This is a genomic window from Streptosporangium sandarakinum (assembly GCF_013409935.1).
Lineage (GTDB): Bacteria > Actinomycetota > Actinomycetes > Streptosporangiales > Streptosporangiaceae > Streptosporangium > Streptosporangium nondiastaticum.
Map to the genome: position 1 here is coordinate 1,257,717 of NZ_JACCCO010000002.1, position 57,041 is coordinate 1,314,757.

51 protein-coding genes and 1 pseudogene (2 of these 52 cut by a window edge) are annotated in these 57,041 nt (G+C 73.0%); 23 read left to right on the forward strand and 29 right to left on the reverse strand.

The window, feature by feature from the left end; translation table 11 throughout:
• On the reverse strand, positions 1-1,387 hold the 5' portion of the coding sequence (locus tag HDA43_RS24085; protein WP_179825379.1) for an ABC transporter ATP-binding protein. It extends 302 nt beyond the left edge of the window; only the first 1,387 of its 1,689 coding nucleotides appear in the window; it begins with the start codon at positions 1,385-1,387; its stop codon lies off the left edge, out of view.
• A gap of 110 nt (positions 1,388-1,497) precedes the next feature.
• Here HDA43_RS24085 and HDA43_RS24090 point away from each other — a divergent pair, with 110 nt between their 5' ends.
• Both HDA43_RS24090 and HDA43_RS24095 read left to right on the forward strand, forming a co-directional pair.
• Positions 1,498-1,731 carry an RNA polymerase subunit sigma-70 gene (locus HDA43_RS24090; protein WP_179825381.1) on the forward strand — a complete coding sequence of 78 codons (234 nt, stop codon included), beginning with the start codon at positions 1,498-1,500 and terminating at the stop codon, positions 1,729-1,731.
• Complete coding sequence (locus HDA43_RS24095; protein WP_179825383.1) at positions 1,732-2,277, forward strand: Clp protease N-terminal domain-containing protein; 546 nt, start codon at positions 1,732-1,734, stop codon at positions 2,275-2,277.
• A gap of 218 nt (positions 2,278-2,495) precedes the next feature.
• Here HDA43_RS24095 and HDA43_RS24100 read toward each other — a convergent pair whose 3' ends face one another.
• The 3 genes from HDA43_RS24100 to HDA43_RS24110 all read right to left on the reverse strand — a co-directional run bounded on the left by HDA43_RS24100 (position 2,496) and on the right by HDA43_RS24110 (position 6,081).
• Complete coding sequence (locus tag HDA43_RS24100; RefSeq protein ID WP_179825386.1) at positions 2,496-3,233, reverse strand: succinate dehydrogenase/fumarate reductase iron-sulfur subunit; 738 nt, start codon at positions 3,231-3,233, stop codon at positions 2,496-2,498.
• Between the two features lie 76 nt (positions 3,234-3,309).
• Positions 3,310-5,238, reverse strand: coding sequence for a fumarate reductase/succinate dehydrogenase flavoprotein subunit (locus tag HDA43_RS24105; protein WP_179825388.1), 1,929 nt, complete (start codon positions 5,236-5,238; stop codon positions 3,310-3,312).
• Between the two features lie 78 nt (positions 5,239-5,316).
• Positions 5,317-6,081, reverse strand: coding sequence for a succinate dehydrogenase cytochrome b subunit (locus HDA43_RS24110; RefSeq protein WP_179825390.1), 765 nt, complete (start codon positions 6,079-6,081; stop codon positions 5,317-5,319).
• A 196-nt stretch (positions 6,082-6,277) separates the two neighbouring features.
• Here HDA43_RS24110 and HDA43_RS24115 point away from each other — a divergent pair, with 196 nt between their 5' ends.
• The 7 genes from HDA43_RS24115 (at position 6,278) to HDA43_RS24145 (ending at position 14,740) form a co-directional block, all read left to right on the forward strand.
• The gene (locus tag HDA43_RS24115) at positions 6,278-7,210 is read left to right on the forward strand and encodes a LysR family transcriptional regulator (RefSeq protein ID WP_179825392.1); all 933 of its coding nucleotides are present in this window, start codon (positions 6,278-6,280) and stop codon (positions 7,208-7,210) included.
• 324 nt (positions 7,211-7,534) lie between these two features.
• Positions 7,535-8,731: a PP2C family protein-serine/threonine phosphatase gene (locus HDA43_RS24120; protein ID WP_312873513.1), complete on the forward strand. Its 1,197-nt coding sequence runs from the start codon at positions 7,535-7,537 to the stop codon at positions 8,729-8,731.
• Positions 8,731-10,314, forward strand: coding sequence for a sensor histidine kinase (locus tag HDA43_RS24125; protein WP_218912390.1), 1,584 nt, complete (start codon positions 8,731-8,733; stop codon positions 10,312-10,314). Before HDA43_RS24120 ends, HDA43_RS24125 begins: the two co-directional genes overlap by 1 nt.
• The gene (locus tag HDA43_RS24130; protein WP_179825394.1) at positions 10,307-10,756 is read left to right on the forward strand and encodes a response regulator; all 450 of its coding nucleotides are present in this window, start codon (positions 10,307-10,309) and stop codon (positions 10,754-10,756) included. The genes HDA43_RS24125 and HDA43_RS24130 overlap by 8 nt, the downstream gene beginning before the upstream one ends.
• 532 nt (positions 10,757-11,288) lie before the next feature.
• Positions 11,289-12,077, forward strand: coding sequence for a succinate dehydrogenase subunit SdhC (gene sdhC, locus HDA43_RS24135; RefSeq protein ID WP_179825395.1), 789 nt, complete (start codon positions 11,289-11,291; stop codon positions 12,075-12,077).
• Positions 12,078-12,086: 9 nt separating this feature from the next.
• A complete protein-coding gene (locus HDA43_RS24140; RefSeq protein ID WP_179825396.1) occupies positions 12,087-13,976 on the forward strand; it encodes a fumarate reductase/succinate dehydrogenase flavoprotein subunit in 1,890 nt (629 codons plus the stop codon).
• Between the two features lie 2 nt (positions 13,977-13,978).
• Positions 13,979-14,740, forward strand: a complete 762-nt coding sequence (locus HDA43_RS24145) for a succinate dehydrogenase/fumarate reductase iron-sulfur subunit (protein WP_179825397.1) — start codon at positions 13,979-13,981, stop codon at positions 14,738-14,740.
• A gap of 281 nt (positions 14,741-15,021) precedes the next feature.
• On the opposite strand, the gene HDA43_RS24150 is transcribed toward HDA43_RS24145, so the two are convergent.
• From HDA43_RS24150 to HDA43_RS24200, 11 genes are all read right to left on the reverse strand, one after another.
• On the reverse strand, positions 15,022-16,674 hold the full coding sequence (locus HDA43_RS24150; RefSeq protein ID WP_179825398.1) for a hypothetical protein: 1,653 nt from the start codon (positions 16,672-16,674) through the stop codon (positions 15,022-15,024).
• A gap of 120 nt (positions 16,675-16,794) precedes the next feature.
• The gene (locus HDA43_RS24155) at positions 16,795-19,242 is read right to left on the reverse strand and encodes a PAT1 family protein (RefSeq protein WP_179825399.1); all 2,448 of its coding nucleotides are present in this window, start codon (positions 19,240-19,242) and stop codon (positions 16,795-16,797) included.
• A 77-nt stretch (positions 19,243-19,319) separates the two neighbouring features.
• The gene (locus tag HDA43_RS24160) at positions 19,320-19,712 is read right to left on the reverse strand and encodes a (deoxy)nucleoside triphosphate pyrophosphohydrolase (RefSeq protein ID WP_179825400.1); all 393 of its coding nucleotides are present in this window, start codon (positions 19,710-19,712) and stop codon (positions 19,320-19,322) included.
• Positions 19,713-19,723: 11 nt separating this feature from the next.
• A complete protein-coding gene (locus tag HDA43_RS24165) occupies positions 19,724-20,812 on the reverse strand; it encodes a C40 family peptidase (protein WP_179825401.1) in 1,089 nt (362 codons plus the stop codon).
• A 13-nt stretch (positions 20,813-20,825) separates the two neighbouring features.
• The gene (locus HDA43_RS24170; RefSeq protein ID WP_179825402.1) at positions 20,826-21,491 is read right to left on the reverse strand and encodes a hypothetical protein; all 666 of its coding nucleotides are present in this window, start codon (positions 21,489-21,491) and stop codon (positions 20,826-20,828) included.
• Between the two features lie 2 nt (positions 21,492-21,493).
• Positions 21,494-23,950, reverse strand: a complete 2,457-nt coding sequence (locus HDA43_RS24175; protein ID WP_179825403.1) for a type IV secretion system protein — start codon at positions 23,948-23,950, stop codon at positions 21,494-21,496.
• On the reverse strand, positions 23,947-26,439 hold the full coding sequence (locus tag HDA43_RS24180; RefSeq protein ID WP_179825405.1) for an ATP-binding protein: 2,493 nt from the start codon (positions 26,437-26,439) through the stop codon (positions 23,947-23,949). Before HDA43_RS24180 ends, HDA43_RS24175 begins: the two co-directional genes overlap by 4 nt.
• A 129-nt stretch (positions 26,440-26,568) precedes the next feature.
• The gene (locus tag HDA43_RS24185) at positions 26,569-28,920 is read right to left on the reverse strand and encodes a conjugal transfer protein (RefSeq protein WP_179825407.1); all 2,352 of its coding nucleotides are present in this window, start codon (positions 28,918-28,920) and stop codon (positions 26,569-26,571) included.
• A 46-nt stretch (positions 28,921-28,966) separates the two neighbouring features.
• A complete protein-coding gene (locus tag HDA43_RS24190; protein ID WP_179825409.1) occupies positions 28,967-29,257 on the reverse strand; it encodes a hypothetical protein in 291 nt (96 codons plus the stop codon).
• A 129-nt stretch (positions 29,258-29,386) separates the two neighbouring features.
• Entirely contained in the window at positions 29,387-30,424 is a 1,038-nt protein-coding gene (locus HDA43_RS24195; protein ID WP_179825410.1) for a conjugal transfer protein, read from the reverse strand.
• Positions 30,425-30,926: 502 nt separating this feature from the next.
• Positions 30,927-31,730 carry an SDR family NAD(P)-dependent oxidoreductase gene (locus tag HDA43_RS24200; protein WP_179825412.1) on the reverse strand — a complete coding sequence of 268 codons (804 nt, stop codon included), beginning with the start codon at positions 31,728-31,730 and terminating at the stop codon, positions 30,927-30,929.
• A 100-nt stretch (positions 31,731-31,830) separates the two neighbouring features.
• Here HDA43_RS24200 and HDA43_RS36075 point away from each other — a divergent pair, with 100 nt between their 5' ends.
• The gene (locus tag HDA43_RS36075) at positions 31,831-32,421 is read left to right on the forward strand and encodes a TetR/AcrR family transcriptional regulator (protein WP_312873514.1); all 591 of its coding nucleotides are present in this window, start codon (positions 31,831-31,833) and stop codon (positions 32,419-32,421) included.
• A gap of 95 nt (positions 32,422-32,516) precedes the next feature.
• On the opposite strand, the gene HDA43_RS24210 is transcribed toward HDA43_RS36075, so the two are convergent.
• The 3 genes from HDA43_RS24210 to HDA43_RS24220 all read right to left on the reverse strand — a co-directional run bounded on the left by HDA43_RS24210 (position 32,517) and on the right by HDA43_RS24220 (position 34,456).
• Positions 32,517-33,119: a DUF3159 domain-containing protein gene (locus HDA43_RS24210; protein ID WP_218912391.1), complete on the reverse strand. Its 603-nt coding sequence runs from the start codon at positions 33,117-33,119 to the stop codon at positions 32,517-32,519.
• Positions 33,116-33,355 carry a hypothetical protein gene (locus HDA43_RS24215; RefSeq protein ID WP_179825414.1) on the reverse strand — a complete coding sequence of 80 codons (240 nt, stop codon included), beginning with the start codon at positions 33,353-33,355 and terminating at the stop codon, positions 33,116-33,118. The genes HDA43_RS24210 and HDA43_RS24215 overlap by 4 nt, the downstream gene beginning before the upstream one ends.
• 99 nt (positions 33,356-33,454) lie before the next feature.
• Entirely contained in the window at positions 33,455-34,456 is a 1,002-nt protein-coding gene (locus HDA43_RS24220) for a GlxA family transcriptional regulator (RefSeq protein WP_179825416.1), read from the reverse strand.
• Positions 34,457-34,663: 207 nt separating this feature from the next.
• Here HDA43_RS24220 and HDA43_RS24225 point away from each other — a divergent pair, with 207 nt between their 5' ends.
• Genes HDA43_RS24225 through HDA43_RS24235 form a run of 3 tightly spaced genes read left to right on the forward strand, consistent with a single transcriptional unit; the run spans position 34,664 to position 36,175 of the window.
• Positions 34,664-35,353 carry a DJ-1/PfpI family protein gene (locus HDA43_RS24225; RefSeq protein WP_179825417.1) on the forward strand — a complete coding sequence of 230 codons (690 nt, stop codon included), beginning with the start codon at positions 34,664-34,666 and terminating at the stop codon, positions 35,351-35,353.
• Positions 35,354-35,396: 43 nt separating this feature from the next.
• A complete protein-coding gene (locus tag HDA43_RS24230; protein WP_179825419.1) occupies positions 35,397-35,876 on the forward strand; it encodes a hypothetical protein in 480 nt (159 codons plus the stop codon).
• Positions 35,873-36,175 carry a hypothetical protein gene (locus HDA43_RS24235; RefSeq protein ID WP_218912392.1) on the forward strand — a complete coding sequence of 101 codons (303 nt, stop codon included), beginning with the start codon at positions 35,873-35,875 and terminating at the stop codon, positions 36,173-36,175. Before HDA43_RS24230 ends, HDA43_RS24235 begins: the two co-directional genes overlap by 4 nt.
• A 111-nt stretch (positions 36,176-36,286) precedes the next feature.
• On the opposite strand, the pseudogene HDA43_RS24240 reads toward HDA43_RS24235, so the two are convergent.
• The 3 genes and pseudogenes from HDA43_RS24240 to HDA43_RS24250 form a co-directional block, all read right to left on the reverse strand.
• Positions 36,287-36,523 (reverse strand): annotated as a pseudogene (locus HDA43_RS24240) (type II toxin-antitoxin system Phd/YefM family antitoxin); the annotation flags it as partial.
• A 138-nt stretch (positions 36,524-36,661) separates the two neighbouring features.
• Positions 36,662-37,750, reverse strand: a complete 1,089-nt coding sequence (ychF, locus tag HDA43_RS24245; RefSeq protein WP_179825421.1) for a redox-regulated ATPase YchF — start codon at positions 37,748-37,750, stop codon at positions 36,662-36,664.
• A gap of 11 nt (positions 37,751-37,761) precedes the next feature.
• On the reverse strand, positions 37,762-38,646 hold the full coding sequence (locus tag HDA43_RS24250) for a hypothetical protein (RefSeq protein ID WP_179825422.1): 885 nt from the start codon (positions 38,644-38,646) through the stop codon (positions 37,762-37,764).
• A gap of 129 nt (positions 38,647-38,775) precedes the next feature.
• Here HDA43_RS24250 and HDA43_RS24255 point away from each other — a divergent pair, with 129 nt between their 5' ends.
• Entirely contained in the window at positions 38,776-40,107 is a 1,332-nt protein-coding gene (locus tag HDA43_RS24255) for a DNA recombination protein RmuC (protein ID WP_312873515.1), read from the forward strand.
• Between the two features lie 121 nt (positions 40,108-40,228).
• Positions 40,229-40,753 carry a DUF6542 domain-containing protein gene (locus tag HDA43_RS24260; protein WP_179825424.1) on the forward strand — a complete coding sequence of 175 codons (525 nt, stop codon included), beginning with the start codon at positions 40,229-40,231 and terminating at the stop codon, positions 40,751-40,753.
• A gap of 196 nt (positions 40,754-40,949) precedes the next feature.
• Here the strand turns inward: HDA43_RS24260 and HDA43_RS24265 are convergent, their stop codons facing one another.
• Entirely contained in the window at positions 40,950-41,918 is a 969-nt protein-coding gene (locus HDA43_RS24265; RefSeq protein WP_179825425.1) for a 4-hydroxy-3-methylbut-2-enyl diphosphate reductase, read from the reverse strand.
• Positions 41,919-42,027: 109 nt separating this feature from the next.
• Between HDA43_RS24265 and HDA43_RS24270 the strand changes: the two genes are divergently transcribed.
• From HDA43_RS24270 to HDA43_RS24280, 3 genes are all read left to right on the forward strand, one after another.
• Positions 42,028-43,143, forward strand: a complete 1,116-nt coding sequence (locus tag HDA43_RS24270; protein WP_179825428.1) for a DUF8129 domain-containing protein — start codon at positions 42,028-42,030, stop codon at positions 43,141-43,143.
• Between the two features lie 26 nt (positions 43,144-43,169).
• Positions 43,170-44,384, forward strand: coding sequence for an exodeoxyribonuclease VII large subunit (gene xseA / locus HDA43_RS24275; protein ID WP_179825430.1), 1,215 nt, complete (start codon positions 43,170-43,172; stop codon positions 44,382-44,384).
• Positions 44,385-44,574: 190 nt separating this feature from the next.
• The gene (locus HDA43_RS24280; protein WP_179825432.1) at positions 44,575-44,805 is read left to right on the forward strand and encodes an exodeoxyribonuclease VII small subunit; all 231 of its coding nucleotides are present in this window, start codon (positions 44,575-44,577) and stop codon (positions 44,803-44,805) included.
• Between the two features lie 193 nt (positions 44,806-44,998).
• Here HDA43_RS24280 and HDA43_RS24285 read toward each other — a convergent pair whose 3' ends face one another.
• Positions 44,999-45,532, reverse strand: a complete 534-nt coding sequence (locus HDA43_RS24285) for a DUF4245 domain-containing protein (RefSeq protein ID WP_179825434.1) — start codon at positions 45,530-45,532, stop codon at positions 44,999-45,001.
• Between the two features lie 155 nt (positions 45,533-45,687).
• Positions 45,688-46,305 (reverse strand): TetR/AcrR family transcriptional regulator, encoded by a 618-nt coding sequence (locus HDA43_RS24290; protein WP_179825436.1) that lies wholly within the window; start codon positions 46,303-46,305, stop codon positions 45,688-45,690.
• Positions 46,306-46,436: 131 nt separating this feature from the next.
• Between HDA43_RS24290 and glpX the strand changes: the two genes are divergently transcribed.
• Positions 46,437-47,471 (forward strand): class II fructose-bisphosphatase, encoded by a 1,035-nt coding sequence (gene glpX, locus HDA43_RS24295; protein WP_179825438.1) that lies wholly within the window; start codon positions 46,437-46,439, stop codon positions 47,469-47,471.
• A gap of 153 nt (positions 47,472-47,624) precedes the next feature.
• Here glpX and HDA43_RS24300 read toward each other — a convergent pair whose 3' ends face one another.
• From HDA43_RS24300 to pdxR, 5 genes are all read right to left on the reverse strand, one after another.
• Complete coding sequence (locus HDA43_RS24300; RefSeq protein WP_179825440.1) at positions 47,625-48,227, reverse strand: DUF1707 SHOCT-like domain-containing protein; 603 nt, start codon at positions 48,225-48,227, stop codon at positions 47,625-47,627.
• Positions 48,228-48,408: 181 nt separating this feature from the next.
• Positions 48,409-49,230: a 5-deoxy-glucuronate isomerase gene (gene iolB, locus HDA43_RS24305; protein ID WP_179825442.1), complete on the reverse strand. Its 822-nt coding sequence runs from the start codon at positions 49,228-49,230 to the stop codon at positions 48,409-48,411.
• Positions 49,227-50,204 (reverse strand): Cgl0159 family (beta/alpha)8-fold protein, encoded by a 978-nt coding sequence (locus HDA43_RS24310; RefSeq protein ID WP_246424672.1) that lies wholly within the window; start codon positions 50,202-50,204, stop codon positions 49,227-49,229. Before HDA43_RS24310 ends, iolB begins: the two co-directional genes overlap by 4 nt.
• A 38-nt stretch (positions 50,205-50,242) precedes the next feature.
• Positions 50,243-51,271, reverse strand: coding sequence for a TIM barrel protein (locus HDA43_RS24315; protein WP_312873516.1), 1,029 nt, complete (start codon positions 51,269-51,271; stop codon positions 50,243-50,245).
• A 334-nt stretch (positions 51,272-51,605) separates the two neighbouring features.
• On the reverse strand, positions 51,606-53,051 hold the full coding sequence (pdxR, locus tag HDA43_RS24320; RefSeq protein ID WP_179825444.1) for a MocR-like pyridoxine biosynthesis transcription factor PdxR: 1,446 nt from the start codon (positions 53,049-53,051) through the stop codon (positions 51,606-51,608).
• Positions 53,052-53,118: 67 nt separating this feature from the next.
• On the opposite strand from pdxR, the gene HDA43_RS24325 reads away from it, so the two are divergent.
• From HDA43_RS24325 to HDA43_RS24340, 4 genes are all read left to right on the forward strand, one after another.
• Positions 53,119-54,282, forward strand: a complete 1,164-nt coding sequence (locus tag HDA43_RS24325; protein ID WP_312873517.1) for a DMT family transporter — start codon at positions 53,119-53,121, stop codon at positions 54,280-54,282.
• A gap of 317 nt (positions 54,283-54,599) precedes the next feature.
• Complete coding sequence (locus tag HDA43_RS24330) at positions 54,600-56,252, forward strand: fumarate hydratase (protein ID WP_179825446.1); 1,653 nt, start codon at positions 54,600-54,602, stop codon at positions 56,250-56,252.
• A gap of 28 nt (positions 56,253-56,280) precedes the next feature.
• Positions 56,281-56,709, forward strand: a complete 429-nt coding sequence (locus HDA43_RS24335) for a TIGR03668 family PPOX class F420-dependent oxidoreductase (protein ID WP_179825448.1) — start codon at positions 56,281-56,283, stop codon at positions 56,707-56,709.
• 223 nt (positions 56,710-56,932) lie between these two features.
• Positions 56,933-57,041, forward strand: the start of a protein-coding gene (locus HDA43_RS24340) for a serine/threonine-protein kinase (protein ID WP_179825450.1). The gene runs 1,052 nt beyond the window's last position; 109 of the gene's 1,161 nt are visible here — the first part of the coding sequence; it begins with the start codon at positions 56,933-56,935; the stop codon falls past the right edge of the window.

Here is a 57,041-nt window from a genome sequence, read left to right on the forward strand (position 1 = left end):
AGAACTCCCGGCCCGACTCGGCGACGTGTCCGTCGAGGCCGTCGGGCAGCGCGTCGACGATGTCGGTGGCGCACGCGGCGTACAGCGCGTCGGCGAGGTCGTCGTCGGAGGCCGTACCGGCGACGTCCAGCTCCTCGCGCAGGGTTCCGGCGAAGAGCGCGGCGTCGTTGTCGGCGACCAGGATGCGGCGGCGCACCTCGGCGATCGGCAGGGTGTTCAGCGGCACGTCGCCGAAGTCCACGTCGCCGTCGCGGTAGCGGCCGAGCCGGTCGGCGATCACGATGGCGTCCTCGGGCGTGGCCGCGGCGAGGGCGGTGAACGTGCCGGGCCGTACGGCCACGCCGGAGGCCACGTCGCGCAGCAGCCCGCCGGGGGAGGTCGCGGCGCCGCCGTCCACCTCGGGTTCGAGGGAGAGGATGCGCACCACCCGGCGGGCGGCGACGTGTCCCTTGGTGAGCTTGTCGGCCGCCTCGATGAGCGTCCGCAGGGGGGTGATCAGGAACGCGGCGTAGCCGTAGAAGGCGACGAGCTGGCCGATGGTGATCTCGCCCCGCGTCGCGAAGGTCGCGCCCAGCCAGGTGACCGCGGCGATCAGCAGGCCGGGCAGCAGGATCTGCGCGCCCTCCAGCAGCGACTCGACCGAGGCGACCTTCACGCCGGCCCGCCGTACCCGCTGGGACTCGGTGACGTAGCGGTCGGCGAAGACCTGCTCGCCGCCGATGCCGCGCAGCACCCGCAGGCCGGCGACGATGTCGGCGGCGCGGGTGGACAGCTCGCCCGACAGGTCGCGGTGGGCGTGCTGGCGCCGGTTCAGCGGCCGCAGCAGCGGCGTGACGGCGAGGGCCATGGCCGGGACGCCGACGAGGACCGTCAGGCCGAGCGGCAGCGAGGTGCCGATCAGGATGACCGTCACCGCGACGACGGCGACGACCGAGCCGCTGCCGCGCAGCAGGATGTCCATCGCGTTGCCGATGTGGGCGATGTCGGAGTTGCCGACGCTGACCACCTCGCCGGTGGACATGCGCTTGGGCAGGGTGGCGCCCAGCCGGGTGGCCTGCCGTACGGTGACCTGGACGGTGCGGTAGGCGCCGGCCAGCCAGTTGTAGACGGCCATCCGGTGGCGCAGGATCCCCGCGGCCGCCTGCACGGCGCCGAGGACCAGCAGCACGAGGCCCCAGGTGAGCAGGGCGGAGGTGTCCTTCGTCCGGACGGCGTCGATGCCCCTGCCCATCACCATGGGCACGAGTGCCATCGCGAGCCACCACAGGGTGGCGTATCCGGCGCCGATGAGCAGGTGGCCTGCCTGGTTGCGGGCGACCCAGCACAGGTACCGGAACGGGCTACGGGCATCGGGAGCGCCGGGATCGGCGACGGGTAAGGAGCGCATGGCCGTTATAGCCTGACAAGATCCCCTCTCACCAGGCAAACCATTTTCCGACAAAACGATCATGTCAACCCTGGTTGACATGATCACCACGTCAACCTAAATTGACGGATATGAGCGACACGGCGCAGCTGGCCTCCGACGCCGGCAGCCGCGACCCCGCCGTCGGCCTGCGGGCCGTGCGGGCACTGCGGATGCTCGTCGAACGACTTGAGGCCCTACAGGTGGAGAACGCCCGCGAGCAGGGCTGGTCCTGGCAGGAGATCGCGCACTGCCTGGAGGTCAGCCGGCAGGCGGTGCACAAGAAGTACGCGGGCGGCCGCGGGCTGCTGAGGAGGGAGAGGTAGATGTTCGAACGCTTCCAGGAGGACGCCCGGCAGGCGGTGATCGGCGCCCAGGAGAACGCCCGCCGGCTGAACCACCGTTTCATCGGCCCCGAGCACATCCTGCTCGGCCTGCTCGACCGGCCCGGGAGCCTCGCCGCGCGGGTCCTCACCCGCCACGGGCTCGACCACGACCGGGCCTACCGGGCGGTCGCCCGCCTGGCCCCGCCGCCAGGTGACGGTCTCGACGCCGAGGCGCTGGAGACCATCGGCATCGACCTGTCGGCCGTCCGGGAGCGGGTCGAGGCCACCTTCGGGCCCGGGGCACTGGACCGCGGGTCCGCGCGGGACCGTCGGCACGGCGGGCGCATCCCGTTCACTCCCCGGGCGAAGAAGACGCTGGAACTGTCGCTGCGCGAGGCCCTGCGCCTCAAGCACGGATACATCTCCGACGGCCATGTCCTGCTCGGAATCCTGCGCGAGGGTCAGGGCGTGGGCGCGCGCGTCATCACCGGCGCGGGCATCGACGCCGAGACCCTCCGCCGGGAGATCGCCGCCGAGCTGGGCTGACGGACCGCGGCGCGGACGAACGCGCCCGGGGGCCGGATCCGGCGGATCCGGCGAACCTGGTGAACCCGGCGGACCCGGCGGGCCTCGCGGCCGGGAGCCCGCCCTGAGCGCCGTACGGCTCCCCGGGCACGGGACCGGCCGGAAAAGCGGGACGGCTCCCCGGCCATGGCCGGGGAGCCGTCCGCTCCGTGCGCGGACCCGCGGGTCCGTGCCGGGACCTACTTGGAGGCCCGCAGGTAGTCGCGGTTCATCCGGGCGATGGTGTCCAGCGGGATGCCCTTGGGGCAGACCGCGGTGCACTCGCCGGTGTTGGTGCAGCCGCCGAAGCCCTCGGCGTCCATCTGCTCGACCATGGCCTTGGCGCGGGACTCGCGCTCGGGCTGGCCCTGCGGCAGGAGGCTGAGGTGGGTGATCTTGGCGGCGGTGAAGAGGGAGGCCGAGCCGTTCGGGCAGGCCGCCACGCAGGCGCCGCAGGCGATGCAGGTGGCCGCGTCGAAGGCGTTGTCGGCGTCCTCCTTCTTCACCGGGACGCTGTGCGCGTCGGGCGCGGACCCGGCCGGGACGGAGATGAAGCCGCCGGCCTGGATGATCCGGTCGAACGACGAGCGGTCCACGACCAGGTCCTTGACCACCGGGAACGGCGCGGCCCGCCACGGCTCGATGGTGATGACCGCGTTGTCCTCGAAGTGCCGCATGTGGAGCTGGCAGGTGGTGGTGGCCACCTGCTCGCCGTGCGCGACACCGTTGATGACCATGCCGCACATGCCGCAGATGCCCTCGCGGCAGTCGTGGTCGAAGGCGACCGGCTCGTCGCCCTCCAGGATGAGACGCTCGTTGAGCACGTCGAGCATCTCCAGGAAGGACATGTCAGGAGAGACGTCCTCCACCCGGTAGGTGACCATGCGACCCTTGTCCTGCGGGTCCTTCTGGCGCCAGATCTTGAGGGTGAGGTTCATGCCCGCGGCTCCTTCGCTGCGCTCACTCGCCCGACGCGGGCGTGGACGACGTCGCCGTGCTCGCCGGCTCGCCGAATCACTTGTAGCTCCGCTGGGTCATCTTGACGTATTCGTACTCGAGGGTCTCCTTGTGCAGGACGGGGCCCTCCGGGCCGTGCTCCCAGGCCGCGACGTAGGCGAAGTTCTCGTCGTCGCGCAGGGCCTCGCCGTCGGCGTCCTGCGACTCGGCGCGGAAGTGACCGCCGCACGACTCGGTGCGGTGCAGGGCGTCGATGCACATCAGCTCGGCCAGGTCGAAGAAGTCGGCCACCCGGCCGGCCCGCTCCAGCGCCTGGTTGAGCTCGTCGGCGGTGCCGGAGACCTTGACGTTCTTCCAGAACTCCTCGCGCAGCTCGGGGATCCGCTCCAGCGCCTTGCGCAGCGACTCCTCGGTGCGCTCCATGCCGCAGTAGTCCCACATGAGCTTGCCCAGCTCGCGGTGGTAGGAGTCGGCGGTACGGGTGCCGTCGTTGGTCAGCAGCCGCTCGATCTTCTGGCGCACCGCGGTCTCGGCCTCGGCCACCGCGTCCTCGTCGACCTCCCCGTAGGGGCCGTTCGCGAGATAGTCGCCGATGGTCGTCGGCAGCACGAAGTAGCCGTCGGCCAGGCCCTGCATCAGCGCCGAGGCGCCCAGGCGGTTGGCGCCGTGGTCGGAGAAGTTGGCCTCGCCGATCACGAACAGGCCGGGGATGGTGGACTGCAGGTCGTAGTCCACCCACAGGCCGCCCATGGTGTAGTGCACGGCCGGGTAGATGCGCATCGGCTGGGTGTAGGGGTCCTCACCGGTGATGCGCTCGTACATCTCGAAGAGGTTGCCGTACTTCTTCTCCACCGCGTCGCGGCCGAGCCGCCTGATCGCGTCGGCGAAGTCGAGGTAGACGCCCAGCCCGCCGGGGCCGACGCCGCGGCCCTCGTCGCAGACGTTCTTGGCCGCGCGGGAGGCGATGTCCCGCGGGACCAGGTTGCCGAACGCCGGGTAGATGCGCTCCAGGTAGTAGTCGCGCTCGTCCTCGGGGATCTGCGCGGCCGGGCGGGTGTCGCCCTTCTTGACCGGCACCCACACGCGGCCGTCGTTGCGCAGCGACTCCGACATCAGCGTCAGCTTGGACTGGTAGTCGCCGCTGACCGGGATGCAGGTCGGGTGGATCTGGGTGTAGCACGGGTTGGCGAAGTAGGCTCCGCGCCGGTGCGCCCGCCAGATCGCCGTGGTGTTGCAGCCCTTGGCGTTGGTGGACAGGAAGAACACGTTGCCGTAGCCGCCGGTGGCCAGCACGACCGCGTCGGCGGTGTGCCGCTCGATCTCGCCGGTCACCATGTCGCGGACGATCACGCCGCGCGCCCGGCCGTCCGCGACGATCAGGTCGAGCATCTCGTGACGGGTGTGCATCTTCACGGTGCCGGCCGCGATCTGCCGCTCCAGCGCCTGGTAGGCGCCGAGCAGGAGCTGCTGGCCCGTCTGTCCGCGGGCGTAGAAGGTGCGCGACACCTGGGCGCCGCCGAAGGAGCGGGTGTCCAGCAGGCCGCCGTACTCGCGGGCGAACGGCACGCCCTGGGCCACGGCCTGGTCGATGATGTTCACGCTGACCTGGGCCAGGCGGTAGACGTTCGACTCGCGGGCGCGGAAGTCGCCGCCCTTGACCGTGTCGTAGAACAGCCGGTAGATCGAGTCGCCGTCGCCGCGGTAGTTCTTGGCCGCGTTGATGCCGCCCTGCGCCGCGATGGAGTGCGCCCGCCGGGGCGAGTCCTGGTAGCAGAACGACGTGACGTTGTAGCCGAGCTCGCCGAGCGTCGCGGCGGCCGAGCCGCCCGCGAGGCCGGTGCCGACCACGATGACGTGCAGCTTGCGCTTGTTGGCCGGGTTGACCAGCTTGGCGCTGAACTTCCGCTTCTCCCAGCGGTCCTCGATGGGACCCTCGGGAGCCTTGGTGTCGCGGATCGGCGCGCCCTCGGTGTAGTTCATGGTCATCTCTCGCTCACCGTTCCTCGTTCACCGCGCTGAAGACCTGCCGCGCGGCCTTCGCCGCGCCCGTCGTACGGGTCCCGCTCACTTGATGACTCCGGCCATGACGCCGGCGGGGACCGCGAGGAAGCCGACGACCATCAGCACCGAGACCGTGACGGCGAAGACGTTCAGCCCCCGGTAGCTGCGGCGGCCGGCCCGGCCGAGGGACTGGAAGGCGCTCCACAGGCCGTGGCGCAGGTGCTGGCCGACCGCGAGGACGGCGAGCACGTAGAACAGCGTCACCCACCAGCGCGAGGGGGCGAAGCCCTCCACCAGGCGCTCGTACGGCGTGCCCGTGCCGCCGGCCGGGTTGACCGTGCCGAAGGTGAGATCCAGCAGGTGCCAGATCAGGAAGAGGAAGATCGCGGTACCGCCGTAGCGCATGGCGTGGATGGCGTAGCCGCCCGCCTGGGACTTCCGCCGGACCGCGTACTTGACCGGGCGGGCCTGGCCCGCGCGCCGCGCCAGGGTGATCGCCGCCCACATGTGCAGCACGAGGGCGGCGACCAGCACGATCTCCAGCACGGTCAGCAGGGTGCGGTGCGGGAGGATCGGCTCGCCGAGGGTGCGCAGGGAGGCCGCGTAGGCGTTGAACTCCTCGGCGCCGAGGAAGCTCTTGAGGTTTCCGGCCATGTGGGCGACCAGGAAGAGCACCATGACGGCGCCCGTGACGGCCATCACGGCTTTCTTGCCGGGAGAGGAGCTCAGGAACCCGCCACGCCTCCTGGGCGTCTTCTTGTCAGCGGTGGCGTCGCCGGGGGGATTGATCGACGCGGTGGCGGAGCCGCGCTCAATTGTGGCAGTCACGAACGTGACGCTAGGCAGCGAAAGTTCCCGCCGTCCAAGTCATCGTGAGCCTCGTTTCCATAGCCGCGGGCTATCGACTCTGCGTTCACGCAGGTTGAGAGATCGCGCCAGGCGGCCTGATGCGAGCAATCTCACATGCTCCCCCTCCCCGGGGGCCACCCCGGATCCGCCCCCGGGGTATCCGTACGCTAAAGGCGTGCAGCTCCAGCAACTCGCCTACTTCGTGGCGGTCGCCGAGGCACGGCACTTCACCCACGCCGCCGAGCGGATGCGCGTCGCCCAGCCCTCGCTGAGCAAGCAGATCAAGGCGCTGGAGGCCGACCTCGGGGCGCCGCTGTTCAGCCGTGCCCGGGGGAACGTCACGCTCACCGCCGCCGGCGAGGCCCTGCTGCCGCTGGCCCGGCGGATGCTGGCCGACGCCGACACCGCCCGGCGGGAGGTCGCCGAGCTGGTGGGGCTGCGCCGGGGAAGGGTACGGCTCGGCGCCACGCCCTCGCTGTGCGCCGGGCTGATGGCCGACGCCCTGGCGCGGTTCCACCGCGACTACCCCGGAATCGAGCTGCTGGTGGAGGAGGGCGGCTCCCGCGACCTGGTCCGCGCCCTGGCCCGCGGCCAGCTCGACCTGGCGCTGATCATCATGCCGTTGCAGAGCGACGACCCGGCGCTGGCCACCGAGGAGGTGCTGCGGGAGAACCTGGTCGTCGTCTCCCCCACCGACTCGCCGGTGCGCCGGCCGTACCTGCGGATGGAGGAGCTGCGCGGGCGGCCGATGGTGATGTTCCGCCGCGGCTACGACCTGCGGGAGGCCACGCTCAGCGCGTGTCGCCAGGCCGGGTTCGAGCCGAGGCTGTCGGTGGAGGGCGGCGAGATGGACGCCGTGCTGCGGTTCGTGGAGGCAGGGTTGGGCATCGCGCTGGTCCCGTCGATGGTCCTGGACGGCCGCCCCGGGCTGACCGGCACGCCGCTGGCGCCGCCCGGACTGCAGCGCACCATCGCCATCGCCCGCCGCAAGGACGTCGAGCCCACCCGGGCGGCCCGGGCCTTCCACGACACGCTGCTGTTCTTCCTCGCCGAGGCCGCGCACGACGGCAGCCTGCCCGAGGGGCTGGAGCTGATCACCACCGGGTGAGCGGTCCGGCGTTCTCCCGGGGATCGGCGCCTGCCGGGGGATCGGGGCCTGCCGGGGATCGGGGCCTGCCGGGGATCGGCGTGGCGCCTCCCCCGACGGCGCAACGGAAGTCTCACAACGGCGCAACGGTTTCCCGATCGGCGCGCGGAGGCGGGACGGGCCGTACAGGATGGAAGGCAGGGCGATGGCGGGCGCACCCGGGCCGCCGCCGCCCGGACGGACCATCGAGGGGCCACCAGGCGGTTACGAGAGGGCTGCGGGGCCGCGGACCTGATCACCACACGGTAAGTCCTGGTGTCACACTATTCTTCATACGTTGACAAGGTGCCCCCGATCCATGAAGAGGCGTCCGTGACCGCCCCCTCCAACGACACGCTCACGATCCTCCTCATCGAGGACGACGCGGGCGACGCCTTCCTCGTGGAGGAGCTGCTCGGTGAGTCGGAGAACCCTCCTAAGATCATTTGGGCGCGCTCCCTGGCCGAGACCAGGGAGCGGCTCACCCCCGATGTGCAGTGCGTGCTCGTAGACCTCTCCCTGCCCGACGCCAGCGACCTGGAGGCGCTGGAGCAGGTGCTGTCGATGGCTCCCGACACCGCGGTGCTCGTGCTGACCGGCCTCAACGACACCCACGTCGGCGTCGAGGCCGTCGCCGCGGGCGCCCAGGACTTCCTGGTCAAGCAGGACGTGGAGGCCAGGCTGCTGGCCCGGGCGATCAGCTACGCGATGGAGCGCAAGCGCGCCGACCTGGCGCAGCGCAGCCTCGTCGAGGCCCAGCTGACGGCCAAGGAGAACGCCCGTCTCGAACGCAGGCTGCTGCCGGTCCCGCTGCTGGAGACCGCCGACCTGGAGCACCAGGCCCGCTACCTCCCCGGCCGTCGCCGCGCCCTGCTCGCCGGTGACTTCTGGGACACCGTCCAGGGTCCCGACGGCGCCGTGCACGTCGTCGTCGGCGACGTGTGCGGGCACGGCCCGGACGAGGCGGCCCTGGGCGTGGCGCTGCGGATCGCCTGGCGGACCCTGGTCCTGGCCGGGCACACCGGCAACGAGCTGCTGAGCACCCTCGACTCGGTGCTGCGCCTCGAACGGAAGTCCCCGGAGATCTTCACGACGCTCTGCATCGCCACGATCGACGCCTCCCTGGACCGCGCCCGGATGCACGTGGTCGGCCATCCCCCGCCCCTGCTGATCCGCGACGGCGCGATCGGCGTGCTGCAGGGCACCCCCTCCGGTCCCCCGCTCGGGATCTTCCAGGGCGTCGACTGGTCGGAGATCGAGGTGCCGCTGGGCGACGAGTGGTCGATGCTCCTCTACACCGACGGCCTGATCGAGGCCACCGTGGGCGGCGGCCCCGACCTGCTCGGCACCGAGGGCCTGCTCAGGCTGGTCCACGAGCAGGGCGGCATCCACCTCGACCGGCTCATCGAGCGGGTGATCGAGCTGAACCGCGACGCGCTCAGCGACGACCTCGCCACCGTCCTCATCTCCCGGTCCGGCACGCGGGAGCGGGAGATGGGGTGATGAGCGACCGCGGACGCCTGCGCCCGCTGCCCGCCCCCGAGCCCGCGACGGGCTTCGGCAAGCTGCGGGTCGGGCAGTGGTTCCTGCTCACCGGGGTGCTGATCGCGGCGGCCCTGGCGATCACCGGCCTCTTCGCGGTCGCCTCGATGAAAGAGGTCAACCGGCTGCGGGGCGCCGTGGTCGACGTCGTCGACCCCGCTGCGCTGCGCACCCTGGAGATCTCCAACGCGCTGACCGCGCAGGAGAGCTCCGCGCGGACGTACGGCAGGACGAACGAGGAGCGCTCCCTGCTGGCCTACCGCGCCGCCGTCACCGACGAGGCCAAGGCGATGGCCGAGCTCGAACGGCTGATGCCCCGCATGCCGGAGGGCGACGCGGTCCGCGCCGAGGTCCAGCGGATCAGGGCCGCCGGGGACGCCTGGCGGCGCGACTACGCCGAACCGCTCATCGCCTCGGTGCCGACCTACAAGACCGAGACCGCCCAGCGGATGGCGCCGGTCAACGCCGAGCGGTTCACCGAGGTCCGCCGGTCGCTGGACACCCTCCGGGCGCACCTGAACCGGCTGCACGACGAGGGGAGCGCCCGGCTGAACCGGGGCTGGACTGCGCTCTACGTGGCGCTCGGCGTGATCGTCGCCGTCCTGGTGCTGGCCGGGATCGGCGCGTTGCTGATCGTGCGCTTCGCCGTACTGCGCCCGCTGGCCGAGCTGACCGAGCAGGTCCGCGCGGTCGGCCAGGGGGACTTCGACCACCGACTGAAGGTCGAGCGGCCGTCGGAGCTGTCGGAGCTGTCCGGGCACGTCGACGCCATGCGCCGCCGCATGCTGGCGGAGTGGCGGCGCGCCTCCGAGGCGCAGGCCAAGCTGGAGGAGCAGGCCGCCGAGCTGCGGCGCTCCAACAGCGAGCTGGAGCAGTTCGCCTACGTCGCCAGCCACGACCTGCAGGAGCCGCTCCGCAAGGTGGCCAGCTTCACCCAGATGCTCGACCAGCGCTACGGCGACCAGCTCGACGCCCGCGCCAAGCAGTACATCGCCTTCGCCGTGGACGGCGCCAAGCGCATGCAGCTCCTCATCAACGACCTGCTCGACTTCTCCAGGGTCGGCAGGATCGGCGGGGAGATGACCACGCTCGACGCCGACGCGCCCCTGCGGGCCGCGCTGAAGAACCTCGCCGCGCCCATCGAGGAGGCCGGCGCGACCGTGACCTCCGACGAGCTGCCCGTGGTGCGCGGCAACCGGTCCCAGCTCACCCAGCTCTTCCAGAACCTCATCGGCAACGCGGTGAAGTTCCGCTCGGAGGAGCCGCCGAAGATCCACATCGGCGTGCGGCGCGACGGTGACGTGTGGGAGTTCTCCTGCGCCGACAACGGCATAGGCATCGACGGCAAATACACTGAACGCATCTTCCTGATCTTCCAGCGTCTGCACGGCCGGGACGCCTACGCCGGCACCGGTATCGGGCTGGCCCTTTGCAAGAAGATCGTCGAGTACCACGGCGGCCGGATCTGGGTGGAACAGCCGGCGCCCGGCACGACGGGGACGACCTTCAAGTGGACCCTTCCTGATGGAGAGACTCATGAATGACCTGCGCTGGATCGACGTGCTCCTGGTCGAGGACGACCCGGGTGACGTCCTCCTGACCAAGGAGGCGTTCGAGCTCAACAAGGTCCGCAACAAGCTGCACGTCGTCAACGACGGCGAGCAGGCCATGGCCTTCCTGCGCCAGGAGGGCGAGTACGCCGACGCCCCCCGGCCCGACCTGATCCTGCTCGACCTCAACCTCCCCCGCAAGGACGGCCGGGAGGTGCTGCAGGACATAAAGTCCGACGAGAAACTGCGGGGCATCCCCGTGGTCGTGCTGACGACGTCGGAGTCCGAGGAGGACATCCTGCGCAGCTACAACCTGCACGCCAACGCCTACGTCTCCAAGCCCGTCGACTTCGACCAGTTCATCAGCGTGGTCCGGCGCATCGACGACTTCTTCGTGACCGTGGTCAAGCTGCCCAACAGCGGCCAGCGGTACTGACCTCTCCTCCCTCCCTGTCCCGCGCGGCCGGCGCGGGGCCGCCACCCGCCGCGGCCCCGCGGGCCCGCCCGCCGTTCCTTCGCGTTCCGCCACACGCGCCCCTCCGGCCCCGCCTCGCGCCCGCTCGCGGCTCTCCGATCTCGCCTCTCACGTCCGCCCGCGGCCCTTCGGTCCCGCCTCGCGCGCCCGCCTCGCGCGTCCGCCCGCGCCCGTCCTCACCGGCCCGCTTCGCCGGTCTGCCGGCCTTCGGCGCCGCCGGCCGCCGTGACCGACGATCTCCCCACGTCCCGCCCTCGCGGACGGCCTTGACCGGCCGGTGACTTCTTCCTGACCAACGTGACGGGAATCACACCGAGAGCGGGAAAATGTGAGTGACCTTTCTCACACAACCCCCGGGCCGCGCCGTAACGTATCCCCCACCAATACACGCGCGCACGCTGAGCCGGCGCGACGAAGGCCTCCGGCGCGACGCACAAATTAAATGACCCGGACCCCACGGCAGCAGGGTTCGCGGGAGGTGGAGAGGTCAAAAATGACCCAGACAACGGCCGAGAGCACGGCCAGAAGGCAACGTGCGCAGATCAAGGAACGCACCCTGCGGACGGACCAGTGGTGGCGCTACCCCCTGGTCACCTTCATCATCTTCATGGCGTTCCTGATCTACGCCACGTGGGCGATCTTCGATAAGAGCTTCTTCGTCTCCCCGTATCACGCGCCGTTCGCCTCCCCGTGTCTGGCGCAGGCGACCTGCCCGGAGGAGGCCCGGCTGTTCGGCTTCGCGCCGTTCGGCGACTGGTACACCCTGCCGCCCGGCCTGCTGATCCTCGGCCTGCCCGCCGGGTTCCGCTTCACCTGCTACTACTACCGCAAGGCCTACTACCGCGGCTTCTGGCTCTCGCCCCCGGCGTGCGCGGTGGGCGAGCCGCACCGCCGCTACACCGGCGAGTCCCGCTTCCCGCTGATCCTGCAGAACATCCACCGCTACTTCTTCTACGCGGCGATCGTGATCGGCCTGATCCTCGCCATCGACGCGGTGAAGGCCCTCATCGGCAAGCCGGACGGCCTCGGCACGTGGATCCTGATCATCAACGCCGTCTTCATCAACCTGTACACGCTGTCGTGCCACTCCTGCCGGCACATCACGGCCGGGCGCCTGAACCACTTCTCCCGGCACCCCGTCAGGTACCGGGCCTGGGGCTTCGTCTCCAAGCTCAACGCCAAGCACCAGGAGCTGGCGCTGATCTCGATGTTCACGGTCATGGGAGCCGACCTCTACGTCCGGCTGGTCGCCAAGGGCATCATCAACTTCCCGTTCGCATAAGGATCTGCTGTGGAAATCGAGCGTCACGAATACGACGTCGTCGTCATCGGGGCCGGCGGCGCGGGGCTGCGGGCGGCCATCGAGGCCCGCCAGCAGGGCAAGCGGACCGCGATCATCTGCAAGTCGCTGTTCGGCAAGGCGCACACCGTCATGGCCGAGGGCGGCGCCGCCGCCGCCATGGGCAACGTCAACAGCGACGACAACTGGATGGTGCACTTCCGCGACACCATGCGCGGCGGCAAGTTCCTCAACAACTGGAGGATGGCCGAACTTCACGCCAAGGAGGCGCCGGACCGGGTCTGGGAGCTGGAGGCGTGGGGCGCGCTGTTCGACCGCACCAAGGACGGCAAGATCAGCCAGCGTAACTTCGGCGGTCACGAGTATCCCCGGCTGGCCCACGTCGGCGACCGTACAGGCCTGGAGATGATCCGCACCCTGCAGCAGCGGGTCGTCGCGCTCCAGCAGGAGGACGAGCGGCGGCACGGCGACGCGGAGGCCTACATCAAGGTCTTCGCCGAGTGCACGGTGACCCGCCTGCTCAAGGACGGCGACGCGATCTCCGGCGCCTTCGGCTACTGGCGGGAGAACGGCAGGTTCGTCCTCTTCGACGCCCCGGCGGTCGTGCTGGCCACCGGCGGCATCGGCAAGTCCTACGTGGTGACCTCCAACTCCTGGGAGTACACCGGGGACGGCCACGCGCTGGCGCTGCTGGCCGGGGCCAAGCTGATCAACATGGAGTTCATCCAGTTCCACCCCACCGGGATGGTCTGGCCGCCGTCGGTCCGCGGCATCCTCGTCACCGAGTCCGTACGCGGTGACGGCGGGGTGCTGAAGAACTCCGAGGGCAGGCGCTTCATGTTCGACTACATCCCCGAGGTGTTCAAGGACAAGTACGCCACCACCGAGGAGGAGGCCGACCGCTGGTACACCGACCAGGCGGGCAACCGCCGTCCCCCGGAGCTGCTGCCCCGTGACGAGGTGGCCCGCGCCATCAACTCCGAGGTCAAGGCCGGTCGCGGATCACCCCAGGGCGGCGTCTTCCTGGACGTCTCCAGCCGGCTGCCCGCCGCCGAGATCACCCGGCGGCTGCCGTCGATGCACCACCAGTTCAAGGAACTGGCCGACGTCGACATCACGAAGGAGCCCATGCAGGTCGGCCCGACCTGCCACTACATCATGGGCGGCGTCGAGGTTGACGCCGACACCGGTGCGGCGTCCGTCCCCGGCCTCTTCGCGGCCGGTGAGGTCTCCGGCGGCATGCACGGCTCCAACCGGCTCGGCGGCAACTCGCTGTCCGACCTGCTGGTCTTCGGCCGCCGCGCGGGCGCCGGAGCCGCCGCCTACGTCGACGGCCTCCGGGCGCGACCCAAGGTCGCCGACGACGCGGTGGAGGCGGCCAGGGCCGAGGCGCTGGCGCCGCTGGAGCGGTCGGGGGAGAACCCCTACGTGGTCCACCAGGAGCTGCAGCGGACGATGAACGAGCTGGTCGGCATCATCCGCAGGTCCGAGGAGATCACCGAGGCGCTGGAGGCGGTGGGCAAGCTCAAGGAGCGGGCCGAGCACGTCGGGGCGACCGGGAGCCGGATCTACAACCCCGGCTGGCACCTCTCCCTCGACCTGCGCAACATGCTGCTGGTCTCCGAGTGCGTGGCCAAGGCGGCCCTGCTCCGCGAGGAGAGCCGCGGCGGCCACACCCGCGACGACTTCCCGGGCATGTCGCCGGAGTGGCGCCGCAGACTTCTGTCCTGCGCCCTGGGCCCGGACGGTTCGGTCACGGTGGAGGAGGAGGTCCAGCCGTCCATGCGCGGTGACCTGATCAGGCTCTTCGAGCGCGACGAGCTGAAGAAGTACATGACGGACGAAGAGCTGGCCGACTTCGACGCGTTGGTCAAGGAGTGACCATGAGTTACAAGGCGAAGTTCCGTGTGTGGCGGGGCGAGGGCGGCGAGGGACGGCTGGAGGACTTCACCGTCGAGGTGAACGACGGCGAGGTCGTCCTCGACATCATCCACCGGCTCCAGGCCACCCAGGCGCCCGACCTCGCGGTCCGATGGAACTGCAAGGCCGGCAAGTGCGGCTCCTGCTCCATGGAGATCAACGGCAAGCCCCGGCTCGGCTGCATGACCCGGATGTCCACCTTCGCGGAGGACGAGACGATCACCGTGACGCCCATGCGGGCGTTCCCGGTGATCAAGGACCTGGTCACCGACGTCTCGTTCAACTACCAGAAGGCCAGGGAGATCCCGTCCTTCACCCCGCCGTCGGACGTGAAGCCGGGCGAGTACCGCATGCAGCAGATCGACGTCGAGCGGTCCCAGGAGTTCCGCAAGTGCATCGAGTGCTTCATGTGCAACAACGTCTGCCACGTGATCCGTGACCACGAGGAGAACAAGCCGGCCTTCGCCGGTCCGCGCTTCCTCATGCGGATCGCCGAGCTGGACATGCACCCCTACGACGTGGCGGACCGCAAGGACGCCGCGCAGGAGGAGCACGGCCTCGGCTACTGCAACATCACCAAGTGCTGCACCGAGGTCTGCCCGGAACACATCAAGATCACCGACAACGCGCTGATCCCGATGAAGGAGCGCGTCGTCGACCGGAGGTACGACCCGCTGGTCTGGCTCGGCAACAAGATCTTCCGGCGTTCCGACGCGAAGCGGTGATCCCCTCCCCCGGCGGGTGATCACCGTCCACGGCGTCCGCTGACGGCGCCGGTGTCCACTGACGGCGCCGGCCACGCACCCGCGTGGCCGGCGCCGCCGCTTTTCACCCGGCGGGAGATCGTACGGGTCCGGCGGGACGCGCCGGGCCAGGCGGCCGTCCGGGCCCGTGGAACGGCCGTGCTCAGCGGCCGTCCTGGCGGAACCCGCGACGAGCGGCCATGATGAGCGGCCGTTCTGGCGGAACCGCCGTGACGAGCGGCCGTCGGGGCCCGCGGTAGGCGTCAGGACGAGCGGCGGAAGAGCCCGCGCTTCTTCCTGCCCTCGGCCCGCTCCGGCAGGGGATGCGTCACCGTACCCGTCGGCCCGGCACCGGAGGGTGCTCCGGGAACCGGTTCCTGGCCGGGGAACGCCCCGGGAACCGGCTCCTGACCGGAGGGCGCCTCGGCGAAGCCGGGCTCCCGGCCGGAAGACGGCAGCTCCCCGGGGCCGGGTTCGAGGGTGGAGGCGGCTTCCGAGCCGGGCCGCGGCCCATCCGTCGGACCCGTCGGACCCTCCGTGCCGGATCGTGCCTCATCCGTCAGGCCCTCGCCGGGCCGTGCCCCACCGGCGGGCGGCCGGGCCGGTTCGAAGAAGCCCCGGGCGTGGTCGCCGGGCTCTCCCCGCTCCGGGGAGGACGGCGAGCCGCCGCGGTCCACGCCCGCCTCACCGGAGGGACCGGGGTGGCCGGCCGCCCCACGGGGCAGGTCGTCGTCCCCCTCACCGGGAGGGAGATCGCCGGGACCGGCGGGCCGGGCGGCCGGGCCGGGGAAGGCGTCCTCGTCCAGGGGGTGGAAGGTGCCCGGGACGTCGGGCGCCATCGCCTCGTCGTGCACCGCGCCGTACATCCCGTCATGCTCCGCCGGGCCGTACGGCTCCGCGTACGGCGGATATCCGGCGGGCGCGTGCTCATGACCCGGCGGCGGATATCCGGCGGGCGCGTGCTCGTGGCCGGGCGGCAGGTAGGCCGTCCCGTACGGCTGCCCGCCGTACGGGTGCTCGTACGGCCGGCCGTACGCCTCGGGGGCGTAGCCCTCGGGGTACCCCTGCGGGTACATGTGCATGGGCACCAGGCTGACGATCGGGGCGTAGGCCGTGCCGCCCTGGTAGGTCCCCGGCGGGAAGCCCGGCGCGGCCGCGTAACCCGGGCCGGCGGGGTAGGCCGCGGGACCGGCGGGGTAGGCCATCGGGTCGGCCGGGCCGCGGTAGGCCGGAGAACGGGGGCCCGCCCGGCGGACGGCCGCCGCGTGGGCGAGGCGGCGCAGTCTGCCCTCGAAGATCAGTACGGCGAACAGCACCAGCAGCACCAGGATCAGCGCCGGGATGGCGAGCTGGCCGCTCAGCGTGGCGCTGTCGAACTCCGAGCCCGCGTTGCGGATCTCGTGGCGGACCGGCGCGGGAGCGGTCTCCTCCAACGGGGTGTCGCTCGGCTGCGGCGTGGCGGTGGGGACCGTGGTCGGCTGCGGCTGCGTCTCGGTGCTGGGGAACGACGGATCCGGGTCGCTGGTCGTCGGCGGCGTCACCGGCTCGTTGGCGGGGGTGGTGGGAGGCGGTTCGACGGGGGGCGCGGCGGTCTGCTGCGGCGCCGGCACCGTCACGGTCTCGCGCACGGTCTTCGTCGGCTTCGGAGTCTTCGTCGGTTTCGGAGGGACGATGACCGTGGTGTGCACCGTCCGGGGAGCCGGCTTCGGCGGAGCGGGGGGCGCCTCCTCAGGGGACGCCGTGACCGTGACCGTGACGACCGGCGTGGGCTCCTCCTCGCACGGAGCGGCGGGGTCGGTGCCGCACCCCGGGACCTCATCGGGGGTGTCGGCCACCAGCACGGTCGCCGGATCGGAGATCGGAGCGGTGAGCGGCGCGGCAGCAAGAAGCACCGCACCGCTCAGTCCGAGAGACATGGCGACGGCGGATAAAGCCGCCGTCCGTCGCGATCGCGCCAACCGTGCCCTCCGCGAATTTCCCAGCCTTAAACCCGCCAAGGAAATACTAGTTGGGCAAAAGTAACAGTAAACCGCTTTCTACGATACGGGTCGCCAGTTGCGCCGACGCTGGATCCTCATCCGGAGCCAGAGCAGGAGCAGCAGGCCGCCGACCGCCGCCCCGACCGCGGGCAGGCCCCGCACGTCGGACAGCACCGAGCTCGACCGGTTCGCCGACTCGATCTTCGTGTTCGACCCGTCGAGCTCCTGGGGAAGCGGTGCCCCCGGCGGCATCGCCAGCGGCGACGGAGCCCCGGGCACGCCCGGTGTGACGGGGGCACCCGGGACGCCGGGGGTCATCGGCGTGCCGAGACCACCCTGCTGGGGGTATCCCGGCTGCGGGTATCCCTGCTGGGCGGGCGGCTGCCCGAGCTGTCCCGGCTGTCCCATCTGGCCGGGCTGCCGGGGCGGCACCGGCATCTGGCCCGGCGGAATCTGCCCCTGCGGGAACATGGGCGGCGGCCCCATCTGCGGCGGCACCTGGGGAAGGGCCGGCATCTGCTGCGGCATCACCGGCATCTGGCGAGGCATCGGCGGCATCTGCTGGGGCATCGGCGGCATCACCGGGAGCTGCCCCATCTGCGGCGGCATCTGCTGGATCGGGGACAGCCGCATGCCGACGGCCCCCTGCCTCCGGGCTCCCCGCTGGGCCGCGCCGTTCCTGAGCGTCGCCCTCGGACCCTGGAGCCCCGGGACGGCCTGCGGCTGGGTCGCCATCGCCGTCCGCGGCACCCGCGGGCCCCGGGCGGAGCCGCGGGACGCGCTCCCCTGCCCCGGCGCGGCACCCGGCTCCTGGACGGTGGACGCCTGGGAGGCGGGGTCCTCGTAGACCGGGAGGTTGCGCCGGGACGCCGGGATGTCCTCCAGGACCATCGGCATGCCCCGGCCCTCCGAGCCCGCCGGCCAGGAGCTCGAACCCGGGTCCGCGGCGAGGGCCCTGGTCTCCGGCAGCGCCGCGCCGCTCTGTGCGGCCGGCCTGCCGGGTGGGAGGGCCGTGCCGGGCCGGGAGAGCAGGTTCGTCCGCTCGTCCGGGAGCATCCCGGCGGCCTGGCCGGTGTCCCGCGCGCGCTCACCGAACATGCCGGGCATCGCCTCGGGGGCCGCCCCGGTGAGGGCGGAACCTCCGGTCTGCGGCGCCCGCGTGGTCCCGGCGGTGCTCGCCGCCACGTCTCCGGCGCCTCCCGTTCCGGTGCGCACCGCGTCTCCGGCGGCTCCGGCGGCCCCGGGCGCCGCGGTGCCCGCCGAGTCCCCGGTGGGCCCGGCCGCGCCGGCACCCCGGGCGCCGGCGTCCTGAACGCCGGTCACCCGGGCCTCTCCGGCGCCCGTCCCGGCTCCGGAGCCCGTGGCGTCGGAGGCCGTGACGTCGCCGGAGCCTCCCGAGCCCGGGACCGCTCCGGCCGCGTCGGTGCTTCGCGCGCTGCCCGGGACCGGGGTCCGCCCATCGGGAGTCGCGGCCCCCGAGGTGGTCCCCTCCGCGGCGCCGTCCATGGCGCCGTCCATGACGCCGTCCACTGCGCCGGGGCGCTGCGCGGTCCGCGCCGGGAGTCGCATCGTGGTCCGCGCGGTCCGGGTCACCCACTCGCCCCGGGCATCGCGGATGCGCGCCACCGCGGTCAGCTGAACCTCCTGGGCCTCCTCCGGCGCGCGCAGCACCACGTCGACGGGCACGTGCTCACCGGCCTTCGCCATCGAGCAGCTCAGCGCGCCCCCCGCCGCCCGGTCGCTCTCCGCCGGGGCGCCCACCGGAGCCCCCGCGGTGTCCGCCGCCGAACCGGCCGCCGGATCCGCCGCCGAACCGGCCGCCGAACCGGTCACCTGACCGGCTCCGGCGTCCCGGACCCCGGAGACGCCCGCCGGGACGGCCTCACCCTTCTCCGCCGGACCGGCCGCCGGACCGGTCGCCGGACCCGTCCCGGTGCCCCGGAACCCGGCGGCGCCCGCCGTGTCGTCCCTCAGCGGGGCGTCCGCCGCCGGCGCGGCCGCGAGCGGGCCGTCGCCGGACCCGACCGCCTCGGGAAGGCCCGCCGGGCGGAAGGCCGCCGCGCGGGCGCCACCCGCCGCGGGAGCCTCCTGCGCGTCCGGCGCGGCGGCCGGGACGTCCCGGCCGGGCCCCTCGGCCACCGGGGCCCCCTCCACCGCCGGCGCGGCCCCGCGCGGGCAGTCGACGTCCTTGAGCGCCTCGGCGGGTTTCGAGGAGACGGCCAGCCACGCCTCGTCACCGGCCCCCCGCAGCCACAGCCGGAACCGGAGCTCGTCGGCGGCGGCCCCGGACGCCGCGGCGGGGTCGCCCGCCGCCACCGCCGACGCGTCCGCCGCCACCGCCGACGCGTCCGCCGCCACCGCCGGGGCGTCCGCCGCGACCTCCCCCGGCATCGACCCGGCCGACCCCGGTGTCACGTCCGCGTACGCGGCCGGGACGCCGCCCAGGATGAGGGCCCCCGCCCCCACCGCGGACGCGACCCGGGCACGTTGCAACCACTCGGTCACCGCATCTCTCCGATCCCCCGTTACGAACGCGCATGATCAGCACGTTGAGCAACGACAAGCCTACCGTGAGTAGCGGGTCAGATGCCGCCAAGATGACCTTGTACGGCGCGCACGATCGGCAGGTCCGCGGGCAGCCACGCCACGTCGAACAGCTCGCCGGGGGCCAGCCAGCGCAGCTCCAGGTGCTCCTTGGCCTCCGGCTCCCCCTCGATGATCCGCGCCAGCCAGACCCGGAGCACGTAGTCGCCGGTCAGCGGCCAGTCGCCGCCGACCTGGGCCCCGGCGGCGACCACGACCCCCAGTTCCTCCACGCACTCGCGGACCAGGGCCGTGTGGTCGTCCTCCCCCGGATCGACCTTCCCCCCGGGCAGCTCCCAGCCGCCGGCCAGCTCGGGCGGCTCGGCGCGCTGGGCGGCGAGCAGCCTGCCGTCGCCGTCGAGGATCGCGGCCCCGACGACGACCTTCTTCACGAAGAACTCCTTCAGCCTTGCTCCTTCAGTCTGAGCTGTTCGAGGACCTGCGGGTTCTGCAGCGGGCGGGTGTACCCGATGATGCCGGTGCGGTCGCGATAGGTGGTGACCTTGATCGGCCCGCACAGTGTGCACCGTGCCTCCACCATCTTGCCCGGCGAGACGACCATGCCCACGTGTCCCGGGTTGTTCGCGCTCGTTCCTGGCCCGGCGTTGAAGAAGACCAGGTCACCGGGTTGCTCCTCGCCCGCGTCGATCCGCACCCCGAAGGGCCACTGACCGAAGGTGGTGCGCGGGATCGTCAGGCCGGCGTTGCGGTAGGCCATGTAGATGATCCCCGAGCAGTCGAAGGCGTCCGGTCCGGTGCCGCCCCACACGTACGGCTTGCCGCGCTGGGCGAGCGCGTACTGCAGGATCTGGGCCACCGTCCCGCTGGGCGCCGCCTGCACCAGCGGCTCGTCGCAGGCGGGTTCGGCCTGCGGCGGCACGGCGACCGCGCCGTCCTCGGCGTATTTCCGGGCGATCTCCATGACCTGGTCCACGTACCACCAGGCCCGGTTGTAGACGAACAGCGACCGCCGCACGTCCTCCGGCGCGCCGTTGCGCTTGAGCATCTTCGCCGCGCCCAGGATGGCGTCGGCGGGGTTGTAGACGTCGGCCCAGCCGTCGCCGTCGCCGTCGGAGGCGTAGCCGTTGAACTTCGACGGAATCTTGATCTTCGCCTTGCCGCCCCATGTGCCGATCAGGAACTGCATCGGCCCGGCGGCGCCGGCGTAGTTGGTGCCGCTGCGCACTCCGGGCAGGGTGGAGCGGCCGTGGTCGGTCTCGCGCTTGCCCACTCCGGCGAGCACGTTCCACTGCACGCCGACCTGCTTGCCGTACTTGCGGTACAGCTTCAGGTAGTCCGAGGGGATGTCCGCCGTGGCGGCCTTGGACTCGGCGCTGACGTTCTTCACGGCCGCCTCGCAGTCGGGCAGCTCGCCGCCGACGATCGACGGGAACGTGCTGACCATCATCATCGGCGCCATGATCAGGGTGAGCAGGCAGACCCCGGCGACGCCGAGGACCAGCGGGATCCGCGTCCTGCGCCCGGCCCTCACCGCGGACCGCCGTTCATCCGTCCTCCCCGGGTGGCGAGATGCGGTCGTCCCCCTCCTGACCCGCGTCGGCCGGCTCCAGGTTGTGGACCCGCCACTCGGTGCCGACCTCGATGAGCGTGACGGCGTAGTCGTCGGTCAGGTCGCGGGGCCCGGCCTTGGTGGTGATCTTCTGGGTCCCGGTGATCACGAAGGTCACCGAGGTGTCCTGGACCTGCCGGATCTCCTTGACCTGGGCGCTGCCGACCGAGACGACCTGGTCGGCCTTGTTGGCCTCGATCGTGCCGGGCGAGGAGAACGTGCGCAGCAGGACGTCGGCGAACTCGGTCGTGGTGTAGCCGCCGACCCGGTCGCCGTAGGCCGCCGGGTCCTCGTCGTAGCGGTAGGTGCCGTACGCGGCGGTGAACCGCCGGGCGTAGTCGGCCGCGGCGGCGAGCTCCTGCTTGGTCATCGGCAGGTAGGAGTAGACGTCGAAGGGCGCGTCGCTGGCCGTGGCCGCCGGCCGGGGCGGCTCGGCGCTCACCCGCGCCTGCGCCGTCGCCCGGCCCGCCCGCGCCGGGCCCTCCGCGGACGGTTCCCCGCCCGACTGCCCCGACATCATCGTCAGGTAGATCCCGACGCCGGCGAGCATCGCGACCAGCACCGCGAAGACGAGTCCCCGGCGGTTGCCGCCTTCCGTCATCGTCAGTCCGCCTCCGGCTTCGAGGCGCGCAGCCAGAACGGCGCGGGCGCCTCATCGGCCTCCCTGCCCCGCTCGGAGCGGCTGGACAGCCAGAGCGGGGGCGCCTCGGACCGCCGCTCGGACCGTTCGGGCCGGCCGGAGTCCCGCCTGGACCCGGAGGCTCCGCCGGAGCCGAACAGGCCGCCGCCGGACCCCGAGGAACCGCCCGAGCCGCCCGACGAACGGCCGGAACCGGAACCGCGCGAGGACCCGCCGGAACCGGAGCCGCGTGAGGACGACTCGGAGCGCCGCGAACCGCCGCCCCCGCCGCCGAAGAGGCTCGCGCCGCTCCGGCCGCCTCCCGGTGAGGACGGCGCCGCGGACCGGCCCGCCGAGGAGCCGGACCCGCCCGAGGAGGAGCCGCCCTGCGGGGCCCAGCCGCCGCCGGACCGCCCGCCGAACCAGCCGCTCCCGCCGCGGCCCCCGGAGGCGCCGCCGGACCTGGCCGTGGATCCGCCGGCCCCGCCCGCCGTACGGCCGGACCCGCCGCCCGCCGCGCCGCCGGCCGTACCGGAGAGGTTGAGCGGCGGCGCCGCGCCGGGGCGCGCCGCGGTGACCGGGCGACCCCCGGCCTTGCGCCTCCCGCCCGCCTGGGCGTCGGTGTCCAGCGGCGCGGGCTGCGCGCCGGCCGGGACCCGGGTGCCGGAGGGCGTGCCCGCCGCCGCGCCGCCGTCCTCGCCGCGGACCCTGCCCTGGGCGACCGCCGCGGCGGCCGTCGCCGCGGACGCGCCGGTGGCGAGCGCCGCGGCCTGCAGCGCGGGCTCGGCCTTGCGCATGCCCCAGCGGCCCACCCGGGCCGCCGCGACGGGCGGCAGCGCGCCCGCCGCCCGTTGCAGGGTCGGCGCGGTGGCGGCGTCGCCGAGAACGCGGGTGGCGAGCGTGTGGCCGTCCATGGAGGCGAACAGGTGCTGGAACGGCCGCCGGTAGAAGAACACCGCGATCGTCAGCAGGGCCATGAACATCACCTGCATGCCCCACGGCATGGCGGTGGAGATGATCAGGGCGTAGCCGTACACCAGGACGCCGAGGACCAGGGCCAGCACCGCCTGCCGCAGCAGCGTGCCGACCAGCATCTCCACCCAGCGCATCGCGATGATGCGGCCGGAGCCGGGATGCACGCCGAGCAGCAGGAAGATCGGCCCGAGGATCAGCAGCAGCAGGAACCCGACCTTGAGCACCAGCAGCGAGACCGCCACCAGGAAGATCAGCACGCCCGCGACCATCGCGGCCAGCAGGGCGCCGATCGCGATGCCGAGCCGGCTCGTCCAATCCTTTCCCTGGAAGAGGAAGAAGATCGGCGTGTTCTCCAGCGGCTTGGCGATCTCCTCCTCGTACCGTAGCTGGTGGGAGTTGCTCGCGGGCAGCTGCGCGGCCCGCATCTCGGTGGCGTCGATGGCCTGGATGTCCAGCAGCTTGGGAGCGAGCTTCTGCACGACCGGGGCGGTCGCCTCGGCGGTGCCGAACTCGCCCATCAGCCACGGCTTGCAGACCAGCACCGACCAGAGCGCGTCGGCGTTCTGCTCAACCCCGGGGACGCCGGGCTGGCCGTAACCGCCGGCCCTGGCCTGGGGGGCGGGGTCGCCCTTGGTGGGCATGCAGGAGGTGCCACCCGCGCCGGGCAGGCCGGAGAAGGCCGAGTTGACGACCTCGCCGGTCTTGTCGGTGACGACCTTCCCCAGCGAGGTGAAGTCGCCGGGGCGGCTGAAGAACCAGACCGCGACGGTGACCGCGAGGACCATCCAGATGACGCCCTCGGCGGTCGTGGTCGCGCGCTTGCGGATCAGGCCGTACCAGGCGAGCCAGATGGCGCCGAGGATCACGATCGGCCGCAGGTACGGCCAGTACATGGCGTTCGCCAGGTTGGCCACGATGTCGTCGACGACATCCTTGATCGACTCCAGCGGACCCTCGGTGGCGGCCGCCTGGTAGGTGGTGATGGTCAGCCGGTCGAGTGACTTGGCCCAGGAGAAGACCGTGTTGGCCCAGGCGTTGCCCAGCACCGCCGCGACGTCGTCGCAGCCCAGGTTGTAGGTGTGCCAGAACTGGCCGCTCATGCCGTAGGTGGTGTAGTTGCCCTGCGCCGCGGCGGCCGCCCCGGGGGCGCCGGACGCGGCCGGGGCGGGCGCCGGCGTGATCGCCGCGCCCGACGTCGCGGGCGTGGCCGGGTCCGGGGGCTTGACCAGGCCGTCCACACCCGATCCGACGACCTCGGGGGTGAGGTCCGGCGACAGGTCGCAGGGAGCGGCGATGGCGACGGACCCCCCCTCGGGGAACACCAGGGGCAGCGCGAGGAAGGCGGTCAGCGCCACCAGCGCGATGGCGACCCGCCTGCGTAGCCGGCTGCGGGAGCCTCTCTTTCCCTTCCGGGAGCCCCCGTGCCCGCCGCGGGACTTCCCGTGCCCCTTGCCGGAGCCCTTCATGACCGCACCTCCACCGCCACGGCGCCCTGCCTGCTGACTCGGTCTCCCCCGGGCTGACCCTGGGGGTCGGCCGGGGGCCTCTCGTGGGTCGGGTTCGTGTCGAGCCAGCGCAGCAGCTCGTCGGAGATGAGGTCCACTCCGATGCGGCCCGCGCGGCCGTCCAGGTCGCGGAACACGCACTCGCCGTTGCCGAGCGAGCGCAGGACCGCCTTGTGCTCCTCGGAGGGCTCGACCCCGAGCAGCGCCATCACGTGGTCGACCTCGACCCGCTCGGTGGACCGGAACGCGAACACCGACGACAGGCAGTTGGTCACCTGCTCGCTCAGCAGGTCGCCGGCGTTCTGCGACACCAGCACCAGCGCGGTGTTGCGGGAGCGGCCCATCCGGCTCACCTCGGGCACCAGCTTGGCGCCCTCGGGGGTGGAGGTGATCGCCCACGCCTCGTCCAGGAAGATCGCCTTGGGGGTCCGCCGGTCGAGGCCGTTCATCAGGCCCCGGGCGAACTGCGCGACGAGGTAGAGCAGCGCCACCGACAGCCGCTGCTCGTAGGAGTAGTCGTCGCGGCCGGTGGCGGCGTCCGGGAGGGTCAGGCCGCCGAGGGTGAAGACCGTGGTCCAGCCCTCGGTGTCGATCTGCTCGCCGCCTGAGGGGTCGAAGCAGAGCCGGGCCAGGTGCATCTCCGACATGGAGCGGAGCACCGCGCCCAGGTTCTTGGAGGCGGCGTCCTCGGTCTGCTCCAGGAACTCGACGACCTTCGCCAGCGAGGGGTCCTCGCCATTGGCGACCGCCGCGACCGCCTGGATCATCGCCGACTCCCGCTCCTCCGACATGCGCGGCAGCAGCAGGCGCAGGGTCTCGCTCGCCATCGTCTTCTTGGCGGCGATGTCGTCGCCGAAGGAGAACGGGTCCAGCAGGCCGGGGGCCGCCGAGCCCAGCGGGATGATCCGCGCCTTGCGGCCCCGGTTGCGCAGCAGCTGGACCAGCGACTCGGCGTCGCCCTTGGGGTCGATGACCGCGACCGTCACGCCGCGCAGCGCCATCTGGTAGATCATCAGCAGCGCCAGCGTGGTCTTGCCGCCGCCGGGCTCACCGGTGATCGCGATGGCCGTCGGGCGGTTGCGGGTGGCCGCCACCAGCGGGTCGAAGTGCACGATGCTGCGCGCCCGGCCGAGGGTCTCCCCGATGTACGGTCCCATCCACCCGGCGCCCGACTCGTCCACCCGGTCGCCCAGGTCCACGGTCGCGGTCGCCATGCCGCCCGCGATGGTGCGCAGCGGCTGCCGCTGGGCGTAGGCGTTGACCCGGACCCGCTCGCCCGGCAGCGCCTCGCAGAACAGCGAGAACTGGTCGCCGGTGGAGTTGACGATGTCGATGCCCATGTCGCGGTAGTGCTCCACGACCGCCTCGACCCGCTGCACGCAGATCTCCTCGGTCGGGGCCGACACCATCAGCCGGTGCCAGCCGTACACGAACGGCAGGCGCTCCTTGGTGATGCCGTGCTCCAGCATCCGGGCCGCGTCGATCTGCTCGGCCAGCGCCAGCGGGGCCTCGGCGCCCGCCTCGCGGATGTGGATGTCCATGTCGCGGGCGTGGGCGAGCTTGCGCGCGACGTCCTTGCTGGCCTTGACCGGGGAGATCAGCCGCATCCGCGACGAGACCTCCACCGGGAACGGCAGCTGGTCGGCGAAGTGCATCCACGGCTCGCCGTCGGGGAACGGCATCAGGTCGGGGAAGCGGGCGAACGACAGGTGCGCCACGTAGGAGTCGCCGTACGGCTGCTCGATCCGCAGCAGCGACCTGCCGTTGTGGATCTGCCCCTCGACCAGCGACTCGATCTCGCCCTGCCCCCACCTGCGCTTGGGGCTGGCCGAGGCGGGCGGGTCGCCGAGGGAGCCGGTCGCGGCGTGCTGGAACAGCCAGGCGATCTCGGTGGAGGTGGCGTGCCGGGCGTACAGGGCGCTGGCCGACAGCGCCCGGCCCAGCCGCTCGGCCTGCTCGGTCCACCGGGTGACCTCGGCCCTGGGGATGTGGTCGTCCTCGATGCCGAGGGCCTTCTCGCCGCGCTGGTAGAAGCCGAAGAGCTGGGCGAGCGCGCCGCCGCCGAGCTGCCTGCCGCGCGGCCCGAGGCGCACGCCGAGGTAGACCTCCTTGGTCCAGAAGTCCTTGGCCCAGACGTGGCGGTACATCTCCTCCAGGTAGTCGCGCCAGCCCGGCCCCTCGTCGGAGGTGGCGTTCAGCGCCATCGCCCACTCGGCCGCCGGGTAGGTGCGGTGCGCCACCCGCAGGTGCACCTCGGCGTCCGGCATCCGGATCGCCGCCAGCGCGATGGTGACGTTGGTTGCCAGCGCCTCCCGCTCCTCGGGGGTGACGAACTCGTAGCTCACCGTCGGCAGCCTGAAGTAGGCCCAGACCGCCGAGTCGGTCAGCAGGATCCGGTCGTCGAAGTACCGGACCGCGAGACGGCTGTGTGCCCGTGACGCGCGGCTCACCCGGCCTCCCCCGCCCGGGACGCGGCACGGCCCGCCCCGCGGACCGCCTGATCGCCCGCCCGTCCCATACGGCCGTTCACCCCGTCACCTCGTCACGCCCGTCCACCACGTCTCGTCCCGCCCGGGGGATCACTTGGCCAGCTCCTCCTCGCTCGATCGGACCGCCTGTGCCGTTCCGAGTCCCGCGACCACGACCCCGGCCAGCGCGAGGTACGCCCGGCGGCCGGCCGTCCGCAGGTGGGACGGCTCGACCCGCTCGGACCTGCCCGGGGCCAGCTCGTCCTCCCACGGCACCCGCACGATCGCCCGGCACCTGCCGCGCGCGACCGCCTCGGCCTGCTCGACGTCGCCCATGCTGCGGCGGCTGACGCCGTTGACCACCAGGACCGCGCGGCGCCGCAGGTCGGCGCAGCCGTGCCCGTCGAGCCACTCGTAGGTCATGGCCACCGCGTCCGGGCCGTCCTCGCTGGCCGGGACGACCAGGACGAGCTGGTCGGCGTAGGGCAGCACCCGGGCGGCCAGCGCCGCCGCGGGGTCGACGACCACGAGCTTGTAGTGCTGCTCCAGCGTGTCCATGGCCTGGCCGAGCCGCCGGTCGGAGAAGAGCGTGCGGTCCGCCAGGCGCTGTTCGGCGCCGGCGTCGCTGTCGCCCGCCAGCACCTCCAGGCCGGAGGCGCAGCGGCTGGTATAGGCGCGCATGCCGAGGTAGCCGTGGACGGTGTCGAGGCCGGCCAGCAGCGAGCTCAGCGTCTCGGGCGACTCGCCCGGGATCCGGCTGGAGAGGTTGTGGCGGCCCGTTCCGGCGTCGACCGCGAGCACCCGGTCCTCGCGGTATCGGGCGAGGGTGTGCCCCAGCATGAGCGCGGTCGTGGTCTGCCCCGCGCCGCCGGTGCAGCCCAGCACGATCACCCGGCGGCTGCCGGGGAACGGCGCGGTGGCCCGCGCCTCGTCGATCTCGGATCCGTCCGTACGGCCTCCGCCGCCGGGCCCGACGACCACCTGGGCCAGTCGCCGCCACCCGCCGGAGGAGTCGCGGCCGACGACCGACTCCACCCGGCGGATCCGGGCCGCGCCGGGGGCGGGCTCGTCGCCGCGGGTGGTGCGGGGCACCGGCACCGCGGGCGCCACCGGATCGGCCCCGGGGCCGGACGCCGAGGGGACCGCGCGGATCGGGACCCCGCCGGACCGCGCCGGGGGGTGTTCCGCGGGCCGCGCCGGGGGGTGCTCCACGGGATGCGCCGGAGGGTGTGCCGTGGGGTGTTCCGCGGGATGCCCGGAGGAGTGTTCCGCGGGTCGCTCCGGGGACCGCGCCCGCCGCCGCTCGGCGAACCGCTCCAGCGACGCGGGCCCCTGCTCCTCCACCGGGGCTGCGCGCCCGGCCTCCGCGGAGGCGGCGAGCCTGCGCAGCCGCCGCAGCGCCTCGGTGCCGATCGGCGGTGTCGCCGCGGACGGCGCACCGGAGGCGGCGGGCCGCGTCCCGGAGGCGGGCTCCGTCTTCGAGGGGACCGTCCGCTTCCCGGAAGCCGTCTCGGCGGCCTTGCGCGTCTCGGAGGCCGTCTCGGAAGCCGTACGGACCTCGGTCGCACGGACCTCGGAGGGCGTCTCGGACGCCGTGCGGACCTCGGACACCTCGGAAGCCGTACGGACCTCGGAGGGCGTCTCGGAAGCCGTGCGTGACTCGGCCGAGGCCGTCCGCGCCTCGGAGGCGGCGAGAGCCTCCCGAGCCGCCGGTACGGCGCGCGCCGGGTCCATCGCCGGACCCGCCGGGCCCGTCACCGGGCTCGCCGTCCCCGTCGGCGCTGCTCCGGCCGCGGCGGGCGGGCGCTCGGCCGGCGGCTCGGTGCGCGGGGGCTCGGCGGGTCCCCCGAGGGCCGGGGCGGTGCCCCTGCGCGCGGCCCGGATCGTGCCCCACGCGGCGCGGCCCCGGGCCGTCCGCTCCTGGGCGGCCGTCTCCGCGGCGTGCCCGCGGGCGGTCGCGTCCTGGGTGGACTCCAGGGCCGCCGCGGCGGCGGCCGCCACCGCGGGACGGACCTCGCGGGGGGAGGCGGCGCGCCCGGCCTGGGTGTGCCGGGCCTTGCGCGCGGACTTGACGCGGACGTCGGCGGCCCGCCGGGGGGCGGCCCGCCAGACCTTCCCGGTCAGGGTGATCTCGGTGGGCTCGGCGACCGGCGCCATCCGGCACCAGGTACGCGGCTCCCCGATGTAGCGGGCCTGCGACTGCAGCAGCTCGGTGAGCCGCTTGCTCTCGATCACCGGGCGGGTGGACAGCCAGGTCACCACCCCGGGCGGCACGATGTAGACCACGTGCCAGGGGGCGTCGAAGGGCAGGCCGAGAAGCGCGAGCAGCAGCGACCAGGGGACCGCCACACCCACGAACACACCGATCCAGACAATGGGAAGCGGCATCGGCAGCCGTAGGTCGTACAGCTTGTAGAGCCGCTTCTCGATCCGCCAGATATTGGTATACGTGGGCAGATCCACGCGCTCCTCCTTTCCGCCTCTCGTTCTCTGACCGCTCCGCGCGGTCTCAACCCCCCGTGATGCCCAGTGCGCCCGCGATCGCCTTGGCCGTCACCTCGATGATGTTCGGCACGTAGAAGATCACTCCGATGGCGATGGCGAGGATGATGAACTGCACGAACCTGGTGATCTCCCTGGTGAAGAGGAAGAAGAGGGCGACGACGGAGACGACGACGAGGAAGAGCGGGGCGAAGAACTTGCGCAGGAAGTCGGCCAGGCCCTGGGTGTTGACGCCGGTCGGAGGAGCGGTCGGCTGAGCGAGGTCGATCGCGCTCAGCAGAATGGTGTTCAGGGTCACTTCTCGTCCTCCGTGCTTATGATCGCGCTCGCCGGGCGGCCACGAGGTCGTGACACGCGCGCCGGAACCCGCCTGCCGCCGGCTCTCCGATCAGGGGGGGTCTGTTCACTGTGCTCCGGCACCGTTCGATCATGGGTTCCCCACAGACCGTTTCGCGCCTCGGATGTCCTTGACGAACCACTTGTCGCCCTGTTTGACCATGGTGAGCCGGTAGGACTGCTCCAGCTTGCCGTTCATCGCCCCGGGGTCGGACGAGGCGGAGTCGGTGGAGGCGCCGGAGCCCGAGGGCACACCCCACACGACCGTGGCCATCACCTCGCGGGTGGCGCCGCCGACGAGCGGGACGTCGAGGTCCTTGAGCTCCACGAAGGTGAAGGCGCCGCCGAACCCGTCCAGGGTGACCCCGGCGGCGGCGTACCGCTGCAGGGAGACGGTGTCGCCCGCGGCGTACGCCTTGAAGAAGTCGGCCAGCGGGGTGCGCAGCTCCTGCTCGGCGGCCTCGTCGCCCTCCGGCGCGGCGACCGCGGGCAGGTTGGCCGGGGACGGGGCGGGGAGGATGCCGGGCCGGCCGGAGACGACGAACCTGCCCTTCCCGGCGTCGTAGTACACCGGCACCGAGAGGAGCTGGCGGCGGTCGCCCGCCTGGAACGCCATGGTGACGACGGCGTTCTGGTCGTCGACGATCTCGGTGTCGTACGGCTGGACCGCTCCGGCGGCCATTCGTCCCAGTCCGTCCCAGCCGAGCTGCGGCTCGGCGGCGTCGGGGAGATAAGGGGCCAGCCTGGCGGCCCTCTCCGATGCCCGTACGGCGTCGAAATTCAGATAGACCGCCGCGAACTGGCTGGCGAAAGAGGTGGCGCGGCCGACCGGGAATCCGGAGCCGGTCGAGACGGCGGACGGGCCGCCCGCGACGGTCTGCCCGGTGGCACGCTCGAAAATGGCGCGCACGCCGTTCACCACGATGACGACTATCAGCGCCCACAGGATGACCCGGCCGATCCAGACCAGCCACCGGCCGCCTCCGCCGGACCAGCGGCCCCGCGAGGCGCCGCGCCCGCGCGCCGGGGGCGGGTCGAACTCCGGATCGTCGAGGGACCCCGGGTACGCCGACAGCCCGGGGTCGCCGGTGATCCGAGGATCACGCTGGAGCGCTGCCCTTCGAGCCATCATTCCTCCGCTCGCGCCGATCCCCCGGCCGGCACGGTTTCGTATTACCCGTGACCCCGTTAACCATGGTCAAGGACTTACTCTAACCGCCTCGCCGATTGTTCCAGGAAAGCCACGCCTATGCTGCAGGCATCGTCCTTACCGAGCAAACCGGGTCTGGGATGTGGACGGCGTGGTGACCTGCGCCGTTCGCGGGGAGAAAACATATTTCTCCAGGTCGGCGCATGCCCCGATTACCGAAACGCCACGCATTGCTCACCAAACAGCACCGAGACTGTCTCGACCTGCGCATTTATCCCGGAAAGCATTACTCAGCGTCACCGAATGACGAAACGGGCCTGATCAGCCGATCAGGCCCGTCCGGGGATCGCGGCGCGGCAGGCGCCCGCGAAGGCGGGTCGCGTGCCCGCGGGAACAGGCCGCGCGCGGGAGCCCAACCCGCACGGGGGCCGGTCGCACGCCCCCGGGCGTCCTCTCCACGGAAGCGCGGGCCGTACGGGGGTCAGTCGCCGGGCGGGAGCATGGCCCGGCGTCCCGGGGCGGCGGGGGACTGGACGGTCATGCCGCCGTCGACGACGATGAGCTGCCCGGTGAGGTAGCGCGACTCGTCGGAGGCGAGGAAGACCATGGTGTGGCCGATGTCCTCCGGGCTGCCGAGATAGGGCAGGGCGTTCGTGCGCTTGAGGTCGTCGACGACGTCCCGGGGCAGGTTGTCCAGCAGGGCGGGGGTGACCACCGCGCCCGGCGCCACGGCGTTGCAGCGCACGCGGTGCGGGCCGTACTGCACGGCGATCGACTTCGTGAGGTTGATGACGGCGGCCTTCACCGCGCCGTAGGAGATCTGCACGACGTCCCCGACCAGGCCGGCCACCGAGGCGGTGTTGATGATCGACCCGCCGCCGGCCCGGATCATGTGGGGGATCGCGTGCCGGGAGCCCAGGAGCGTGCTGCGCACGTTGAGGGCGACGGCGCGGTCGAACTCGGCCATGTCCAGCCGCAGCAGGTCCAGGTCCGCGCGCGGGTCCGTGCCGCCGACGTGGTTGCAGAGCACGTCCAGGCGGCCGAACTCGCCGACGGTGGCGCCCACCATGCCGGCCACGGAGTCCTCGTCCACGACGTCGACCGTCAGCGGGAGCGCGCGGCCGCCGTCGGCCTCGGCCAGCCGGGCCGTCTCCCGCGCGGCGTCCCCGTCGCGGTCGGCCACGGCGACCAGGGCACCCTGCGCGCTCATCAGCCGCGCGGCGGCGCGGCCGATGCCGCTGCCGGCTCCGGTGATCAGCGCGACCTTCTCCTTCAGGCGGTCCATCGAACGGTCCCCCGCTCCCCCATCGGTTTGTCAACAGTGATGACATCGTATGTCATCTATGATGACCAACCTCTCGACGGGAGCGGAAAGGGGGCCGTCCGTGGCGGTGCGACCACAGGGCCCGGCACGCCGCCGGTCGGCGACGGCGACCCGGCAGGCGATCTCCGAGGCGGCGCGCGAGCTCTTCGCGGACAGCGGCTTCGACGCGGTGGGCATCCGGGCCATCGCCGCCCGCGCCGGCGTGGACGCGGCTCTGGTCATCCGCTACTTCGGCTCCAAGGAGCGGCTCTTCCTGGAGGTCATGACCGTCGACCTGCCGGTGGCCGCGGTCATGGACGGGCCGTTGGAGAGCCTCGGACGGGCCCTCGTCGAGCACGTGCTCGATCTCTCCTCCTCCCACGCGGGAACCCTGGCGGTGACCTCGCTGTCCGCGCTCTTCCGCGCCTCGGAGCGGGCGCCGGTCCAGCAGACCCTGCGCGAGACCATCGAGAGGGCCTTCGCCGTCCCGCTGGTCGGCCGGCTCCGCGGCGGCGACGCCGAACTGCGGGCCCATCTGATCGCGGCCCAGATCGGGGGCCTGCTCACCTCCCTGCACGTGGTGCGGGACCCGGTGCTCGGCCGCGCCGACCGGGCGAGCCTGGCCGCCCGGTACGGAGCCGCCATCCAGCGCCTCATCGACGGAGAGGACTGAGCCGCCGGCCGTACGGACGGCCGCGCCCCGGCGGTACGGACGTCCCCGTCTCGCCCTCCACGGCCTTCGGCTCACCGCGGCCGACGAGCCGGCCGTCAGGAACCGGCGCTCTCGGCGGCGTCGCGCTCCCTGGTCACCGCCCTGCGGGACAGCACGATGGACAGTGCCGTCACGGCGCCCCACACCGGGCCCATGAGGACGTGCAGGATCCCCAGCCAGGCGACCTCTCCCCATTGGTACAGCAGTACCTGCGCGGCCAGGCTCGCCAGGCTCACCAGCGCGATCAGCACCGTGGTCACCGCGTAGAAGCGGCGCAGTCCGCGATGCGAACGCCACCGCGGCGGACCGCCCACGATCCGGTTCGCCACCAGGCCGGCCAGCGGCCGGTCGGCCACGAGCGACAACAGGCACGCCGCCGCGGCAAGGGCCGGGACCAGCATCGGGGGCAGGAAGAAGCCACGCGCCTGTCCCGTCCCGGCGGCGACCGCCGCGCAGGCCGCCGCCAGCAGGGCACCGACGACCGCGTGCCGGACCTGCCGCCGGGTCCACAGCCGCCAGGCGAGGATCAGCGCCGCGGTCACGGCCGTGGCGACGACCGCCGGACGCAGGCCGCCGATCTGGTTCGCGACGAGGAACACGAGGGTGGGTGCCGCCGCGGCCACGACACCGGCCGGGGACATCCCGTCCGGCGTCCTCATCGAAGACCTTCGTCCGCGCCGGCGGACCGGCGCCGGCCGGTGAGCTCCGGAGAGCCGGTGAGCTGAGAAGGGCCGATGAGCCGGGAAGAGCCGGTGAGCTCCGAACAGGAGAGGAGACCGGCTTCGGAGACGCCGGCGAGCGTGCCGCCGACGCCGGTGACGTGGAGCACCCGATCGAAGGGCGCGATGACGCCGACCGGGCCGAGCCCGTCGGACGACGCGATGTGAACGTGCATGTGGGAGAGCCTTCGTCGAACGGGGAGCCGGCGGTCACCGGCTCCGGCTCGACGCTACGAGTCGGCGGGCACGGCGTTCGTAGGGGTGAGCGCCACGTTTCAACGGGATGTCGCCATGCCGCGGCCCTGGCGGTGACGTGGGTCACGGGTCGCGGACGGGTGCCGGCCGAAGGTGCGGCGGTAGGTGTGGGGGCTGACACCTGTGGTGCGCTTGAAACGGTCGCGGAAGGCCGTGGGCGAGCCGAAGCCGACCTGGGCGGCGATGCGCTCGACGGAGTGGTGCGTGGTCTCCAGGAGGTGCTGGGCCTGCCGGACGCGGGCCCGGTGGAGCCACTGGAGCGGGGTGGTGCCGGTCTGCTCGCTGAAGCGGCGTATCAGGGTCCGGGTGCTGACCCGGGCGTGGGCGGCGATGTCGGCGAGGGTGAGCTCGCGGCCGAGGTTGTCCTGCAGCCAGGCGAGCAGGGGGTCGAGGGTGGAGCCCTGCGGGGTGGGCGGGTGGTCGCGGACGATGAACTGGGCCTGCCCGCCTTCGCGTTCGAGGGGCATGACGGACAGGCGGGCGGCGTCGGCGGCCACGGCCGAGCCGTAGTCGCGGCGGATCATGTGCAGGCACAGGTCCAGGCCCGCGGCGGCGCCGGCCGAGGTGAGGATCTGCCCGTTGTCGACGTACAGGACACCCGGATCGACGTCGACCTCCGGGTGGGCGGCGGCCAGGAGGTCGGCGGCGGCCCAGTGGGTGGTGGCCCGCAGACCGTTCAGCAGGCCGGTGGCGGCCAGGGGGAAGGTGCCCGAGCAGATGGAGGCGATGCGCGTGCCGTCCGCGGCGGCGGCTCGCAGCGCGTCGCGGACCTCCGTGGTGAGCGGGGTCTCCGGTGCGGCGGTGCCGGGCACGATGATCGTGTCCGCACCCCTGAGCCCGTCGAGGCCCCAGGGCGCGCGCAGGGTGAAGGCGCCGGCGTCGGTCTCCGGCCGCTCGGCGCACACGCGGACCTGGTAGCCGGGGCGCCCGTCCGGAAGCCGGGTACGGGTGAAGACCTCGATCGGGGTGGAGAGGTCGAACGGGATCACCTGGTCGAGCGCGAGAACGGCGACGGTGTGCATGGCCGGAATCTATCGCCCCGCCGGGCGTCACGCCCGGTCCCGGCTCCCTGGGATCGCCGTCCCGGTGCAGCGTGGCGGCCTTCTCCCGATGTTGGCACTATCCCGTTGGAGGCTGTCATGAATGCCACTGGGAGAGGGAGGTGGCGGCCCGTTACGTTCGGGGCGTATCCGGCGGCCGGCCGGACGTCCCGCATCCGAAGGATCACCATGCACGCCCAGATCGTCCTGTTCGACGGCTTCGATCCGCTCGATGTCGTCTCTCCCTACGAGGTGCTCCACGCCGGCGGCACCGCCTCCGCGGGCGCGGTGACCGTGGAACTGGTCTCCGCCGAAGGGCCGCGCGAGGTGGTCAGCGGCACCGGCGGGCTGGCGCTGCGCGCCACCGCCGCCCTCGATCCCGGACGCGCGGGTCTGGTCCTGGTCCCCGGCGCCTCGGGCCGCGTCGGAGGGCCAGGGGAGGCGCCCGGCCCGGACGCGGGCACCGGGGAGCGGCAGCGGGACGAGTCCGTCCCCGTACGGCTGGGCCGCGCCCTGACCACCGAGTTGCCCGTGCTGCTGAAGGCGGCCATGGAGAACCCGGAGGTGACGGTCTGCACGGTGTGCGGCGGCTCGCTCCTGCTGGCCATGGCCGGTCTGCTGGGGGGACGCCATGCCACGACCCACCACCTGGGCATGGACGCGCTCGGCGCGACCGGCGCCCACGCGGTGCGCGCCCGCGTCGTCGACGACGGCGACCTCGTCAGCGGCGCCGGCGTCACCTCCGGGCTCGACCTGGGCCTGTACCTGCTGGAGCGCGAGGTCGGCCCCCGGATCGCCCACGCCGTCGAGGAACTGTTCGCCCACGAACGCCGCGGCACCGTCTGGCACGCCCGGGGACCCGTCCCCGCCGCCCTGTGACCGCCGAGACCACCCGCGCCCTCCAGGCAACCGAGCACTGAACATGACGAAACTCTTTCTCTCCCTGCACGTCCTGGTCGCCGTCGTGGCCGTCGGCCCGGTCACCGTCGCCGCCGGCATGTTCCCCCCGGCCCTGCGCCGCTCCCACCGTGTCTCCGGCGACGTCCCCGGTGACCGGGACGCGCTCGCCACTCTGCGGACGCTGCACCGCATCTGCCGGGTGTACGCGACCGTCGGCATCGGCGTGCCCGTCTTCGGGTTCGCCACGGCGAGCAGCCTCGGCGTCCTGGGCGACGGATGGCTGATCGCCTCGATCTTGCTGACCGCCGCGGCCGCCGCCGTCCTGGCCCTGCTGATCCTGCCCGCCCAGAGCCGTGAGCTCGCGGCCCTGGGGGACGCGACCGCCGGTCCCGACCCCCGTGTGCCCGGCCGCCTGTCCATGCTCACCGGTGTCTTCAACCTGCTGTGGGCCACGGTCACCGTACTGATGATCATCCGCCCCGGCTCCACCACCGGGGTGTGACCGTGGACGTTCGCCACCTGCGCGTCGCCGCGCACCTCGAACTCGCCTCGCTGATCATCATGCTGGCCAACATCGCCACCGTGCACCTGAAGCCCGTCTCCTCCCTGATGGGTCCGGCCCACGGCTGCGCCTACCTCTTCGTCGTCGTGGCGGCCTGGCGTGTCGGACAGGCCACGACCGCCGTCAGGGCGGCCTCCCTCCTCCCCGGCGTCGGCGGCCTCCTCGCGCTGCGCCTGCTCGACCGCGCCCGGACCACCGGGCGGCACGGCCGGGACGGCGAGGAAACGGTCCCGTCCTGAACGCCTCCCCCGTTCCGGAAAGCCGCCGGCCGCGTCCGCCGAGTCGGGATCGATCAGCTCGCGCTCCGACACGTTGACGCCGGCCAGGGCGTTCTCGTACGCGCTGAGCAGTCGGCGGGCGTTCGCCGGAGAGCGCAGTAGATAGGAGCCTTCGCGCAGCGCCGCACAGTCCTCGGCCGAGACGAGCACGGCGTTGCCGTGCTCGGAGACGATCTCGACGGCCTCGTGGTCCTCGTTGACCTGCTTGATCAATGGAAAGAGAGCCTTGCGGGCTTCGCCCGCGGTTATGGCCATGACCCGACCCTTTCCAACAGTGGTACCGGATATCGCACCACTCGCATAGCTCATGAGCAGGGCAAATGCCCGAAGGACCAGAAATCCCAGCACCCCCGGCGTCGGAAACGGCGAAGGGGCCGGCCCCCGGAGAGGCCGACCCCTTACCGCCTGCGAACTCGGCGAAGCGCCCGGCCCGCGGCATCGAACCGATCACACGTTGAAGCGGAACTCCACCACGTCGCCGTCGCGCATCACGTAGTCCTTGCCCTCGATGCGGGCCTTGCCCGCCTGGCGGGCGGCGGCGATGGAGCCCGTCTCGACCAGGTCGTCGAAGGAGACGATCTCGGCCTTGATGAAGCCCCGCTGGAAGTCGGTGTGGATGACCCCGGCCGCCTCGGGGGCGGTGGCGCCCTTGCGGATCGTCCAGGCCCGGGTCTCCTTGGGGCCGGCGGTCAGGTAGGTCTGCAGGCCGAGGGTCTCGAACCCGACCCTGGCGAGCTGCGACAGGCCCGACTCCTCCTGGCCGACCGACTGCAGGAGCTCCAGCGCCTCGTCGTCGGGGAGCTCGACGAGCTCGGACTCGATCTTGGCGTCCAGGAACACGGCCTCGGCCGGGGCGACGAGCGCCGACAGGCGGGCCCGCAGCTCGGCGTCGGTCAGCTCGTCGGCGTCCAGGTTGAAGACGTACAGGAACGGCTTGGCCGTCAGCAGGTGCAGGTCGCGCAGGTCGGCCTGGTCGATGCCGGCGCCCTTGGCCCCGGCGTACAGGGTGGTGCCGCCGTCGAGGAGCTTGGCCGCCGCCTCGGCCGCCTCCAGCGCGGCCCGGCGGTCCTTGTTGGTCCGGGCCTCCTTCTGGAGGCGCGGGATCGCCTTCTCCAGGGTCTGCAGGTCGGCGAGGATCAACTCGGTGTTGATCGTCTCGATGTCGCGCTCGGGCGAGACGGCGCCGTCCACGTGGGTCACGTCGGGGTCGCCGAAGACCCGGATGACCTGGCAGATGGCGTCGGTCTCACGGATGTTGGCGAGGAACTGGTTGCCGCGCCCCTGCCCCTCGGAGGCGCCCCGGACCAGGCCGGCGATGTCGACGAACTCCACCTTCGCCGGGAGGATCTTCGCGGAGCCGAAGATCTCGGCCAGCTTCTCCAGGCGCGGGTCGGGAACGCCGACGATACCCACGTTGGGCTCGATGGTGGCGAACGGGTAGTTCGCCGCCAGGGCGTTGGCGGTCTTGGTCAGCGCGTTGAAAAGCGTCGACTTGCCCACGTTGGGAAGTCCGACGATGCCGATGCTCAGGCTCACGTCAGCCGAGTTTACGGTGAATCACGCACTGCTATCCGCCGCAGGCAGGTCACAGGGCGGTAGACGGCCTGCCCGCTCGTCTGCAGATAGCGGTCGGAGCCGGGCGGACAGAGGGCGGCGGCGGTGGTCCTGGCCGTCACCTTGGCCCACGCCCGGGCCGAACCGCAGGAGATCCTGCCGAGCGCACCCCTGGTCTCGGCCCGGTCGCGCGGCTCCGCCACGCAGTCGCCCACCGCGGGAATCCTGCCCTCCCGGCCCAGGCAGACGATCGTGCGGGGGCCGGCGGCCAGGGAGTCGAGCGTGGCCGCGGGGCACTGCCCGGCCCGGTCCACCACGGCCAGCGCCCTGCCGTACCAGCCTCCCGCGGAGCACGGGCGCTCCCCGCCGCGCGCGGTCACGCAGTCGCCGGCGCGCAGCACCCCGCCTCCCGCGCCGGCGTCGCCCGGGTGCGGGGCGGCCAGGTTGCGGACGCACGCCGTACGGCTGTACGGGGCCGGTGATGCCGGCGGCGCGGAGGCACCGGGGGTCGGGGAGACCGTGGAGGCCGGCGACGCGGAGGAACCGGTGACCGGGGACGGCGGGGCCGGGGTGGTCCCGGCGGGAACCTCCATGAGCCCGACGATCTCGTCGGTGTCTGCCGGGCAGTCCTCGGGCCGGTCGCCGACCACGGACAGCACCCGCCCGTCCGCCGACCCGCACGGCACCAGGCCGAACCGGACACCGTCCCGGCTCACGCAGGCCCCCCTCTCCCAGAGCAGCGAGAGGGCGCCCGGGGCGGGACGCGGGCTGGTTCGCCCGGAGACGTACACGCTCGCGGCGACGACCGCCACCAGCACGACGAGGATCGCTCCGACGAGGGCCAGCGCCGTCTTCGGCTGCGAGCCTTTCACCCCCACCGGGTCACCACCCTTCGCATGGGAACGGATACCAAGAGTGACGATACGTGCTCTCGCAGGTGAAATGCGTGACCGGCCGGAAAGGCGTGTCGGAAGGCCGAGAACCGCCGGGCCTGCGATCATTCCGGGGTGGATGTCACGGCACTCGTCTTCCAGCTCGCCATGGGTCTCGCCGCGGGGCTCGCGATCGGGTTCCTGCTCGGCAGGGCGCGCGCCGCCTCCGGGGCGGCGGAGGCGGGTGCCCGCGTGGCCGAGGCCGAGGCGCGTGCCAAGGCCGCCGAGGACAAGGCCGCCTACGTCGAGGAGCAGCTCGCCGAACGGTTCCAGGCCCTGTCGGCCCGCGCCCTCGACGCCAGCAACCTGCGGTTCCTGGAGATGGCCGAGTCCCGGATGGCCGCGGGCCGCGCCGAGGCCGCCGGGGAGCTGGAACGGCGCAAGCAGGCCGTCGAGCATCTGGTCGAGCCGCTGAAGGACACCCTGGCCCGGGTCGAGGCGCAGCTGCGCGACGCCGAGTCGGGCCGCCGCGCCGCGCACGCCGAGCTGGCCAGGCACATCGACATCGTCCGCGAGAGCAACGACCGGCTCCGCCTCCAGACCGACACGCTGGTCCGCGCCCTCCAGCGGCCGGAGGCCCGGGGCCGTTGGGGTGAGCTGCAGCTTCGCCGGGTCGCCGAGATCGCGGGCATGCAGCGGTTCTGCGACTTCGACGAGCAGGCGAGCGTCACCACCGCCGACGGCGCGCTCCGCCCCGACATGGTCGTACGGCTGGCCGGCGGCAAGAACATCGTGGTCGACTCCAAGGTCTCCCTGGCCGCCTACCTGGAGGCCGCCGAGTCCGGCGACCCCGGCCACCGCGCCACCCGGCTCGACGCCCACGCCCGGCACGTGCGCGAGCACGTGGACCGGCTCGCCGCCAAGAGCTACTGGCAGGCGTTCAGCCCGGCGCCGGAGTTCGTGGTGCTGTTCATCCCGGGCGAGGCGTTCCTGGCCCCGGCGCTGGAGCGCGACCCGGGACTGCTGGAGCACGCCATGCGGCGGCGGGTCCACATCGCCACCCCCACCACGCTGATCACCATGCTCCGCACCGCGCAGTACGCCTGGCAGCAGGCCGCGCTCAGCGAGAACGCGCGGGCGGTCTTCGAGCTCGGCAAGGAGCTGTACGAGCGGCTGGGCAGCATGGGGCGGAACGTGGAGACGCTGGGCCGGTCCCTGAGCCGGGCCGTGGAGTCCTACAACCGGGCCGTCGGCTCGCTGGAGACCCGGGTGCTGGTGAGCGCGCGCAAACTGAACGACCTGGGACTGGTGGAGGGCGACCTCGACACGCCCCGGCCGGTCGAGGACCTCGCCCGCGCGCTCACCGCCCCGGAACTGCTGGGAGAACCGGAACCGCCGGGAGAAGAGAAGCCAAGCTCGCCTCTTGTGTCCCGGTTGAACGGTAAGTTGGCGAACGATCTGTCCTGACCGTTCCCCGTGGACCGCGAGACCCGGCGCCGCGGCACGGGACCGGTGACGAGGGACGGGGTCCGAGGGAGCGAGTGGTGAACGGTCTAGGCGACGGACGGCCGCTTGGCGGGGTGATCGCGTGAGTGAGCGGGGGCGGGGTGGCGGCGTCCGGCTGACCGCCCGGGGCGCCGTGGTCTCCGTGCTGGCGTTCACGCTGCTGGGCTGCGTCCTGCAGGCGCTGTTCGGGTCGCCCGCCCTGACCGGGGTGGCGTTCGTCGCCGGGTGCGCCGTGGCGGTGGCCCTGGTGAACCGGCGTGACCTGCTCACCCTGGTGGTCTCGCCGCCGCTGGTCTTCTTCGTGGCGACGCTGCTCGCCGAGGCCCTCAGGTCCCTGGGGGCGGCCTCGCCGCTCCAGACGCTCGGCCTGGGGCTGTTCACCACGCTGTCGGCGGGCGCCCCCTGGCTGTTCGGCGGCTCGCTGCTGGTGCTGGTCGTCGCCTGGCGGCGCGGCCTGGCCGGGTGCGTGAGGGAGCTGCGCGAGGAGCTGCGGGCAGGCGGCCCCGCCGTCCCGCGCCCGCGCCGGAGCGAGACCGGCGCCTTCGCGCCCGAGCCGGAGGGCTATTTCGAGCCGAAGGTGTACGGCACGCCGCGCGAGGACGCCTGAGCGGCCTTTCCTCACGGCCGGACGTCCTTCCGCGCGCCCGGCCTTCCGCGCGCCCGGCCGGCCACGGGTCCTCCCCCGTACGGCGGGCCGGGCGGTTCTGCTCAGGAGCGGTCTCCGCTCTCCAGCGGGTCCTCCCCCGTACGGCGGGCCGGGCGGCCCCGCGCCCGCCGTACGGCGAACGCGGGGGAAAGCGGGGTCAGACGCCGGCGCGCAGGTCCTTGCGCAGCTCGTGCGGGAGCGCGAAGCGGACGCTCTCCTGCACCGACTCGACCTCCTCGACGTCGGCGAAGCCGCGCTCGGCCAGGTGGGCCAGGACCCCGTCGACAAGGTCTTCGGGCACCGAGGCGCCGCTCGTCACGCCCACCGTGGTGACGCCGTCGAGCCACTCGTCCCTGATGAACGAGGCGTCGTCGACGAGGTGGGAGGCGTCGGCCCCGTGGTCGAGGGCGACCTCCACCAGCCGCTTGGAGTTGGAGGAGTTCTGGGAGCCGACGACGATGACGAGCTGGGCCTCGGCCGCGATCTCCTTCACCGCGACCTGGCGGTTCTGGGTGGCGTAGCAGATGTCGTCGCTCGGCGGGTCGATCAGGTTGGGGAAGCGCTCCTTCAGCCGCGTGACCGTCTCGGTGGTCTCGTCGACCGACAGCGTGGTCTGCGACAGCCACACGAGCCGGTCGGGGTCCTTGACCTCGACGGTGTCGACGGCGCCGAGGCCGTCGACCAGCCGGATGTGGTCGGGCGCCTCACCGGCGGTGCCCTCGACCTCCTCGTGCCCCTCGTGGCCGATGAGCAGGATGTCGTAGTCCTGGGAGGCGAAGCGCCTGGCCTCGTTGTGCACCTTGGTCACCAGCGGGCAGGTGGCGTCGATGGTCCGCAGACCGCGTTCGGCGGCCTCCCGGTGAACCGCCGGGGAGACCCCGTGGGCGGAGAAGACGACGATGGCGCCCTCGGGCACCTCCTCGGTCTCCTCGACGAAGATCGCCCCACGCTTCTCCAGCGTCCGGACCACGTGGGTGTTGTGGACGATCTGCTTGCGCACGTAGACCGGCGCGCCGTACAGCTCCAGCGCCTTCTCCACGGCCTGGACCGCGCGATCGACGCCGGCGCAGTAACCGCGCGGCCTGGCCACCAGAACGCGTCGAGTCGCGGGGGTCTCGAAAGTCATGTTCTCATGCTACGTGGAGCCACCGCCGGGCCCGCCCACCCATCGACGAACTCAGCCGACACGGTCTTGCCAGACTATGTAGTCGGGAACAGACCTCCAGGGAGACGACATGACGGTCCCCAACATCATCCGAGATGTCACCAGAAACGTCCGCGAAGCACTCTCCAGCCGCGAGCAGTTCAAGGAGAAGGCCAAGGACCTGCCTCTTTACGTACTCCAGTCGGCGCTGAGCGGGGTCGGCCAGGCCCTGCTGCTCGGCGACCGCGTGCGGGGCACGATCAAGCGGCTGACGAACCAGGAGGAGCAGGAGGAGGCCGCGGAGCGGCGCGGGCCGGCCGGACAGACGGGACCGGCCGGGCAGGACACGGCACGGGAGGCCGAGGAGGAGCCGCGCGAGAAGCCGCGCCGCGCTCCGGTCATCTTCGCCCCGCGCCCGGAGAGCGCCGCGTCCCGGGACGAGGTGGCCGCCCCCGCCGGGGAGGCCGGGACGGGGTCCAATGGCGCCAAGGCCCGCCCCGAGCCGGTCATCTTCGCCCCGGCCAAGCCCAGGGCCGCCGAGCCCGAGGTCACGGAGCCCGAGCCCGCGAAGCAGGAGCCCGCGCAGCCTGAGGCCGCGAAGCCCGAGGTCACGGAAGCCAAGGTGGCCGAGCCCGAGACCGCGAAGCCCGAGACCGCGGAAGCCGAGGCGGCCGAGCCCGAGACCGCGAAGCAGGAGCCCGCCGGGGCGCAGGCCGCCGAGCCGAAGACCGCCAGGACCGAGACCGCTGAGCCCAAGGCCACGAAGTCCAGGACCGCCAAGCCGAAGGCCACCGGGACGGCCGCGCCGGAGGCCGGGGATAAGCCCGCCGGGACCGCGGAGCCCAGGCTCGTCGAGTCCACCGAGGCCGCCGGGGCCGGCGTCGTCGCGCCGCCGGCCGCCGAGGTCGAGGTCACCGAGGTCCACGTCGCCACGCCCGGCGAGGCCGACACCCCCGTGGTCGAGGTCACCGGCACGAAGGCCGCCCGGCCCGAGGGCGTCGAGCCGCCCGCCGCGACCGTCGAGGTGCCCGAGGAGCCGATGCCCGGGTACGGCCAGCTGACGGTCGCCTCGCTGCGCGCCCGGATGCGCGGCAAGTCCGCCGAGCAGGTCCGGCTGCTGCTGGCCTACGAGCGGGCCACCGCGGCCCGGCCGGAGGTCGTGCGGATGTACGAGAACCGCCTGGCCAAGCTGGAGGCCGCCGAGTAGGCGCCGGCGACGCGTAGGCTCCGGCCATGAGCTCGAAGACGACACCGGAGCAGCCGCTGCCGGTCCGCACGGTCCTGCAGATGGTCGGCGGCTGGATCGGCAAGCTCGGCACCGTCTGGGTCGAGGGGCAGATCACCGAGCTGACCGCGCGCGGCGGCACGGTGTTCCTGACGCTCCGCGACCCGGTGGCCAACATGTCGGCCCGGGTCACCTGCCCGCGCGGCGTCTACGAGGCGACGGTCCCCCGGCCGGTGGACGGCGCCCGGGTCGTCATGCACCTGAAGCCCGACTTCTGGGTCAACCGGGGCTCCTTCGCGTTCACCGCGCTGGAGATGCGCCCGGTGGGCGTGGGCGAGCTGCTGGCCCGGCTGGAGCGGCTGCGCCAGGTGCTCGCCGCCGAGGGGCTGTTCGGGGTGGACCGCAAGCGGAGGCTGCCGTTCCTGCCCGGCACGATCGGGCTGATCTGCGGCCGCGACTCGGCCGCCGAGCGCGACGTGCTGGAGAACTCCCGGCGCCGCTGGCCGGCCGTGCGGTTCAAGGTCGAGCCGGTGGCGGTGCAGGGACCGTACGCGGTCACCGAGGTCACCGAGGCGCTGCGCAAGTTCGACGCGGACGGTGAGGTCGACGTCATCGTGGTCGCCCGGGGCGGCGGGTCCATGGAGGACCTGCTGCCCTTCTCCGACGAGTCGCTGGTCCGGGCGGTGGCCGCGTGCCGGACCCCGGTGGTCAGCGCGATCGGCCACGAGCAGGACAACCCGCTGCTCGACCTGGTGGCCGACGTACGGGCCTCCACGCCCACGGACGCCGCCAAGAAGATCGTCCCGGACGTGGGCGAGCAGCTCACCCTCATCCGCCAGCTCCGCGACCGGGGGCGCCGGGTGACCGCCGGCTGGCTGGACCGCGAGACGGCCTGGCTGTCCGCGGTCCGCTCCCGCCCCTCGCTCGCCGACCCGGTCCGCGAGCTGGAGCGCCGTGCCGAGCAGGCCGATCAGCTCAGGGATCGCGCCAGGCGCTGTCTGACCGCCTCCCTGGACCGGGCGGGAGACTCGCTGACGCACCTGCGGGCCCGCCTGGTCGCGCTGTCGCCCGCCGCGACCCTGGAGCGCGGCTACGCGATCGTGCAGCGCCCGTCGGGCGACGTCGTACGGCTGGCCCGCGACACCGCCCCCGGCGAGGAGCTGACGGTCCGGTTCTCCGACGACCGGGTGACGGTCCGGAGGGACCCGGAGCCGACGGGCTGACCGCCGGGCGGAATACCGCCCGGCGCCCGGGGCCGGACGGACGGCGAGCGGGAAGGTCCCGGGGCGGCCCCGGGGCAGGCTGGTGGCGCCGGGGCGGGCGTTCCGTCGCGAACGCGGCCGTGACGGCTGTGACGGCCGTGGCGGCTGTGGGAAGGCCGGGGAGCCGGGCCGTACGGCCTATGGTGGGTACGTGGCCGATGAGAAGACACCGTCGTACGAGCAGGCGCGCGAGGAACTGACCGAGGTGGTCCGCCGCCTTGAGGCGGGCGGGCTGACGCTGGAGCAGTCGATCGAGCTGTGGGAGCGCGGCGAGAGGCTCGCGACCGTGTGCGAGGAGTGGCTCCAGGGCGCGCGGGTGAAGCTCGCCGCCGCCATGGCGCAGCGCCGCCAGCCCGACCTGTCGGGCGACTCGCCCTTCTGACCCCGGACCGCTCGCCTTCCGGGACCTCCGCTCCTGACCCGTCCGGTTCACGGCTGACCCGTCCGGTTCACGGCTGACCCGCCCGGTTCACGGCGGCTCCGGCCGCGCGGCTTCGGGGCGGCTCCCTTCCGGCCGTCCGGTCCGGGCGGCTCAGGCTTCGACGGGTGGGTCCCCGTGTCCGGGCCGCGCGGCGTTACGGGGTCGGCTTCGGCTGCTGCTTGAGGGAGGCGGCCAGGGTGGTCAGCTCGTCCCACTGGGCGGTGCCGGTGACGACGACGGTGGCGTCGGGCAGGAGCCGGACGAGGGAGCGCTGGTTCTTGTCCTTGCGGAAGCGCTGCTCCCAGGTCGCGCCGCCGATCTGGACGTTCCCGGTGACCTCGGTGGTGTTGGCCATCCGGGAGGCGAAGTCGGCGGCGGGCTTCCCGTTGCTCTGGGCGAGCATCGCGTGGGAGCGCCGGGCGGTGGCGAACCCGAGCCGCCACGTCGTCGTGTCCTTCTCCTGGGCCGCCCGCGAGCTGGTCGGAATCCAGCCGGCCGGCACCTGGGACGGCGCCCACACCTCGTACGGCGCGGTGCGGCGCAGGTTGGCGACGTCCATCGAGTAGTCGATCCTGGGAATGTGCTCGGTCCTGCTCTGCGGCGTGACCAGCAGGAAAAGGCCCACGGCCGCGAGGCAGACGAGCATCGCGAACGCGTAGCCGTAGAAACCCTGAGTGAAACGTCGCACGATTGTCGAGACTATCCGTCCGGCGGGGCGGTCCGCCCGCCGGGGCACACCCGCCGCGGCGCCCCGTGGCCTCCGGGGACTGCGGGGGCTCCGGGGACTCCCGGGAAGCCTCCCGGGGGGACCGTACCTTCCCGGAGGGGGCGGTCCGCGGGGGCTCAGGGGCGGCGGATCTGCCCGATGATGGCCAGCGCGTCCTCGACCAGACCGCGGGAGGCGGCCTCGTCCTCCGACAGGGCCACCTCCGACACGGCGGCGGCCAGCGCCCCGGTGAGGACCACCACCAGCGCGCCCTCGTCCCCTTCGAAGAGGGTGGCGTTGCGCTTGGCCCACTGACGCAGCCGGTCGCGCATGACGACCTCGAAGCCGGGCGGCCCGTCTCCGCGCAGGAACAGCGCGGCCAGCTCGCGTTCGGCCAGGCACCCCTCCAGGTAGGCGCGGGCGCCGGCGATGAACAGCCGCATCGGGTCGCCCTCCCCCGCGGCGCGGGCCTCCTGGACGGCCTGCCTGGTCCGCTGGGTCTGGCGGGTCTGGAACTCCTCGAACAGGGTCAGGTAGAGGTCGGCCTTGCCGGAGAAGTGGTGGTAGAGACTGCCGACGCTGGCCCTGGCCCGCGCGACGACGTCGGTGACCCCCGCCTCGGCGAAGCCGCTCTCGACGAAGGTCTCCCGCGCGGCCGTCAGGAGCGCGACGCGCGTGGCGGCGCCCCGCTCGGAGCTTCGCGGGGACGCGCCGGTCACCGGCCGTACCTCGGGCCGTATCGTGTCGCCGCTCATCCGTCACCTCCGCGAAGGCCCCCGCCCTCGGGCAGGAGATGGAGTCGAGACGGCACATTATCCTCCCCGGCCGGGCAGAAAAGGGGGACAACTACGATCGTTGTCGTAATCGACGAGAGGGGCCCTTCTCCATGTCCGACCAGACGTCCGTCCCCGCCGCACTCGCCACGGGTGAGCACGCGCCCGACCGCAACCTCGCCCTGGAGCTGGTCCGGGTCACCGAGGCCGCCGCGATGGCCGCCGCCCGCTGGGTCGGGCGCGGCGACAAGAACGGCGCCGACGGCGCCGCGGTGAACGCGATGCGCCAGCTGATCAACACCGTGTCGATGAAGGGCGTGGTGGTGATCGGCGAGGGCGAGAAGGACAACGCGCCGATGCTCTACAACGGCGAGGAGGTGGGGGACGGCAGCGGCGCCGAGTGCGACGTCGCCGTGGACCCGATCGACGGCACCCGCCTGACCGCCCTCGGCATGCCGAACGGGATCTCGGTCATCGCGGTCAGCGAGCGCGGCTCGATGTACGACCCCTCGGCCGTCTTCTACATGGACAAGCTCGTCACCGGCCCGGACGCCGCCGACGCGGTGGACATCGACGCTCCCGTGGCCGACAACGTCGCCGCCGTGGCACGTGCCAAGGGCGGCGAGCCGTCGGACGTGACCGTGGTCATCCTCGACCGGCCCCGCCACGAGAAGATCATCAGGGAGGTCCGGGAGGCCGGCGCGCGGATCAAGCTGATCACCGACGGCGACGTGGCCGGCGCGATCATGGCCGTCCGCCGCGGCACCGGCGTGGACCTGATGCTCGGCATCGGCGGCACCCCCGAGGGCATCATCGCGGCCTGCGCGATCAAGTGCCTGGGCGGTGTCATCCAGGGCAGGCTGTGGCCGCAGGACGACGCCGAGCGGCGCCGGGCGCTGGACGCCGGCCTCGACCTGGACGCCAAGCTGACCACCGACGACCTGGTCAGGTCCGACGACGTGTTCTTCGCGGCCACCGGGATCACCGACGGCGAGCTCATGCAGGGCGTCCGCTACCACGGCCGGTACGCCGTGACCAACTCCCTGGTCATGCGGGGCCGGTCCGGAACGATCCGCAGGATCGAGAGCGAGCACCAGCTCTGGAAGCTGCGCGCCTACAGCGCGATCAACTTCGACAGCGCGAGCTGAGCCCGGCGCGAGCCGAACCCGGCACGGAGCGGGCCCGGCACGGACCGGGCCCGAACCCGGTGCGGGACGCGCGTGTCCCGCCGCCGGGCCGCCGCCCCCGGGTCCCGGGCGGCGGTCCGGCGGCGGTTCGGCGACGGTCCGGCGGAGGAGTCGTCAGCGGCGGAACCAGGAGCGGCGCGGGCGCTTGGGCGGCTTGGCCACGACGCTCCCCAGGCTGACCAGCCCGGTGATCTCGATGACCGGGCCGCCGGGCGCGGGCGGCACCTGGTTGTGCATGCCGCCCATGACGGTCGAGGCGGCCATCTCGATCCGGACGCCCTCCGGGACGATCAGCGTGAGGGTTCCGCACAGCACCGTGGCCTGGACGGTGACGCGGCTCGACTGCAGCATGGCCTCGCGCAGGTCGAGCGTGACGTTGGCGCAGATCGCGGTCGCGGGGAAGCGGGTGGGCACCACCCAGCGCCCCGAGTGCTCCTGTGAGCCGAAGAACGCCGTCACCGCGCGGATGTCGGTCCGCAGCGGCTGGGCCTCGGGGGGAAGCAGGTCGGTCGTGAGCACGGTGAGCTCGCCGAGCGTGCGGGCCCGGTAGAGCGCCTCGATCCGCTCCTCGTGCTCGACCGGGTCGAGTCGCCCGTCGGCGAGCGCGTCGCCGAGCACGGCGGCCACCCGCTCCCGGTCGGCGCTGCCCGCCCGCAGGTCGCCGGGGCGGGGCTCTCCCCCGCGCCCGGGGACCACCGGAGGCTGAGAACTTTCCACGCCTCCGACCCTAGCCGCCGCGACGGCGGGGAGCGGACCCTCGGTACGGTCTCGGAGGCGGGGGCGCCGGTCGCGTCCGGCGTCCTCGTGGCGCTCCCACGCCGCCCCGGTCAGCGGGTCCCACGCCCATCACGGCGCCCTCGTGGCGTTCCCGCGCCTCCCCGGCCGGCGGGTCGCGCGCTCATCGCGGCGCCTTGGCCATGGGGACGCGCGGGTCGATCGCCTGTTCGGCCCAGGAGGAGCGGACCCAGGCGTGCCGGGGATCGTCGGCGCAGGCCATGGTCCGCTTCTCGGCGGGCCCGGCCAGGACGTTGAGGTAGTACAGGTCGTAGCCGGGGGCGGCCATCGACGGGCCGTGGTAGCCGCGCGGGACGAGCACCACGTCGCCGCCCGCCACCTCCGTCAGCGTCTCGTGACCGCCGTAGACCCGCTGGTAGCCGGGACCGCCCTCGAAGTAGTAGATCTCCTCCAGCACCGCCTCGCACGCGGAGGCGGTGTCGTGCTTGTGCGGCGGGTAGGACGACCAGTTGCCGCCCGGGGTCAGCACCTCCACCGCGACCAGCCGGTCGCAGTCGAAGGCGTCCGGCGCGCAGAAGTTGTTGACCTGCCGGGTGGCCTGCCCGGCCCCGCGGATCTCGACGGGGACGTCGCGCGCCGCGCCGTACCGGACGGGGAAGCTGCGCCGCGCGCGGGCGGCGGGGAGCGCGAAGCGGCCCGAGCCGGTGATCCGTACGGTCGCGCCGACGGGGAGGTAGATGAAGTCGCTGACCTCGGAGAAGACGGAGGTACGGCCGTGCAGGACGAGCCGTACCCCGTCGCAGCGGACCTCGCACGAGCCCGACAGCGGCAGGACCAGCATCTCCTCGTCGCCAGTGGTGAAGTCGACGCTCTCGCCGGACAGGCAGAGCACGCGGAGGCCGGTGTAGGCCCAGCCCGCCGTCTCAGGGGTGATCCACAGGGCCCAGGGGGACCGTGCCGTGCTGCCCGCCGGGACGAACGTCATGGCGCCTCCTCGGCCGGCACCTGGGCGGCAGGCCCGGCGTGCGGCGTCCGGGCGGGCCCGGATCGGGTGTCGCGGTCGGGTCGCTCGCTCATCGGTGCAACCTCCAGCATCCCCACGGCCGTGTCCACGGCCGCGGCCACGTCGTCATCGGAGGGGTACAGCAACGCGCGGCCGATCACAAGCCCCCGCACGCCGGGAAGCCGGAGCGCCGCGCGCCACGCGGCATAGGCGCGCTCGGGCGTTTCCCCCGGATCACCGCCCAAAAGCAGCGTCGGCAGCGTGGTGGCCCGCATGACCCGCTCCATCCCCTCCACCACCGGGATCTTCAGCCAGGTGCGGGCGGAGGTCGCGCCGAGCCCCTGGCCGACGTGGATGGCGTGGATGACGCCCTCGGCGGACAGGTCGTGGACGACGCCCCGCTTCCCCCGCCGCGACCAGAAGGGCTCGACCATCGCGATCAGGCCGTGCGCGGCCAGCTCGGTGATCGCCCGGCCGCAGGATTCGAGGGTGGCGGCGGTGGCGGGGTCGTCCAGGCCGATCCGGCAGAGCATCTTGCCGCCGTCGAGGCCCATCCGGACGATCGAGGCGGTGTCGTAGGCGGTGAAGCGGTCGTCGAACTCGAACGCCGCCCCCTGCACGCCGCCCCGGTTCATGGAGCCGATGACGAGCTTGCCCTCCAGCGCGCCGAGCAGCAACAGGTCCTCGACGACGTCGGGGGTGGCCAGCAGGCCGTCCACGCCCGGCCGGGACAGCGCCGTGCACAGGCGTTCCAGCAGGTCCACCCGGCTGCCCATGGCGAGGGGCCGCCCGCCCACACCGAGTACGCCGCGGGCCGGATGGTCGGCAGCGATGACGAGGATCTGGCCGCGCCCCTCCAGGGGGCTTCTGCGCCGCCGCGCGGCCGCGGCCTGCGCGATGCGCTCGGGGAAGCGGGCGCGGGTGTCGAGCAGGTTCCGGTGGTCCTCCTCGCGCAGGCGCGCGGCGACCCGGCCGGGCCCGGGCACGGCCTCGCTCACCGGCGTCCCCCGGCGGCCGGCCCGCCGTCGCGGGGGCCGTCGCCGCGGGGTGCGTCGCCGCCGGAAGCGGCGGCCGATCCGCCGTCGCCGGGACCGTCGCCACGGGGTGCGTCGCCACCCGAAGCGGCGGCCGATCCGCCGTCGAGTTCCCGCAGGTAGGCCAGGCTCTCCGCCATGTTCCGCCGGGGGACGTCGTCGTCCTCCCGGCCGAGCATGACGTCCTGTTCCAGGACGTACCACCCGTCGTACCCGGCGGCGGCCAGGCCGGTGACGACGCCCGCGACGTCCACGTCGCCCCGGCCCAGCGGCCGGTACAGCCCCTCCCGCACCGCCCGGGCGTAGGGCGTCTCCCCCGCCCTGACCCGCGCGGCGAGACCGGCGTCGACGTCCTTGAGGTGGACGTGCGCGATCCGCCCGGCGGCCCGGACGACCATCCCGGCGGGGTCGGCGCCGCCGACGAGCAGGTGGCCGGTGTCCAGGCAGAGCGGCATGGCACTGCCGTCGAGGACGCGCTCCACCTCCTCGGCGTTCTCCACCACGGTCCCGACGTGCGGGTGCAGGGCCACCGTCCGGCCGAACTCCTCGGCGGCCTTCGTGATCCGCTTCAGGTTGGCCAGCAGGGTCTTCCAGCCCTGGGCGTCCGGGACGTGCCTGGCATCGCGGCCCTGGGCGTCCGGGGCGTGCCTTTTGTCGTAGCCCTCCTCGTCCGCGGTCGCGGCGAGCACGAGTACCCCCACGTCGCCGTCCCGGAACGACCGCAGGGCGGCGCGCACCTCGGGGAGGGGGTCGTAGCGCGGTTCGTGCAGGATCACGGGGACGAATCCGCCGACGGCGCGCAGGCCGTACCCCTCCAGCATGGCGCGGCAGCGCGTCGGCGAGAGGGGCAGGAAGCCGTAGGGGCCGAGTTCGGTGGCCGTCAGGCCGAGGTCCCGCATCTCGGCGAGCACCTGGGAGCGGTCGAGCTGGCGGCCCCAGCCGGGGACCTCGCACACCCCCCACGAGATGGGCGCTCCGGCCGTCCTCACGAGGCCACCGCCGTTCCACGCCGGGGACGCGCGACCGGGGGCGCGGGGGGAAACGGTCCGGTCGGGCTGACGTACGGCAGAGCACCGCGCATGACGCCTCCGTGGGAGAAGCCTCTGGAACCCCTGTTCTAGGCAAGGAATCCGGGCCAGTCAAGGTTTGTCAGGACATACCAAGGATCTACCGGTACCCGGATCGGCGGTCCGCCGATCCGCCGGCGCCCGGACCTCCGGCCCGCGACGGGTCCGCGGCGGCCCGTCAGCGGAGCCCACGAAGCTCACGGAGCTTCAGCGGAACTCACAGAACTCACGGAGCCTCAGCGCGGTTCGCGGAGCTTCAGCGCGGTTCGCGGAGCTCGCGGGCGAGGGCCAGAACGGTGCCGGCCGCGCGGTGGACGGGCAGCCGGGCGAACCCCATGACCAGCGCGGGCGGCCCCGGCGCGCGCCGCATCGGGCCCACCGGCTCGGCGACGAGGCCGCACCGCCAGGCCGCCTCGGCGGCCGACGGCTCGTCCCAGCCGCCGGGCAGCTCGGCGAGCAGGTGCAGCCCCGCGGAGACGCCGCGCACCGTGACCTCGGGGAGGTGCTCGGCCAGCGCCCGCACCAGGGCGTCGCGCCGGGCGCGGTACTCCCGGCGCAACCTCCTCAGGTGCCGGTCGTAGCCGCCGCCGCGGATGAGATCGGCCAGCGCGTACTGCTCCAGGACCGGGGAGCCGAGGTCCAGCTCGCCGCGGGCCCGCTGTATCCACTCGGCGATCGGCGGCGGCGCCACCACCCAGCCGAGCCGCAGCCCCGGCGCCAGCGACTTGCTCACGCTCCCGGCCAGGACCACGCGGCCGGGGTCGAGCCCCTGCAGGCAGCCCACCGGGTCGCGGTCGAACCGGAGCTCCGCGTCGTAGTCGTCCTCCAGGATCGTCGCGCCCGCCGCGACGGCCCACTCGATCAGCTCGGCGCGGCGGCGGGGGGACAGCACCACTCCGGTGGGGTACTGGTGGGCCGGGGTGAGCAGCACCGCCCGCGCGCCGGTGGCGGCCAGGGCGCGGACGTCGACGCCCTCCTCGTCCACCGGAACCGTGACCAGGTCGGCCCCCGCCGTACGGAGCAGCGGGAGCTGGCGCAGGCTGACCGGGTCCTCGACGGCCAGCCGGATCCGGGCGGGGGGCGGCTCGGGGCGCGTGACGCGGTCGGCGAACCAGTCCAGGTCCTTCCTGGCCCCGCCCTGGAGGGGCTGCCCGGCCAGGGCCCGGACCGTGAGGCTCAGCCCCTGAGCCACCCCGCCCACTATCACCAGGTTCTCCGGGCGGACGTCCGCCGCGCGGACCCTGCCCAGATAGGCGGCCAGTTCCTCGCGCAGCTCCGGGACGCCGCCGGGATCGCCGTAGTCCAGCGCGTCGGCGGGCAGCGCGGCCAGCACCCGTCTGATCGAGGCGAGCCACTTCTCACGCGGGAAGAGGCCCAGTTCGGGGGTGGTGGAGCGGCGACCGTAGTACGGCTCGCAGGTCGGCGGCGACGTGCCGAGCTCCCGCTGCGCCCGGCCCGCGGCCGGCGCCACGCTGGTGCCCGCGCCGACCCGGGAGAGCAGGAACCCCTCCGCGACGAGCTGCTCGTACGCCTCAACGACCACGCCGCGCGACAGCCCCAGGTCCCTGGCCAGCTCGCGGCTGGCCGGCAGCCGCTCTCCGGCGGTGAGCCGGCCCTGCCGTACGGCCTCGCGCAGCTCGCAGGCGATCTGAGCGGCGATCCCGCCCGCCGCGCGGTCGATGGTGAGATGCAGGTCGGCCAATTGGTCCTCATTTTCGCGGCTTCATTGGACCCGTACAGGGGACCATTGGCTTCATAGCATTCACCGCGTGAACGCGAATGTCACTTCGACCGGCTCCCCCGCCCGCCCGGGACCGGAACGCACGGAACTCCCCGGAGGCCGGGGACGCCGGGAGATGCGCGGCCCGGCGCAGGCGGCCGGCGGGATGTTCCTGGTCGGCACGCTGGCGGGGGTGTCCGGCGTGATCGGCGACTATCCGGTCTACGGGGGCCAGGCTCTGCGCTACCTGGTGGCCGCCGTGCTGCTGCTCGCCGTCGCCCACGCGTCGGGCCTGCGGTTCCTCCGGCCCCGCCCACGGGAGGCGGCCCTGCTGGTCGCGCTGGCGCTGTTCGGGCTGGCTCTCTTCAACGTGTGCGTGATCGAGGCCACCCGGCACGGCGGACCGGTGCTGCCCGGGACCGTCCTCGGCGCCGTCCCGCTGGCCCTGGCCCTGGTCGGCGGGCGTCCCTCGCCGCGGACGGTGGGGGCGGCCGCGGTGGTGGTGACGGGGACCACCCTGGCCACCGGACTGGGCAGCGGCGATCTTCCCGGCCTGCTGTGGTCGCTGGGCGCGCTGGGCTGCGAGCTGGCCTTCACGTTGCTGGCCGTGCCGCTGCTGCCCCGGTTCGGGGCGGTGCGGGTGTCGGCCTACTCGTCGATGCTGGCCGTACCGCTGCTGGCGGGCACCGGGTGGCTCGCGGACGGCACGGCGATGCTGCGCGTGCCGTCCGCGGCGGAGGCGGCGGGTCTCGCGTACCAGGCGGTGGTCGTGACCACCGTGGCGTTCCTCCTCTGGTACGACGCGCTGCCCCGTATCGGACACGGGACCGCCGGGCTGTTCGCCGGGCTGATCCCGGTGGGCGCCATCGTCACGGGCGCCGTCCTGGGTCTGGGCGCGCCCACGCTCCCCGATCTGTTCGGGGTGGCGCTGGTGGTCTCCGGGATCGCGATCGGGCTCGGCGGGACATACCGTTCCCCCGCGGCATCCCCGCGCGACGCCCTCGCCGACCCGTCGCGGGACCCCGCGGGCGAGCCGCCCGGCGGGCCGGGCGACGATCCGTACGGCGGGCCGCTCAGTGGGACTGGCGGCTCTTCGCGCGCGGCAGGCTCGCCCGCCGCTGGTGGGGCACCTTCACCCGCTGCTGCGGCAGCTCCGCGGGAGGCTCCGGCCAGCTCACCGGCCACTGGGGCGTCCGCCCGCCGTCTTCCCTGATGTTCCGGAGCGTGATGGCGATCAGCGACACGGCGAGGCTGACGACGATGATGAACGCAACAATCGCGAGCATGATGATGTGTTCGGTAGTCATGGTCACAGCCCTCGGCTTCCACCGGGATTCCAACCCGGCCTCGTCTTCTAGTCTCCCTCGGTTTTTCGGACATTTAGTGACAATAGACGTCATACATCGCTAATGACTCATTAAAGGGCTTATTTCCTTTCGCGTCGCCCGGCCACCCGGCGGAGCGCCCGACGCGAGGGCTTACCCTCTAGGGGCACCGGAAGCAGCCACGCGGCACGGAGGATCAAAGACGATGCCCGAGTTCGACTACACCGACCTGCTCCCCCTGGGACCGGACGAGACCCCGTACCGGTTGATCAGCACCGAGGGGGTGCGCGTGGTCGAGGCCGCGGGCCGCAGGTTCCTGGAGGTCGATCCCGAGGCGCTGCGGCTGCTGACCGAGACGGCGATCCACGACATCTCCCACTACCTGCGGCCGTCCCACCTCGCCCAGCTCCGCAAGATCATCGACGACCCCGAGTCCAGCGGCAACGACCGCTTCGTCGCCCTCGACCTGCTGAAGAACGCCTCGATCGCGGCCGGCGGGGTGCTGCCGATGTGCCAGGACACCGGCACCGCGATCGTGATGGGCAAGCGCGGCCGCCACGTGCTCACCGACGGCGCCGACGCCGAGCACGTCTCGCGCGGCGTGTACGACGCCTACACCCGGCTCAACCTGCGCTACTCCCAGATGGCCCCGCTGACCATGTGGGAGGAGAAGAACACCGGCTCCAACCTCCCGGCCCAGATCGAGCTGTACGCCGAGGACCCGCACGGCCACCCCGACGAGTACAAGCTGCTGTTCATGGCCAAGGGCGGCGGCAGCGCCAACAAGTCGTTCCTGTACCAGGAGACCAAGGCCGTCCTCAACGAGAAGCGGATGCTCGCCTTCCTGGAGGAGAAGATCCGCTCCCTCGGCACGGCCGCGTGCCCGCCGTACCACCTGGCGATCGTCGTCGGCGGCACCTCCGCGGAGTTCGCGCTGAAGACCGCCAAGTACGCCAGCGCCCGTTACCTCGACACCATCCCCACCGAGGGCTCCCCCAGCGGCCACGGCTTCCGCAACCTCGAACTGGAGGCCAAGGTCTTCGAGCTGACCCAGAAGCTGGGCATCGGCGCGCAGTTCGGCGGCAAGTACTTCTGCCACGACGTCCGCGTCATCCGCCTCCCCCGCCACGGCGCCTCCTGCCCGGTCGCCATCGCGGTCTCCTGCAGCGCCGACCGCCAGGCCCTGGCCAAGATCACCCCCGAGGGGGTCTTCCTGGAGCAGCTGGAGACCGACCCCGCCCGGTTCCTGCCGGACACCACCGACGAGCAGCTCTCCGACGACGTGGTGAGCGTCGACCTCAACCGCCCGATGCCGGAGATCCTCGCCGAGCTGACCAGGTATCCGGTCAAGACCCGCCTGTCGCTGACCGGCCCCCTGGTCGTGGCCCGCGACATCGCGCACGCCAAGATCGCCGAGCTGCTCGACGCCGGCGGCGAGATGCCGCAGTACATGAAGGACCACGCGGTCTACTACGCCGGCCCCGCCAAGACCCCCGAGGGCTACGCCTCCGGCTCCTTCGGCCCCACCACGGCCGGCCGGATGGACTCCTACGTCGAGCGCTTCCAGGCCGCCGGCGGCTCCATGATCATGCTCGCCAAGGGCAACCGTTCCAAGCAGGTCACCGACGCCTGCAAGGCCCACGGCGGCTTCTACCTCGGCTCCATCGGCGGCCCGGCCGCCCGCCTCGCCCAGGACTGCATCAGGAAGGTCGAGGTGCTGGAGTACCCCGAGCTCGGGATGGAGGCGGTCTGGCGGATCGAGGTCGAGGACTTCCCCGCGTTCATCGTGGTGGACGACAAGGGAGAGGACTTCTTCGCCGACACGACCGGCCCCGTCCTGTCCATCGGCCGCCGCTGACCGTCACCCACGGGGCGCGGGAGAGGCGATGGACGCGGACGAGGCACGGGAGAGGTTCCGGGCGGCCCGGGTCGCCCGGCTGGCCACCGCCGACGCCGGCGGCACGCCCCATCTCGTGCCGGTCACCTTCGAGGTCGACGGCGACGTGATCGCCTTCGCCGTCGACCACAAGCCCAAGCGCACCGCGGATCTGCGCCGGCTGCGCAACATCGCGGCCAACGACCGGGTGTGCCTGCTGGCGGACCACTACGACGACGACTGGTCGCGGCTGTGGTGGGCGCGCGCCGACGGGCGGGCCCGGATCGCCGCCGAGGGCGCCGAGCGGGAGCGGGCGCTCGCCCGGCTCGCCGCGCGCTACCCGCAGTACCGCGACCGCCCGCCGGAGGGGCCGGTGGTGGTCATCGAGGTGGACCGCTGGTCGGGATGGTCCTACGCGGCGGGCGGAGGGCCGTCCTGAGCACCCCGCCTTCAAGGCCGCTCGTCATGCGCGCCGGGTATGGCCGTCACCCCGAAAGCGGGAACGCGCGTCCGAATACACGGGAAACGAGGAAGCCGGACAGGCGGCAGGGGTCACCGAGTGTTTATCGACCATGACGAGTACGAAAATCTGACAGAAGATCGCAAGAAGTTTCGGCCCGGTGTCTACAGGTCTCAATACGCAAATCGGTAAGCTGCCAATCATGCGTGCGCCCTCCGGATACCTTCTCGCAGCGCGCTACCGGCTGGCGGAGCCGGTCGGGCGCGGCGGCATGGGCACCGTCTGGCGCGCACACGACGAATGGCTCGACC

Bases quoted from the DNA above. Each gene is read 5' to 3' on its own strand.
- HDA43_RS24290 (WP_179825436.1), bottom strand. From the start codon at position 46,305: ATGAGCGGCGACACGATACGGCCCGAGGTACGGCCGGTGACCGGCGCG.
- HDA43_RS24210 (WP_218912391.1), bottom strand. From the start codon at position 33,119: ATGAGGACGCCGGACGGGATGTCCCCGGCCGGTGTCGTGGCCGCGGCG.
- HDA43_RS24265 (WP_179825425.1), bottom strand. From the start codon at position 41,918: ATGACTTTCGAGACCCCCGCGACTCGACGCGTTCTGGTGGCCAGGCCG.
- HDA43_RS24145 (WP_179825397.1), top strand. From the start codon at position 13,979: ATGAGTTACAAGGCGAAGTTCCGTGTGTGGCGGGGCGAGGGCGGCGAG.
- HDA43_RS24090 (WP_179825381.1), top strand. From the start codon at position 1,498: ATGAGCGACACGGCGCAGCTGGCCTCCGACGCCGGCAGCCGCGACCCC.
- HDA43_RS24230 (WP_179825419.1), top strand. From the start codon at position 35,397: ATGACGAAACTCTTTCTCTCCCTGCACGTCCTGGTCGCCGTCGTGGCC.
- HDA43_RS24335 (WP_179825448.1), top strand. From the start codon at position 56,281: ATGGACGCGGACGAGGCACGGGAGAGGTTCCGGGCGGCCCGGGTCGCC.
- HDA43_RS24220 (WP_179825416.1), bottom strand. From the start codon at position 34,456: ATGCACACCGTCGCCGTTCTCGCGCTCGACCAGGTGATCCCGTTCGAC.
- HDA43_RS24330 (WP_179825446.1), top strand. From the start codon at position 54,600: ATGCCCGAGTTCGACTACACCGACCTGCTCCCCCTGGGACCGGACGAG.
- iolB (WP_179825442.1), bottom strand. From the start codon at position 49,230: ATGACGTTCGTCCCGGCGGGCAGCACGGCACGGTCCCCCTGGGCCCTG.
- sdhC (WP_179825395.1), top strand. From the start codon at position 11,289: ATGACCCAGACAACGGCCGAGAGCACGGCCAGAAGGCAACGTGCGCAG.
- HDA43_RS24270 (WP_179825428.1), top strand. From the start codon at position 42,028: ATGACGGTCCCCAACATCATCCGAGATGTCACCAGAAACGTCCGCGAA.
- HDA43_RS24100 (WP_179825386.1), bottom strand. From the start codon at position 3,233: ATGAACCTCACCCTCAAGATCTGGCGCCAGAAGGACCCGCAGGACAAG.
- HDA43_RS24105 (WP_179825388.1), bottom strand. From the start codon at position 5,238: ATGACCATGAACTACACCGAGGGCGCGCCGATCCGCGACACCAAGGCT.
- HDA43_RS24200 (WP_179825412.1), bottom strand. From the start codon at position 31,730: ATGGACCGCCTGAAGGAGAAGGTCGCGCTGATCACCGGAGCCGGCAGC.
- HDA43_RS24225 (WP_179825417.1), top strand. From the start codon at position 34,664: ATGCACGCCCAGATCGTCCTGTTCGACGGCTTCGATCCGCTCGATGTC.
- HDA43_RS24095 (WP_179825383.1), top strand. From the start codon at position 1,732: ATGTTCGAACGCTTCCAGGAGGACGCCCGGCAGGCGGTGATCGGCGCC.
- HDA43_RS24170 (WP_179825402.1), bottom strand. From the start codon at position 21,491: ATGACGGAAGGCGGCAACCGCCGGGGACTCGTCTTCGCGGTGCTGGTC.
- HDA43_RS24175 (WP_179825403.1), bottom strand. From the start codon at position 23,950: ATGAAGGGCTCCGGCAAGGGGCACGGGAAGTCCCGCGGCGGGCACGGG.
- xseA (WP_179825430.1), top strand. From the start codon at position 43,170: ATGAGCTCGAAGACGACACCGGAGCAGCCGCTGCCGGTCCGCACGGTC.
- glpX (WP_179825438.1), top strand. From the start codon at position 46,437: ATGTCCGACCAGACGTCCGTCCCCGCCGCACTCGCCACGGGTGAGCAC.
- HDA43_RS24215 (WP_179825414.1), bottom strand. From the start codon at position 33,355: ATGCACGTTCACATCGCGTCGTCCGACGGGCTCGGCCCGGTCGGCGTC.
- HDA43_RS24150 (WP_179825398.1), bottom strand. From the start codon at position 16,674: ATGTCTCTCGGACTGAGCGGTGCGGTGCTTCTTGCTGCCGCGCCGCTC.
- HDA43_RS24130 (WP_179825394.1), top strand. From the start codon at position 10,307: ATGAATGACCTGCGCTGGATCGACGTGCTCCTGGTCGAGGACGACCCG.
- HDA43_RS24195 (WP_179825410.1), bottom strand. From the start codon at position 30,424: ATGGCTCGAAGGGCAGCGCTCCAGCGTGATCCTCGGATCACCGGCGAC.
- HDA43_RS24125 (WP_218912390.1), top strand. From the start codon at position 8,731: ATGAGCGACCGCGGACGCCTGCGCCCGCTGCCCGCCCCCGAGCCCGCG.